Annotated in this window: 51 protein-coding genes and 3 tRNA genes (1 of these 54 running past the window's edge); 24 read left to right on the top strand and 30 right to left on the bottom strand. The window is 26.6% G+C overall.

The features are described from left to right. Positions 1-390 precede the first annotated feature (390 nt). The 11 genes from BHAMNSH16_RS14115 to BHAMNSH16_RS14705 all read left to right on the top strand — a co-directional run bounded on the left by BHAMNSH16_RS14115 (position 391) and on the right by BHAMNSH16_RS14705 (position 11,969). The gene (locus BHAMNSH16_RS14115; protein ID WP_069731400.1) at positions 391-864 is read left to right on the top strand and encodes a hypothetical protein; all 474 of its coding nucleotides are present in this window, start codon (positions 391-393) and stop codon (positions 862-864) included. Between the two features lie 17 nt (positions 865-881). Beyond that, entirely contained in the window at positions 882-1,424 is a 543-nt protein-coding gene (locus BHAMNSH16_RS14110; protein ID WP_008731350.1) for a hypothetical protein, read from the top strand. A 414-nt stretch (positions 1,425-1,838) separates the two neighbouring features. Beyond that, on the top strand, positions 1,839-2,390 hold the full coding sequence (locus BHAMNSH16_RS14105; RefSeq protein WP_069731401.1) for a hypothetical protein: 552 nt from the start codon (positions 1,839-1,841) through the stop codon (positions 2,388-2,390). 117 nt (positions 2,391-2,507) lie between these two features. Further along, on the top strand, positions 2,508-3,017 hold the full coding sequence (locus tag BHAMNSH16_RS14100) for a hypothetical protein (RefSeq protein ID WP_008731364.1): 510 nt from the start codon (positions 2,508-2,510) through the stop codon (positions 3,015-3,017). 142 nt (positions 3,018-3,159) lie between these two features. Continuing rightward, positions 3,160-3,729, top strand: a complete 570-nt coding sequence (locus BHAMNSH16_RS14095) for a hypothetical protein (protein WP_008731366.1) — start codon at positions 3,160-3,162, stop codon at positions 3,727-3,729. A 74-nt stretch (positions 3,730-3,803) separates the two neighbouring features. Then, the gene (locus BHAMNSH16_RS14090) at positions 3,804-4,391 is read left to right on the top strand and encodes a hypothetical protein (protein ID WP_008731369.1); all 588 of its coding nucleotides are present in this window, start codon (positions 3,804-3,806) and stop codon (positions 4,389-4,391) included. Between the two features lie 37 nt (positions 4,392-4,428). Beyond that, on the top strand, positions 4,429-6,375 hold the full coding sequence (locus tag BHAMNSH16_RS14085; protein ID WP_069731402.1) for a TonB-dependent receptor plug domain-containing protein: 1,947 nt from the start codon (positions 4,429-4,431) through the stop codon (positions 6,373-6,375). A 208-nt stretch (positions 6,376-6,583) separates the two neighbouring features. Next, positions 6,584-8,353: a CASTOR/POLLUX-related putative ion channel gene (locus BHAMNSH16_RS14080; RefSeq protein WP_069731403.1), complete on the top strand. Its 1,770-nt coding sequence runs from the start codon at positions 6,584-6,586 to the stop codon at positions 8,351-8,353. A 72-nt stretch (positions 8,354-8,425) separates the two neighbouring features. Further along, positions 8,426-10,162: a CASTOR/POLLUX-related putative ion channel gene (locus tag BHAMNSH16_RS14075; RefSeq protein WP_069731404.1), complete on the top strand. Its 1,737-nt coding sequence runs from the start codon at positions 8,426-8,428 to the stop codon at positions 10,160-10,162. A 14-nt stretch (positions 10,163-10,176) separates the two neighbouring features. Continuing rightward, complete coding sequence (locus tag BHAMNSH16_RS14070; protein WP_241033626.1) at positions 10,177-11,613, top strand: potassium channel family protein; 1,437 nt, start codon at positions 10,177-10,179, stop codon at positions 11,611-11,613. Further along, entirely contained in the window at positions 11,607-11,969 is a 363-nt protein-coding gene (locus BHAMNSH16_RS14705; protein WP_241033625.1) for a CASTOR/POLLUX-related putative ion channel, read from the top strand. The genes BHAMNSH16_RS14070 and BHAMNSH16_RS14705 overlap by 7 nt, the downstream gene beginning before the upstream one ends. Positions 11,970-11,971: 2 nt before the next feature. Here the strand turns inward: BHAMNSH16_RS14705 and BHAMNSH16_RS14065 are convergent, their stop codons facing one another. The 3 genes from BHAMNSH16_RS14065 to BHAMNSH16_RS14055 form a co-directional block, all read right to left on the bottom strand. Beyond that, positions 11,972-12,316, bottom strand: a complete 345-nt coding sequence (locus tag BHAMNSH16_RS14065) for an ankyrin repeat domain-containing protein (protein ID WP_008731850.1) — start codon at positions 12,314-12,316, stop codon at positions 11,972-11,974. A 98-nt stretch (positions 12,317-12,414) separates the two neighbouring features. Then, positions 12,415-12,488: transfer RNA gene (locus BHAMNSH16_RS14060), tRNA-Ala, on the bottom strand. 25 nt (positions 12,489-12,513) lie between these two features. Then, positions 12,514-12,587 (bottom strand) — tRNA-Ile (locus BHAMNSH16_RS14055). A gap of 133 nt (positions 12,588-12,720) precedes the next feature. On the opposite strand from BHAMNSH16_RS14055, the gene BHAMNSH16_RS14050 reads away from it, so the two are divergent. Continuing rightward, positions 12,721-14,028, top strand: a complete 1,308-nt coding sequence (locus BHAMNSH16_RS14050; RefSeq protein WP_069731405.1) for an AI-2E family transporter — start codon at positions 12,721-12,723, stop codon at positions 14,026-14,028. Then, on the top strand, positions 14,029-14,565 hold the full coding sequence (locus BHAMNSH16_RS14045; protein ID WP_069731406.1) for an SRPBCC family protein: 537 nt from the start codon (positions 14,029-14,031) through the stop codon (positions 14,563-14,565). Here BHAMNSH16_RS14045 and BHAMNSH16_RS14040 read toward each other — a convergent pair whose 3' ends face one another. Beyond that, complete coding sequence (locus tag BHAMNSH16_RS14040; RefSeq protein ID WP_008729046.1) at positions 14,566-14,898, bottom strand: winged helix-turn-helix transcriptional regulator; 333 nt, start codon at positions 14,896-14,898, stop codon at positions 14,566-14,568. Positions 14,899-15,143: 245 nt separating this feature from the next. On the opposite strand from BHAMNSH16_RS14040, the gene BHAMNSH16_RS14035 reads away from it, so the two are divergent. Continuing rightward, the gene (locus BHAMNSH16_RS14035; RefSeq protein WP_069731407.1) at positions 15,144-16,100 is read left to right on the top strand and encodes a DUF2156 domain-containing protein; all 957 of its coding nucleotides are present in this window, start codon (positions 15,144-15,146) and stop codon (positions 16,098-16,100) included. Between the two features lie 60 nt (positions 16,101-16,160). Here BHAMNSH16_RS14035 and BHAMNSH16_RS14030 read toward each other — a convergent pair whose 3' ends face one another. The 6 genes from BHAMNSH16_RS14030 to BHAMNSH16_RS14005 all read right to left on the bottom strand — a co-directional run bounded on the left by BHAMNSH16_RS14030 (position 16,161) and on the right by BHAMNSH16_RS14005 (position 22,578). Next, positions 16,161-17,690, bottom strand: a complete 1,530-nt coding sequence (locus tag BHAMNSH16_RS14030; protein ID WP_241033624.1) for an ArnT family glycosyltransferase — start codon at positions 17,688-17,690, stop codon at positions 16,161-16,163. After that, complete coding sequence (locus BHAMNSH16_RS14025) at positions 17,680-18,618, bottom strand: glycosyltransferase family 2 protein (protein ID WP_008729789.1); 939 nt, start codon at positions 18,616-18,618, stop codon at positions 17,680-17,682. The genes BHAMNSH16_RS14030 and BHAMNSH16_RS14025 overlap by 11 nt, the downstream gene beginning before the upstream one ends. A 102-nt stretch (positions 18,619-18,720) precedes the next feature. Continuing rightward, positions 18,721-18,948, bottom strand: coding sequence for a hypothetical protein (locus tag BHAMNSH16_RS14020; RefSeq protein WP_164071393.1), 228 nt, complete (start codon positions 18,946-18,948; stop codon positions 18,721-18,723). 130 nt (positions 18,949-19,078) lie between these two features. Continuing rightward, positions 19,079-20,455: a sodium ion-translocating decarboxylase subunit beta gene (locus BHAMNSH16_RS14015; protein WP_008729784.1), complete on the bottom strand. Its 1,377-nt coding sequence runs from the start codon at positions 20,453-20,455 to the stop codon at positions 19,079-19,081. 31 nt (positions 20,456-20,486) lie between these two features. Next, on the bottom strand, positions 20,487-22,295 hold the full coding sequence (locus BHAMNSH16_RS14010; protein WP_008729781.1) for a biotin/lipoyl-containing protein: 1,809 nt from the start codon (positions 22,293-22,295) through the stop codon (positions 20,487-20,489). 37 nt (positions 22,296-22,332) lie between these two features. Continuing rightward, on the bottom strand, positions 22,333-22,578 hold the full coding sequence (locus tag BHAMNSH16_RS14005; protein ID WP_008729779.1) for an OadG family protein: 246 nt from the start codon (positions 22,576-22,578) through the stop codon (positions 22,333-22,335). A 176-nt stretch (positions 22,579-22,754) separates the two neighbouring features. On the opposite strand from BHAMNSH16_RS14005, the gene murI reads away from it, so the two are divergent. Continuing rightward, positions 22,755-23,612 (top strand): glutamate racemase, encoded by an 858-nt coding sequence (gene murI / locus BHAMNSH16_RS14000; protein WP_069732200.1) that lies wholly within the window; start codon positions 22,755-22,757, stop codon positions 23,610-23,612. 76 nt (positions 23,613-23,688) lie between these two features. Then, positions 23,689-26,463, top strand: a complete 2,775-nt coding sequence (locus BHAMNSH16_RS13995; protein WP_069732199.1) for a YidC/Oxa1 family membrane protein insertase — start codon at positions 23,689-23,691, stop codon at positions 26,461-26,463. Between the two features lie 22 nt (positions 26,464-26,485). Here BHAMNSH16_RS13995 and BHAMNSH16_RS13990 read toward each other — a convergent pair whose 3' ends face one another. Both BHAMNSH16_RS13990 and BHAMNSH16_RS13985 read right to left on the bottom strand, forming a co-directional pair. Continuing rightward, positions 26,486-27,883 (bottom strand): VWA domain-containing protein, encoded by a 1,398-nt coding sequence (locus BHAMNSH16_RS13990; protein ID WP_069732198.1) that lies wholly within the window; start codon positions 27,881-27,883, stop codon positions 26,486-26,488. Next, a complete protein-coding gene (locus BHAMNSH16_RS13985; RefSeq protein ID WP_008732497.1) occupies positions 27,870-29,456 on the bottom strand; it encodes an AAA family ATPase in 1,587 nt (528 codons plus the stop codon). The genes BHAMNSH16_RS13990 and BHAMNSH16_RS13985 overlap by 14 nt, the downstream gene beginning before the upstream one ends. 142 nt (positions 29,457-29,598) lie before the next feature. Between BHAMNSH16_RS13985 and BHAMNSH16_RS13980 the strand changes: the two genes are divergently transcribed. After that, a complete protein-coding gene (locus BHAMNSH16_RS13980; protein WP_008732502.1) occupies positions 29,599-30,219 on the top strand; it encodes an HAD family hydrolase in 621 nt (206 codons plus the stop codon). Positions 30,220-30,223: 4 nt separating this feature from the next. On the opposite strand, the gene BHAMNSH16_RS13975 is transcribed toward BHAMNSH16_RS13980, so the two are convergent. Next, positions 30,224-31,150, bottom strand: a complete 927-nt coding sequence (locus tag BHAMNSH16_RS13975; protein ID WP_013112599.1) for a hypothetical protein — start codon at positions 31,148-31,150, stop codon at positions 30,224-30,226. Positions 31,151-31,801: 651 nt separating this feature from the next. On the opposite strand from BHAMNSH16_RS13975, the gene BHAMNSH16_RS13970 reads away from it, so the two are divergent. The 3 genes from BHAMNSH16_RS13970 to BHAMNSH16_RS13960 all read left to right on the top strand — a co-directional run bounded on the left by BHAMNSH16_RS13970 (position 31,802) and on the right by BHAMNSH16_RS13960 (position 35,750). Further along, positions 31,802-33,181: a hypothetical protein gene (locus BHAMNSH16_RS13970; RefSeq protein ID WP_241033623.1), complete on the top strand. Its 1,380-nt coding sequence runs from the start codon at positions 31,802-31,804 to the stop codon at positions 33,179-33,181. Between the two features lie 133 nt (positions 33,182-33,314). Beyond that, a complete protein-coding gene (locus BHAMNSH16_RS13965) occupies positions 33,315-34,211 on the top strand; it encodes a patatin-like phospholipase family protein (RefSeq protein ID WP_069732126.1) in 897 nt (298 codons plus the stop codon). 285 nt (positions 34,212-34,496) lie between these two features. Next, entirely contained in the window at positions 34,497-35,750 is a 1,254-nt protein-coding gene (locus tag BHAMNSH16_RS13960) for a homoserine dehydrogenase (protein ID WP_069732125.1), read from the top strand. Positions 35,751-36,129: 379 nt separating this feature from the next. Here BHAMNSH16_RS13960 and selB read toward each other — a convergent pair whose 3' ends face one another. From selB to BHAMNSH16_RS14365, 3 genes are all read right to left on the bottom strand, one after another. Continuing rightward, positions 36,130-37,938 (bottom strand): selenocysteine-specific translation elongation factor, encoded by a 1,809-nt coding sequence (selB, locus tag BHAMNSH16_RS13955; RefSeq protein WP_069732124.1) that lies wholly within the window; start codon positions 37,936-37,938, stop codon positions 36,130-36,132. Positions 37,939-38,018: 80 nt separating this feature from the next. Beyond that, on the bottom strand, positions 38,019-39,365 hold the full coding sequence (gene selA, locus BHAMNSH16_RS13950; protein WP_008729230.1) for an L-seryl-tRNA(Sec) selenium transferase: 1,347 nt from the start codon (positions 39,363-39,365) through the stop codon (positions 38,019-38,021). Positions 39,366-39,410: 45 nt separating this feature from the next. Continuing rightward, positions 39,411-39,500: transfer RNA gene (locus BHAMNSH16_RS14365), tRNA-Sec, on the bottom strand. A gap of 169 nt (positions 39,501-39,669) precedes the next feature. Between BHAMNSH16_RS14365 and BHAMNSH16_RS13945 the strand changes: the two genes are divergently transcribed. Both BHAMNSH16_RS13945 and BHAMNSH16_RS13940 read left to right on the top strand, forming a co-directional pair. After that, complete coding sequence (locus BHAMNSH16_RS13945; RefSeq protein WP_008729229.1) at positions 39,670-40,026, top strand: tRNA-binding protein; 357 nt, start codon at positions 39,670-39,672, stop codon at positions 40,024-40,026. A 41-nt stretch (positions 40,027-40,067) separates the two neighbouring features. Next, positions 40,068-41,672 (top strand): tetratricopeptide repeat protein, encoded by a 1,605-nt coding sequence (locus BHAMNSH16_RS13940; protein ID WP_008729228.1) that lies wholly within the window; start codon positions 40,068-40,070, stop codon positions 41,670-41,672. Positions 41,673-41,800: 128 nt separating this feature from the next. On the opposite strand, the gene uvrB is transcribed toward BHAMNSH16_RS13940, so the two are convergent. The 5 genes from uvrB to BHAMNSH16_RS13915 are packed head-to-tail and all read right to left on the bottom strand — an operon-like array spanning position 41,801 to position 47,840. Then, on the bottom strand, positions 41,801-43,852 hold the full coding sequence (gene uvrB / locus BHAMNSH16_RS13935) for an excinuclease ABC subunit UvrB (RefSeq protein WP_008729227.1): 2,052 nt from the start codon (positions 43,850-43,852) through the stop codon (positions 41,801-41,803). An 11-nt stretch (positions 43,853-43,863) separates the two neighbouring features. Beyond that, a complete protein-coding gene (locus BHAMNSH16_RS13930) occupies positions 43,864-44,718 on the bottom strand; it encodes a M23 family metallopeptidase (RefSeq protein ID WP_008729226.1) in 855 nt (284 codons plus the stop codon). Further along, on the bottom strand, positions 44,715-45,890 hold the full coding sequence (locus BHAMNSH16_RS13925; protein ID WP_069732123.1) for a hypothetical protein: 1,176 nt from the start codon (positions 45,888-45,890) through the stop codon (positions 44,715-44,717). The genes BHAMNSH16_RS13930 and BHAMNSH16_RS13925 overlap by 4 nt, the downstream gene beginning before the upstream one ends. Positions 45,891-45,927: 37 nt before the next feature. Beyond that, on the bottom strand, positions 45,928-47,109 hold the full coding sequence (locus tag BHAMNSH16_RS13920; protein WP_008729225.1) for a M23 family metallopeptidase: 1,182 nt from the start codon (positions 47,107-47,109) through the stop codon (positions 45,928-45,930). A 41-nt stretch (positions 47,110-47,150) separates the two neighbouring features. Beyond that, complete coding sequence (locus tag BHAMNSH16_RS13915) at positions 47,151-47,840, bottom strand: tetratricopeptide repeat protein (RefSeq protein WP_008729224.1); 690 nt, start codon at positions 47,838-47,840, stop codon at positions 47,151-47,153. Between the two features lie 258 nt (positions 47,841-48,098). Here BHAMNSH16_RS13915 and BHAMNSH16_RS13910 point away from each other — a divergent pair, with 258 nt between their 5' ends. Both BHAMNSH16_RS13910 and recO read left to right on the top strand, forming a co-directional pair. Then, positions 48,099-48,266 (top strand): DUF362 domain-containing protein, encoded by a 168-nt coding sequence (locus BHAMNSH16_RS13910; protein ID WP_008729223.1) that lies wholly within the window; start codon positions 48,099-48,101, stop codon positions 48,264-48,266. Between the two features lie 77 nt (positions 48,267-48,343). Further along, on the top strand, positions 48,344-49,129 hold the full coding sequence (gene recO / locus BHAMNSH16_RS13905; protein ID WP_069732122.1) for a DNA repair protein RecO: 786 nt from the start codon (positions 48,344-48,346) through the stop codon (positions 49,127-49,129). Here the strand turns inward: recO and BHAMNSH16_RS13900 are convergent. From BHAMNSH16_RS13900 to BHAMNSH16_RS13860, 9 genes are all read right to left on the bottom strand, one after another. Further along, entirely contained in the window at positions 49,122-49,790 is a 669-nt protein-coding gene (locus BHAMNSH16_RS13900) for an HAD-IA family hydrolase (RefSeq protein ID WP_069732121.1), read from the bottom strand. The two genes, recO and BHAMNSH16_RS13900, sit on opposite strands and share 8 nt — an antisense overlap. A 27-nt stretch (positions 49,791-49,817) precedes the next feature. Continuing rightward, positions 49,818-50,783: a hypothetical protein gene (locus BHAMNSH16_RS13895; RefSeq protein ID WP_069732120.1), complete on the bottom strand. Its 966-nt coding sequence runs from the start codon at positions 50,781-50,783 to the stop codon at positions 49,818-49,820. A 15-nt stretch (positions 50,784-50,798) separates the two neighbouring features. Continuing rightward, positions 50,799-52,775: a FapA family protein gene (locus tag BHAMNSH16_RS13890; RefSeq protein ID WP_008729249.1), complete on the bottom strand. Its 1,977-nt coding sequence runs from the start codon at positions 52,773-52,775 to the stop codon at positions 50,799-50,801. A gap of 15 nt (positions 52,776-52,790) precedes the next feature. After that, positions 52,791-53,603 carry an RNA polymerase sigma factor WhiG gene (gene whiG / locus BHAMNSH16_RS13885; protein ID WP_008729248.1) on the bottom strand — a complete coding sequence of 271 codons (813 nt, stop codon included), beginning with the start codon at positions 53,601-53,603 and terminating at the stop codon, positions 52,791-52,793. Between the two features lie 72 nt (positions 53,604-53,675). After that, positions 53,676-53,849: a hypothetical protein gene (locus tag BHAMNSH16_RS13880; RefSeq protein ID WP_008729247.1), complete on the bottom strand. Its 174-nt coding sequence runs from the start codon at positions 53,847-53,849 to the stop codon at positions 53,676-53,678. Between the two features lie 36 nt (positions 53,850-53,885). Further along, a complete protein-coding gene (locus tag BHAMNSH16_RS13875; RefSeq protein WP_008729245.1) occupies positions 53,886-54,494 on the bottom strand; it encodes a hypothetical protein in 609 nt (202 codons plus the stop codon). A 22-nt stretch (positions 54,495-54,516) separates the two neighbouring features. Then, a complete protein-coding gene (locus BHAMNSH16_RS13870) occupies positions 54,517-55,380 on the bottom strand; it encodes a MinD/ParA family protein (RefSeq protein ID WP_008729244.1) in 864 nt (287 codons plus the stop codon). Between the two features lie 50 nt (positions 55,381-55,430). Continuing rightward, entirely contained in the window at positions 55,431-57,401 is a 1,971-nt protein-coding gene (locus BHAMNSH16_RS13865; protein WP_008729243.1) for a flagellar biosynthesis protein FlhF, read from the bottom strand. A gap of 27 nt (positions 57,402-57,428) precedes the next feature. After that, positions 57,429-57,671, bottom strand: the 3' portion of a protein-coding gene (locus tag BHAMNSH16_RS13860; RefSeq protein ID WP_008729242.1) for a hypothetical protein. Its footprint extends 12 nt past the window's final position; the window shows 243 of its 255 coding nt (coding positions 13-255); its start codon lies off the right edge, out of view — the gene reads right to left on this strand; the stop codon is at positions 57,429-57,431.

Below are 57,671 nucleotides of genomic sequence, written 5' to 3'. Positions count from 1 at the left end.
ATAATAATGTCAATTAATAATTACTTTCAAACAAAAATTATAATATCATAATCTCAGCAAAAAATATACTTGTTTCATAAAATTATTTTTTTATAATTAAAAAATAATTTTACAAAAAAATATAATATTTTGATAAAAAATAAGATTATAGCTTGATAGAATAAAAAAAGCATATATAATATATTTTATTTTATGGGAATGAGGGTGAGAATCCTTCGCTGGCACGCAACCGTAAAGTTTAATTTTTTATTAATTTTATTTAAAACTATAAAAGATTAACGAAGTCGGATTTACCATTAAAACAGGCGAGTGCACTGAAAAAAATTATTATTTTATGCACTCCTTTATTGAAAAGTTTTTAAATTTAATAAAAATAAAGGAGCATTACTTATGCAAAAACAAATCAAAATTTTATTAACACTTCTAATTGCTTTATTCTTATCAGTATCATGTTCTAAAGATAATGTAACAAATCCAATAAAAACTAAAGAACAGATGCTTCAGCAAAAATGGCAGGACAATGACACAACTTACGGAACTTCTCAATATGTTATTACTACTAGCAAATTTGATAGTTTATACAATAATTCAACAAGTTATTCTTTTGATATAAAACATATTAAGTGGACTAGCGATACTGCTGGTATAATATACGGACAATATACAGCTAATACATATTCACCAGAAGTAGTAGGAAAATGGTACGCTGTTTCATTTAAAGATTTAACAGAGACAACTATAAAAATTTGCGGTGCTTCTAAAGGTTCTGACTTTTCTGCTGAAAATTTTATAGAGGCTATTTCAAAATTTACTGAAGCCAATGGTTATTTTGGCACTTTTTCAGATTGTACTGCTGTTAGATAATAATTTAGAGGTCTACAATGAAAATTAAAAAATCATATTTATTAATTATAATATTTGCAGTAATTATATCTTGTTCTAATCCTCCTACAAATCCTAATAACAATACATACTCGATTAAAGCTATAACTTCAGGAATACATACTATACAATACGGCAGTAAAACTTCTGAAATTGATGTAACTGACGAAGCTCAATTAAAAAATTTATGGTTTAATTTAGTAGGCGGGCAAACTGTTTATGAAGCAAATGATTATGCTGATGCAATCGGAAACTTTGACAATAATGCCAATTATTATGATAATACGGATAAAGTAAATATCAGAACAAAATTTGTAGAATGCGGAGTTTATGAATATAATAACAAAAAATATCTTGCCGCTGTATATTGGGATAATAAAACAGGAACAGGAATGACAGTCCGTTACAGACTTATAATAATAGATGAAAATGGTGCTGAACAGGCTTGGTATGGCGGAGGAAATGATGAAAGTATTATTCCAGATGAAAATACTTTGTGGACTAAATATGATTTTACTTTTGGATATTTAAAAACTTATTGATTAATAAATGAAAAATAATAAAATGTACAGTTATAAAACTATTTCTTTTATATTATTTACATTTCTGCTTATATTTTTTACATAAATAAAAATAATATGAATATTTGTATAAAAATATATTTATTGCAAGTAATATCATTTTTAAGTTTATACATAAAATTGCTTGATATAAAAAATATTCTTGTATATAATCAATGCAAATTATAAATTAATATTATGGGAATGAGGGTGAGAATCCTTCGCTGGCATGCAACCGTAAAGTTTAATTTTTTATTAATTTTATTTAAAACTATAAAAAATTAACGAAGTCGGATTTACCATTAAAACAGGCGAGTGCACTGAAAAAAATTATTATTTTATGCACTCCTTTATTGAAAAGCTATTAAATTAATAAGAAATAAAGGAGCATTACTTATGCAAAAACAAATCAAAGTTTTATTAACAGTTATAATTGCTTTATTCTTGGCAGTATCATGTGCTAAGAACAACCCAAACAATCCAAATAATCAAGAAATATCTATAGCTGCTGGTTCTGGAAATCGTAATTATAGGTTCTTAGCAGATGAAACTATATTATATTTAGATTGGACAGACCCAAGAAAAATAGATTATTTTACAACTAATTGGATGAACACTTTCACAGACCAAACAATATATAGCACATATGCACCTACAATAATTATGGGATATACTGATGATAAAGCTAACTACTATGCAGCTAATTATCCAAATACAGTTAGAGATAGATTTAAATTCGCTACAAATGTTACAGATAATGGAAAAGAATATATAGGCGGTGTTTATTATGATGAAGCTTCTAAATATGGAAATTTATGGCGTTTAATTTATATAACAGAAAATGGAGAAGAACAAGCATTCTATGGAAGTGGTGCCAATGATCCAAATACTATACCTGAATCTTGGGTTAAATATAGCTATTTCTTTGGGTATATTAAAATAAATTAATTAAAAATAGTAAAAATAGCGGTTTTATACAAAGCCGTTCTTTATATTATGAAATCATAAGAAATTCAGTGAAAGTTACATAGTAAAACTTTCATAATAAATTGAAGGAATTTTATTATGAAAAAACAAATTAAAATTTTATCAATATTAGCAATTATTATACTATCATCTGTTTCATGTTCAAATCCAAACAATCCTAATACCAATAATGAAGATACTACAAAATGGAAGGATAAATCCAATTACAGTCTATTACAACAGATATGGGCTGGAAGTGCATCAGTATTTAAATATATAAATAATGAACAAGCTTATACAGCTGCATTAAATTCATATATTGAATATCCAAAGACTATGAAATATACGCTGACTATAGAATCAATAACTTGGATATCTGAAACTGAAGGCATTATGTACGGTAAATGCAATTACGCTCTAGATTCAACTCTAACAAAAAAATATATGGCAATAGCTTTTAGAAATTTAACTGCAGGCAGTGTAGAACTTTCTGAAGATTCATTAAACAATAAAAAATATGCTGAAACTTTAGAAGAAGCCAAAACTGTTTTCACATCATCAAGCGGAGCATTTAATGCTTACGATACTTATACAGCATATAAACAATAATATTATAAAGTTTAGTTTTTATAAAATTATTAAAAAGTTTAAAAGCATTTAAATAATTTAGAGTAATAAACATTATGCTCATTAATTAAATTAATATTAATTTTTTATTTTTTATTTTTTATTTTTATCAAAGGATCATTTTATGCAAAAACAAATCAAAGTTTTATTAACACTATTAATCGCATTATTTTTATCAATATCATGTGCTAAAAATAACCCAAACAATCCAAGCAATATAAATGATTTTTCATCACAAAATGGTAATGAAACAACAACAGGAAAACCTTCTTGGAAACAAAATGCAAATTATACAATTCTAATCAAAGATTGGTATAATGAAAAACAGCCGCAATATAATGAAGTATATCAAATAAGAGAAAATGTAAATAATAAAATAGACTTTATTGTACCTGATCCGGCAGGAGATGTTAGCTACTCTATTTCTATAGTGGAAATTATTTGGAATAGTGATAATACATCAGGAATTATGTATGGTACATATACTATGGCACCATCTTGGAGTCCTGATTACTTAAATAAATGGTATGCTATATCATTTAAAAGTTTATCTGCAAATACTTTATCTATTTCGCAAGCTATGCTTTCAGATGGAAGTGCCTCTGCAGAAACTTTTGAAGAAGCAAAATCCATATTTACTGAAGAAAATAATGCTTTTTCTTATTATTCAGATTTAGTACCGCAGACAAAATAAAATTATAAAAATAAGTGTATTGCATATTGTATATTAAATATGAAATACATCATAAAATATTAAAAGGAATCATTATGAAAAATAGAATAAAAGTCATATTACTAATATTTATAATATTAGCAATATCTATTTCATGCAGTCAGAAATCAGCAACAGATCCTAGACAGGAAGCAGCTGAAGAAATTTCTGATAAAGAAAGTGTATCAGGTGTTGAAATTGCAAATGGATTTAATGGAACTGTTTATTATGGCAATCAGTCTTTTACAGGAGAAATAACTCAGGCTAAAATTGAAGAACTATGGAAAAACATGGTTAAAAATAAAACTATATATGCTACATCTGCCTATACTACAATAACAGGCGAGTTTAAAGAAGATGCTAACTATTACGAAGAAAAATGGGAAAACGGAACAAGTGCAAGAACTGTTTTTAAAAGATGTATGGTATGCAAATACAATGGCAAAAATTATATAGCCGGAGTATATTGGGATAATAAAACAGGTGTTGGAATGTTAATACGATACAGACTCATCATAGTAGATGAAGAAGGTATTGAACAGGCTTGGTATGGCGGAGGATCTGATGAAAATGTTATACCTAATGAAAACACTAGCGATTGGGTTAAATATTGGTGGCCTTTTGGTTATTTAAAACTTCAATAAAACAAAAAATATATTTTAATATTAAAAACTTTTAATTATGAAAAAGTATATCATAACATTATTTATATTTACAAATTTATTGTATTCTCAAACTTATCTTATAAGAGAACTTAAAGGAGGTATTTGGATTACTTCTCAAGCGGAAATAACAAATACCTCTCAAACTAATCAGACAAATCAGCCTTCAGCTCCTAAAGTTCCAATCAAAGCGAATAATCGTATAATAACTTCTGAAGAAATAGACAGAATGGGTTATAAAAATGCACAGGAAGTTTTAGCTAATCAGCCGGGATTTGTAAATAAAGGTACATATATGGGCAATGAAGTTATTGATCCGGCAGGGGCCAACGGAGACAATATAAAAATATATGTTAATGGCGTACTTATGAATACTGCTAAAGGAAATGCTGATGCCGGTGTTGATTTAAGAAGAATACCTTCAAATTTGATAGAATCTATTGAAATAATAGGAAACTCAATATACATAACAACTAAAAGTCCTGTTCAAGATATACTTTTAATATCATTAGGTTATGGTGCTTATAATACTGTAAGACCTTCAATACTGTTTTCAAGAAATATTGATGAACATCAGGTATTTACTTTTACAGCAGATTCATACTACAGCGACGGTAATTATTATTATGATTTTATTAACTCTTCAGGAAACATAGTACAAGGAAATTTCAAAGATAATAGGCAGTTTATAGTAAACTCATCAGCCAACTATAAATATACATTCGATAATAAAGATTATATAAATGTATTTGCTAATATATCATATTCTAGTTCTGCCGCACAATATGAAATACCGCCTGTAAATAAAACAGATTCTTGGTTTACATTTACTACTCTTACATCTTCAGTATCATATAATGGATTTTCTGATATTTTGGATTACACTGTTGCTTTATCATATTTATTTGATTCATTTGTAGACAGACCTTATTATCAAAATGGCAAATTTATATCAGATTATAAATCGCATGCTATAGCTTTAAATGCTTCTTTATCAAGAATGGATGAATTTATACCAAATACTATCACAATGTATAATAAATTTACTCCTGAATATAGATATGATATTTTAACAGAAGATACAAATTCTATAGAAACTAATTTTTATTATTATCCTCAAAGACATTCCCTTTCATTAAAATATGAAATGCAGCTGTCTTTCGGATATTGGGATAATGCTTCACCAATATTTACATTACTTCCAAGCATAAAATATGAATATCAAAATGAAGTATTCACAAATCAGGAAAATAAAAATTATTTAGCATACAATGTAGGATTCAATTTAAATTTTTATAAAGGCTGCGGATTATATTTTGGTTATATGAGTGATTATACCGCACCTACCTTTAATGATTTGTATTACGGCACTTTTAGTAATCCTAAACTGCTACCTGAAAGCTATAATCAATTACTTACTAAATTAACATTAGAAGCAGTTACCAATTTAAAAATAGAAGCATCTTATGCCTATACAACATATACAAATAAAATAATTTGGTATGGTAATACACCTATAAATGTTGATACAGCAGCTTCTCATATAGTTACGCCAAGTATAAGTTATGATATACCATTTGCGAAGTATCATAAAATAAAAACAAAAATAGGTTATTCTTATCAGCTTGCCTATATGGGTAAAGATGAAATGCCTAAAATAGGTTTGCCTGAACATGTTATAAGTGCACTATTAGGTTATGACTTTATACCAAGAAATAAAGTATTAAGTTCATTATCATTGAATATTTACTACACCTACTCTGTTCCAAGACCTTTAACAGATTACAGACCAATACGATATTCTGAAGTATTTCATGATTTTAATATATCATTCTATTCTATATGGTTTGAACACTTAATATTTTCTATGCATTTTAAAAATATTTTTAATAAAACACCTATACTTTCTACATATTCCGTTGCTAAGCCTTTTACTTGGGAATTTGAAATTGGATACAATTTTTAATCATTTATCACTTTTTAAAATATTTTAAAAAATATTAGATATATTCAAATAGCATTAAATATGTATATATTAACTAATACTTCTAACACTAGTATGAAAAATATTAAAAATCTATATAGAAATATTATTTATTTTAGTAAAAAATATTTTGCAATTTTAATTTACTTTAGTATAATCTTTTATATATAAAAAATATAATGAGTTTTTTATGATAAAAGATATATCTAATTATATAAAATATAGAATTGACAGAATGCTTAATAAAGGGCTTTTCTATCAATTGATGCTTTTAGTATTCGCTATAATAATTCTTCTTTTAATAGTATCTATATTTATAATAGTATTTTTTCATTATCCGCCTAAAGATGCTTTTTGGGATAGTTTGATGCAGTTTATAGATACAGGAAACATATCATCGGTAGAAGGCAATACAGGCATTGTAATAACTTTTTTAATGGTAACTTTTGTAGGTGTATGCGGCTGGGGTTCGCTTATCGCTATGATTAATAAAGCTTTACAGGATAGAATAAATAATCTTAGTAAAGGTAATGCCTTCATAATGGAAAAAAATCATGCTATTATTTTAGGATACGGAGAAGAAGCTCTCACTATAGTAGAAGAATTTATTAAAGCTAAAGTAAAAACTATTGTAATACTATCTGAACATAATGTTGATATTATAAGAAAAAGAGTTTCATTTATAAAAGGATATAAAAAAACAAATATCATAATAAGAGAAGGAAATACAAGCAGAATAGAAAATATAAAGCTATTGAATATATCAAAATCATCAAGCATATCAATAATCAATAATGATGATACAGAATCTCTCAATATACTATTGGCTTTAAAAAAAATTATAGAAGAAATAGAAGAAAATAAAATTGATAATAAAATTAATATATGCGTATTGGTTCATGAAGAAGATACTATTGAAATAATAAAATCAATAGAAAATAAAAGCTTTGTTATTCATGTAATTTATAAATACGAAATTCTTTATAAACTCATAGCACAAAGCATAATTTATACAGGACTTAGCAATGTTTATGAAGATTTATTTTCCAATGACGGAAATGTATTTTATATAGAATATGATCATGATTTTGATAATTGTAAATTTGAAGATGCCGCTTTAAAATATTTTGATAATGGAATGATATTGCTTGGAATTACAAAAGAAGACAGAAGTCAGCTTTTAATACCAAGTTATGATTATATAATAAAAAAAGAAAATAGATTAGTAATACTATCAAAAAATAATTATGATGCTCCTATAAAAGAATATCCTGATATAAAACCGAATATTATTAAATATAAAAATAATATTCTGTTAATATGTGAAGAAAAAAGATATACAGAAATAATAAAAGAAATTTCAGAGTATATAGAAAATAACAATATAGTTATGTTAAGTTATGATTTGATAAAATCTCAAAAAAATAAATATAAATTCATGCTTGAAAAATTAAAAAAAGAAAACACAACAAAAATAGTATTAATATCAGAGGATAATATCACAGATGTAAAAAGCATTAATATACTTTTGATTATAAGAGAAATAATAAAAAAAGAAAAATTAAATATAGCAATATTATCATTATTAAACTCTATACAAAAAAGAAATTTAATATATTCAGATGATGTAAGAGACTTTATAGTAAGCGGTAAACTTATAGGTATGCTTATGGCTCAGGCTTCTATAAGCTCAAACATATTATATGTTTTCTATGGGCTTTTAAGCAGAAATGGAAAAGATATTATAATATCTCCATATTCTGATTATTTTAATGAATCAAAAAGCTTCAAAGATATTTATTTTACCTTATTAAAGAAAAAAATAATTATAATCGGTATAAAAAGATACAATGATATTATTTTAAACCCTAATTCTGAATGCCTTCTTGATAATAAAGATGAGATTGTAATTATAACAAATTATATATTAGAAGAAGAAAATGAAGAATTAATTTTTTAATATATTTTGTTTACAATTATTTACATAAAATATATACTTTATGTAAATCTTATTTTATAAGAGGTAGTAATAATGTTTAATGAAATGCATAAGTATATAAAATATAGAGTAGATAGACTATTTAATAAAGGTATAATATACCAGCTTATTATATTGATTATAGGCATTATATCTATGCTTTTAATAACTTCTGTATTTATGCGTTTTTTATTTAACTATCCATTAGAAAAAGCTTTTTGGGAAGGTCTTACGCAATTTGTAGCTACAGGCAACATATCAGCAGTTGACGGACATATTGGTGTTGTAATAATATTTTTGATTATTAATTTTGTGGGTGTATGTGTTTGGGGGCTTTTGATTGCTATGATTAATAATTCTTTACAAATTAGAATATATAATTTAAGTAAAGGAAACGCTTTTATAATGGAGCATAATCATTCTATTATCCTTGGATATGGAGAAGAAGCTCTGACAATTATTGAAGAGTTTATTATAGGAAGAGCCAAAAAAATAGTTTTACTTTCAGAACATAATGCTGACAGCATCAAAAAAAGAATTGCCTTCATGAACAAACATGGAAAAGCTGATATTATAATAAGAGAAGGCAATCCTAATATAATGGAAAACCTTAAACTTTTGAATGTAGAAAAATCTCATAGCATATCAATAATAAATGATGATGATACAGATTCATTAAAAATATTATTATCTCTAAAAAAAATCTCTGATGAATCCAATAGCAAAAATAAGAGCATGAATATTTGTGTTCTTCTAAATAATATGGAAAGTATAGAAATTATAAAATCAATAGAAGATGCATCATTTAAAATACATGCCGTGTACAAATATGAAATTCTATATAAACTCATAGCACAAAGTATAGTGTATACAGGATTAAGCAGTGTTTATGAGGAGCTTTTCTCCTATGATGGAAACGACATAAAAATAGAAAAAGATCATAATTTAAATAACATGAAATTTATAGATGCAAGCAGAAAAGTATTAAATAAAAATGAAATATTATTGGGGTTTATTAATAATCAAGATAAAACATTATTCAGTCCGGGATGTAATAGCATAGTTAAAGAAAAAGATGATTTAATCATATTATTTAAAAATAAAGTAAAATCAAGTATTAATATTAGTTCTCATGTCGGAGTAGAGCCTAAGTATAAGCATAAAGTATTATTAATATGTAATGATATAATAAGCTCAGAAATTATGGAAATAATATCTATATATAATAATGACAGCGAAATTATACAGATAGATTATAACAAAATAAAAGATGAAAAAATAAAATATCAATATTTATTAGATATAATAAATAGTAAAAATATAACTAAGATAATAATCATATCCGAAAATATAGAAACAGATGTAAAAGCAATTAATATACTCCTCATTATAAGACAAATAATCAGAAAAAATGACTACCATATACCAATATTATCTTTAATAAATTCAATAGAAAACAGAGATTTAATATATTCAGAAGATGTAAGAGATTTTATAGTAAGCGGCAAACTAATAGGAATGCTTATGGCACATGCTTCTCTCAATCCGGATATACTATCAGTATTTAATGGTCTATTAAGTAAAAATGGTAAAGATATTATTATGCAGAAATATTCAGATTATTTTAATGAACCTAAAGAGTTTATAGATGTGCATATAGAACTTTTACAGAAAGACGTTATATTAATAGGTATAAAAAGTGTATCAAAAATTATATTGAATCCAATGCCTAATACAATAATTAATATACTAGATGAAATAGTTGTAATAACTAATTATGAAACTATATAAAATAGAGGTGCATTATGTTTTTTAATAAGCTATTAAAATATATCAAATATAAGATAGATAGAGTATTCAATAAAGGTCTATTATATCAATTAATGATATTAGTAATAATAATAGTTTCAATATTATTAGTTGTTTCATTATTTATGAAAATAGTATTTAACTACCCTATTTCAGAGGCATTTTGGGATAGTTTAATGCAGTTTATAGATACAGGAAACATATCTGCTGCTGAGGCTGACAGAGGATTTAACGGCATTGTTATAACATTTTTAGCTGTAACTTTCTTTGGGGTATGCGGCTGGGGTCTTTTGATAGCTATGATTAATAATTCATTACAGGAAAGAATACAAAATCTTAGCAATGGAAATGCTTTTATAATGGAAAGAAATCATTCTATTATACTTGGATATGGAGAAGAAGTTTTAACTATTATAAATGAATTTATGTCTGGTAGGGCTAAAAATATAGTTCTATTGTCTGAAGAAAATTCGTATGCAATAAAAAAACGAATTTCTTTTTTCAAAAATTACAAAAAAACAAATATAGTTATAAGACAGGGAGATCCTAGCATATTTGAAAACTTACAGCTTCTGAATATAGAAAAAGCTAGTAATATTTCTATTGTTAATGATGATGATGTAAAATCGCTTAAAATATTGTTATCATTAAAAAAGATACTAAAAGGAAATCCTAATACTAAAAAAATTGATATATGTATATTAGTAAATAAAAAAGAAAGCATAGAAATAATAGAATCTATAAATGACAGCGATTTATTTCATATACATATAATTTATAAATCTGAAATTCTTTACAAATTAATAGGGCAAAGTATAACATATACAGGATTAAGCAGCATTTATCAAGAACTATTTGATATAAGCGGCATAGATATAAAGATAGAAATAAATAATCATAAAAATAAAACATTCAAAAATTTATCCTTAATTTATTTAAAAAGAAAAGAAATACTGATGGGAATAGTGAAAGAAGAAATTATTAAAGATGATGAAATTGTAAAAATAAATAAAACTTTATTAGTACCTGATTATGATGAAGAAATAAAAGAAAATAATAAATTAGTAATTCTATATAAAAAAGATGATAATTTTAAAAATATAGATACCTCCATTCATATGTCAGATAAAATGATTTATGATCATCAAGTGCTTCTTATATTGGATAAAGGAAAAGAAAATGAAATCATAAGAGAAATATCTGAATATACTAGAAAAGAAAAGATAGTAAAACTATATTATGAAGATATAGAAAATGCAGAAGTAAAAAAAGATTTTATAGCTTCAAAAATAGATGAGAATAATATTACAAAAATAGTATTAATATCAGAAAATTTAGAAACAGATATTAAAGCCATAAATATACTTTTAATAGTAAGGAAGATAGTTAAATTGACAAAGAAAATCATGACATACCTATTCTCTCTTTGCTAAGTTCTATAGAAAATAGGAATTTAATAGATTCAAATGATATAAAAGATTTCATAGTAAGCGGAAGATTAATAGGAATGCTTATGGCGACATCTTCTACTAATGCAGATTTACTTTATGTATTTAATGATCTATTAACAAAAAACGGTAATGATATTATTATGATTCCTTATGAAAAATATTTTTCAGATATTGAAAGTATATTTTTCTATAAACTATATTTGGAATTGCTTAAAAGAAATATAGTTACTATAGGAATAAAACATAGATCAAAAATAATATTAAATCCTGATTATGACTATCAGGTTGATAGAGAACATGAATTAGTTATTATAATAGATAGTAATATAAAAGAATAAAACTATTCAAGCATTTTTATTATATCATTATAATTGTTTCTTTTAGCATAAAATAAAGCATCATTTCCATGTTTATTGACTATTGACTTGTCGGCATTTGCTTTAATTAATAACTCTACAACTTTAACATGCCCTTCCATGCATGCTAATATAAGAGCAGTATTTCCTACATCATCTTGTATATTAACATTAATATTTTTAGCAATAATTTTTTCTATGACATCTTCATCTCCAAATATAGCAGCATCTAAAAAAGTTTCTTCATCTTGACTAAGAGGATAGAGATTATTAAATGGTATAAAAGCTAAAAATATAATTATTGATAATATAAGTATAGGGTTTTTCATAAAAAATATCCTTTCATTTTATTATCGGAGAAAAATTATTTATAGTTAAAAAAACAAAAACTATTCCTAAATAATTTAAGAATAGTTTTATAAAGATGTGGAGGTTATGGGGATCGAACCCACGACCTACTGCGTGCAAGGCAGTCGCTCTCCCAAACTGAGCTAAACCCCCGTTATATGAAAGGAACCTGAGCGTGTGGGCCTGGGAGGAATTGAACCACCGACCTTTCGATTATCAGTCGAACGCTCTAGCCATCTGAGCTACAGGCCCTTAAAATTATTCATCAATGATATGTTCTAGATTATAGCATATTAAAAAAAAATAGCAAGTATTTTTTTTATATTTTTATAAAACTTTATAAAATATGTTGTAAAAAAAGCTATTTATATTATAATATAAAGATATGATTAGTAAAAATAATTTTTTTTCTAAAGACAATAATTCTTTAATACATAATAAAATTTTCATTATTGGCGGAGAAATACTATTAGTCGCTATAGTATTTATGGCATTTTTTTATTTTTGTTATTTAATTAAAGAAATAATCAATCCTATTATACTATTTCTTATACTTATAGCAGCTTTAATACCATTTTGGAAATATATATGGGCAAAAACTTCAATAGTATTAATATTAGCACTATTCACTTTATGGGTAATTAAAGAAGCCGGATATTTAGTAGCCCCGTTCATTTGGGGTATATTCATTGCATATATGTTTGACCCATTAATAACCAAAATGCAGAAAAAAATTCCTAGAATAGCAGCCGTACTATTAATATATATACCATTACTGATATTGGCTATAATATTCTTTATATTCATACTTCCTAGAACTATAGAACAGATTGAAGTAATATTTAAAACATTGCCGCAGTATGTAGATAAAATATACAGCTCTATATCAGGCATGCTTATAACATTATCTGAAAAATTAAATAGAACTATAGGAAAAAGTTTTGATGTAAATTTAGAAATAGATTCGCAAGCTATAAATGACTTTTTATTTGGAAATAGCGGCGTAATAACTTTAATGTATAAAAAAATTATAGATTTTAGATTCCAGAATATAAACAGCATAACAAAAATATTCAGCATAATATTTTCATATTTTGTAATACTTCCATTTGTAACTTTTTATCTGATGCTTGATTTTCAAAATATCAAGGAAAGAATTATAAAATTAGTTCCTATGAGATGGCAAAATTCTGTAAGTAATATAATAAAAAATTCAAATTATATAATAAACGGCTATGTAGTTGGAATGACTATATTAGCTATATCATTTTTTATAATAACTTATATATTTCTCTCTGTAACAAATACTAAATATGCATTTATATTAGCTTTACTTAGAGGAATTTTAAATTATATACCATTTATAGGTCCATTTGCAGCATTTATCTCAGCATTATTTATAGGAATCATTACAGAACAAATATGGTGGTACGGAGCTTTAAAAATGTGTATAATATACGGAATCATACAAGTAATAGATTCAGGAATAATGGCTCCTAAAATATTAGGTAAATCAGTAAAGATACACCCTATAGCTGTAATGTTCAGTACTATTATAGGCGGAGTTCTTTTCGGTTTTCTGGGAGTGTTATTTGCCGTTCCATTCTGTGGAATTATACTTATAATAATAAAAAACTTTTTTAATAAATATTATCATTCAAAATTTTATACTTTAAATAAAAGAGGCGAATAAATGTTAGTTTACTTAGTACCAATATTTATAATACTTCCATTACTACTAATGGCTATAATGATATTTCTTCCAACATTGATAGGAAAGAATATCCCGCCTGCTTTCTCAAAAGAAAAAACTCAAGTATTTAATATTAAAAGAGATGAACTATATAATTTGCTTATAGATTATGAAAACTACCCTGCTTGGTTAAAATATATATCAATAGTTCGCGTAGAAAAACTAGATAATGATAAATTAAAAATAATGCAGACATATTCAAATAGAAGAACATATCAGGAATTAATAGAAGTAAGAAGAATAGAAAACAGCGAAATATCAATAGTAAAAATGGAAAATGAATTTACAGCCTTATGGACATATATATTAGAAGATACTGAAAATGGCAGAACAAGACTAACAATAAAAGAAACAATGTATGTATATCATCCATATTTAAGATTTATGCTGAAATATGTACTTATAGATGAAAATGGTAAAAATGACTTCTTTAGAAGGGTAAGAAGTTTTATTAATAAAAAAAATAAAAATAATTAATTATTTTCTGTTTTTCTCTCCCCATACACATATAGCATCTAGTATAGGTATTAAAGATTTTCCTCTTTTTGATAAACTATACTCTACTTTAGGAGGTATTTGAGGATATTCCTTTCTAATTACTAGATCGTCTTTTTCTAATTCTTTTAAAGTCAGGCTTAATGTTTTATGAGATATTGCTGATATTATTCTTTTTAATTCATTATATCTTACAACTTTTAATTCTGACAATATATATAATATTATCATTTTATATTTACCAGATATCAATGACATAGTATATGCAAAACCTGTATCTTCCATATATTTTTCTTTCAAGCTATCTTTTTTCATAAAACTATCCTTATACTTTACTTATAGTTAGTATATAACATATTTGTTAGTACTTGATTATAATAATATATAATACTATAATAATAATATCAATAATAATTTATAGTAATAGGAGTAAAAAACAAAAAAATAATAGAAGTACAAATGGCAGTACATGTTTGAAATTGCTAAATTGACAACATTTACATTAATTAATTTTAATATATAATATGTAGTCAATAAAATTAAAAAAAGGATAAAAATATATGCTTAATTTTGAGCCTATTAGTTTAGATAAACAGGAACTATATCATAAATATTTTTCTATAACACCAGAACAGTCAGCAGATTATACATTTATGAATCTTCTAGGACTTAAAGATATATACATGCTTGAGTGGGCATTCACAGAAAAATTAGTTTGGATAAGACAGAAATCACCATATATTACTTATTGGGCACCTGTAGGAGATTGGTTTAATACTAATTTCTGCAATGATATGGGACCTTGTGAAATATCAGGAGAGGCTATTATAAGAATACCTAAAGAACTCGCTTTATTTTGGGAGAAAACTACTAAAATAAAAATAAGAGAAAGCAGAGATGAATGGGAATATCTATATGATTTTAATGAACTTGTTACACTACCCGGAAAAAAATTCCATAATAAAAAGAATCTTTATAATCAATTTATAAAAAATGATTTTGAGTACAAGCCTATAGATAAAACTATTGTAAAAGATATACTTGATTTTGAAGCCAAATGGGAAGAAGAAGAAAAGAAGAATAATGATGCATCTCAAAATAATGCCGAAGAATGTGAAGCTTTCGACAGTAATAAATTATTATCACATGAAGTAAGAGCAGAAGCTGATACAATAATGATAAGAACTTTACTTGATAATTGGGATATTATAAGCAATATAGCAGGCGGTGCAATATATATTGATAAAAAAGTAGTAGCATATACAATAGCTGATTTGAGTATGAGAGATACAATAGTAGTTCATTCTGAAAGAGGGGATAGAAATTATAAAGGTACTTATCAGGCTATAAACAGGATGTTCTTAGAAAATTTAAAAAATTATGTAATCGATTATGAAAGATTTAAATTTGTTAATAGAGAGCAGGACGTAGGAGATTTGGGACTTAGAAAAGCAAAATTATCATACAATCCAGTAGGTTATGTGGAGAAATATAAGGGATTTTGTGCAGAGTTTTAATAAAAAATTAAATAATTATATGCTCATTTTATTAATGAGCATATATCGATATTTAAAACTTTATTTTTTCACTTTTATAAATATAGTCTGTTTTTTACCATTATAATTTCTGCATAAATATATATAATAATTATCTAAATACCTTTTATCTCCATTAATTTGTTTTCTATATGATTGAAAGTTTGTTATATATTCAATACTATCAAAATACTTAGAAGCTAAATTTGTATCAGGAGAAGTAGTTATATAATATAAATCATCTCCTATAAAGTTATTATCATCATACCAAAAATCAAATACTGTAGGGTGATATGTATTCCAATTTAAACATACTGCTTCATTTTCCGGATTTATATAAAAATTAATCATTGAAGGAATTTGATAATTTAATGCAAACATTCTAATATTCTTATCCATATTTAAATTATAATATTCTTTTAAATCATACCTTATAGCATTATATTTATAATATCTATCAGTAGGGTCTCCTTTTATTGGTATAATAGGCACAAAATATTGAAGTATTATTATAAAAATAGCTATATTGCAAAGTAAAATGTTGGAAAGAAAAAGATTTCTTATATATTTTTTATTCCAGTTTTTAGATATATAATACGATACTAAAAATAAACCTCCAGCATACATAAATAAAGCCCAATTAGCTTCCAATTTATTTTTGAAAGATTTTTGAACTATATAAATAAAAGGTATTAAAGATATAAAAGCAAAATAAAAATTATTTTCTGTTTCTTTTTTATTAAAAAATTGCAAAGTTGTTTTTATAATCAAATAACAAAATAATATAAAAAATAAAGGACTGTATAAACCTATTTGTGCCCCCCAAAAGTCCAAAGTTCTATTAATACTTCCCGGCTTTTGCAGCTGTCTGTCTAATGCATATTTTATGAATGTGAAATCCGTTTGAAAATTATATATTATAAAAGGCAAATAAACTAAAGCGGCAGCTATAAATGATAAATAAAACTCTTTGTATAAAAAAATCTCTTTTCTTCTATTTGAAATTAATATAAAAAAACATATTGAAGAACCTACAAAAATAGCACCCTCTTTAGAAAGCAAACTAAATCCAAATAAAAATCCGGCCAAATAAAAATAATTTTTATTTGAATATATAGCCTTATAATATGCCATTATAGAAAAAAGTAAAAAATAAAACATAGGTGTATCTATTGTTACAATAAGCGAAAGACCGGCAAAAAAAGGTATTGTATTAAAGAGTATAACAGATATTACAGCAGCGTTTTCATCTTTTTCTTTACTTACAAATATATAAATAAAAACAGATACTAATATACTAAATAAAATACTTCCAAACCTAACACCAAATCCAGTATTTCCAAATATGATCATGCTTAGTTTCATAAAAAATGCTATACCACCGCCATGGTCAAAAAATCCGAACGGTAAATGCTTTGTCCATAATGCATAATGAGCTTCATCATCTATTAAAGTTGTAAATGTTAATAGTATTGTTCTTAATATATAAGACAATATGATGAATATAAATGAAATGAGAAAAACTTTATTTTTTATTATTATATTTATAAATCTTTTAATACTATTTTTCATAATTTTCATCCTCACTATTTTTTATAATAAACTCAGGTCTGTTTTTTATTTGTTCATATATTTTTGCTAAATATTCAGAAATTACAGATAAACTTAAAAGCTGAACACCTCCCATAAAAATAACAGTTATCATTATAGAAGACCAGCCTTTTATAATATCAGAATTAAAAAAGAAATATTTTATAAATACATATAAAGACAATATAAGAGCCAAAACCATAGATAAAATACCTAAAATTAAAGATATTCTTAAAGGCTTTGTAGAAAATGATATTACAGCAGTTAAAGCAAGATTAAACATTTTTTTGTATGTATACTTAGTTTTACCAGCTTCTCTAGGTTTTCTATTATATAAAAATGGTTTTTGTTTGAATCCCATCCAGCTAATTAATCCGCGTATATATTTGGGCTTTTCTTTAAATTGTTTATATGCATTAATTACATTTCTATCTATTAATCTAAAATCTCCTGTATCAAGAGGAAATTTCACATCCGATAATAAATTAACTAATCTATAAAATAAATTAGCAGTAATTTTTTTAATAAAACTCTCCCCTTCTCTTGAAGTTCTGCATGCATATATAACATTAGCTTTTGAATTAATATGCTCTTCTATCATAGAAGGTATAAGCTCTGGAGGATCTTGTAAATCAGCATCTATTATTATAGCTATATCACCTGAAGAATTAAGAATACCGCAGCTTACGGCAGCCTGATGACCGAAGTTTCTTGAAAAAGAAAAAAGCTTTATATTATTATTTTCTTTTCTGTATTTATTGATTATATATTCTGTATTATCATAACTTCCATCATTTATAAAAATTATTTCATAATCATTATAATTAGAAAGTACATTAATCAATCTATTATACAATATTTCTATAACAAGCTCTTCATTATAACAAGGTACTATTACACTTATTTTCATAATGAAGCACCTATAAAACAAATATTATATAAAAAAATTTGCAATGAAGAGATAAAATTACTTTTGATTAAAATAAAAAAGAAAAAGTTTTGACTGATTAATTTAGAATTTTGCTGTTTGCTGTTTGCTGTTTGCTGTTTGCTGTTTGCTGTTTGCTGTTTGCTGTTTGCTGTTTGCTGTTTGCTGTTTGCTGTTTGCTGTTTGCTGTTTGCTGTTTGCTGTTTGCTGTTTGCTGTTTGCTGTTTGCTGTTTGCTGTTTGCTGTTTGCTGTTTGCTGTTTGCTGTTTGCTGTTTGCTGTTTGCTGTTTGCTGTTTGCTGTTTGCTGACATCAAATCATTCCTTGAATAGTATATCTATAGTATAATATATATCAAAAAAAAATCAATATAGAATAAATAAAAAAGGTGCAAATCATTTTGAAGATTCACACCTTTTAATTTTTTATAAATAATTTAATCATTAACCAAGTATAGCCAAAAGCACTCCAGCAGCAACTGCAGAACCAATTACACCAGAAACGTTTGGTCCCATAGCATGCATAAGTAAGAAGTTATGAGGGTTAGCCTCTTGTCCTACTTTGTTAGCAACTCTTGCAGCCATAGGAACAGCAGATACTCCGGCAGCACCAATAAGCGGATTGATTTTATCTTTGCTGAATAAATTCATTAATTTAGCAAGAAGAACACCGCCTGCAGTACCCATAGAGAATGCTACTAAACCTAATACCAATATACCAAGTGTCTCAAAACGTAAGAACTTATCAGCAGCTAATTTACTTCCAACTGATAAACCTAACATAATTGTAACAATGTTTATTAATTCATTCTGAGCAGTTTTTGAAAGTCTGTCAGTAACACCAGATTCTTTAAGCAAATTACCAAACATAACAGCACCAATAAGAGGAGCAGCATCAGGTAAAAGTAAAGCTACAAGTATTATAACGCTAAGAGGGAAAATAATTTTTTCTCTTTTGCTTACAGGACGTAACTGTTTCATTTCAATTTTTCTTTCTTTTTCAGTAGTAAGCCATTTCATAATAGGAGGCTGAATAATAGGAACCAAAGCCATATATGAATAAGCAGCAACAGCAATAGCACCCAATAAAGAAGGTGAAAGTCTTGAAGCTGTAAATATAGCAGTAGGACCGTCAGCACCGCCTATAATACCTATAGAAGCAGCATCTTTCAAAGTGAAAGAAATTACAGGAACATAAGTTGATAATATCATAGCACCAAGCAAAGTTCCGAATATACCTATCTGAGCAGCAGCACCTAATAATGCAGTTTTAGGGTTAGCAATAAGAGGTCCGAAATCTGTCATAGCACCAACACCTATAAATATGAATAATGGGAACAATCCAGATTCAATACCAAAAGTGTATATCTGACCCAAAAAACCTCCGCTACTTAAAGTTACTGGTATACCGTTCATAACTTCAACTACAGGAAGTGCTGCAATATTAGCAATAGGAATATTAGCCAAAATACCACCCATACCTATAGGAATAAGAAGTAATGGTTCAAATCCTTTAGCTATAGCAAGATAAACTAAAACTAGTCCTACACAAATCATTATAAGATTCTGCCATAGTGGTACAGATTTTACTTTAATATCATTTAATTTAGTTTGATATTTTTCCTGCTTACTATTTTCAGCTTTAGCCTGAGCTTCTGCTATTTCCTGTTCGCTTCTAGGAAAAAGTCCTCCAAAAGCTGTATTTCTAGCCAAAGAAATAAGCGAATCTTTTATATTAAGAGGTTTCTGAGTACTTTCCTGAGCAAGTACCATTGATGCAGTCATAAAGACAAGTGCAAATACTAAAAATATTTTTCTCATTATTTTTATCTCCTTACAACAAGCATCATCATTAGCCTACAATAGCCAATTCCTGACCAGCAACTACAGCGTCTCCTGGTTTAACTTTAACTTCTTTAACAACACCATTAGCAGAAGATTTTATTTCTACTTCCATTTTCATAGCTTCTACGATCAATACTGTAGAACCGTCCTGAACTTGTGTTCCTACTGGAGCTACTATTTTTACAACTGTACCAGGTAAACCAGCTGTAACTGGAGTAGCAGAACCTGAAGAAGCAGGAGCAGCAGACTGAGAAGCACCAGCAACTATACCATCTTTGATAGTATAGTCATAGCTTACTCCGTCAACTATAGCTTTTCCATTTTCTATTTTTATTCCATAGCTTGAACCGCCTACAGTAACTGTAACTTCATTGCTTGTAGATTGAGAAGCACCAGAAGAAGCAGTATTAGGAGCATTTTTTCTAATACCAAGTTTAGCTTCGCCTTTAAGGAACTGTATACCTTTTTCTTTACAAGCAGCAGCTATAAATACATTTTCATCTGAAAGATCTGTGATACCAGCATCTTTTAAAGCCTGTTCAGCAGCTTTTCTTCCTTTTTTAGGGTTTTTATCATCTATATCCATAGCAAGTTCAGTTGTAGGCTGTAAACCTAATTGCTCGCTTGCTATTTTTACTATTTCTGGGTCTGGAGTAGAAGGAGTTTTTCCAAAATATCCTAATACCATTTTACCGTAACCGTCAGCTATTTTTTTCCAATTACCTTGCATTACATTATTAAATGCCTGTTGGAAATAGAATTGAGATACAGGAGTTACAGAAGTACCGAAACCGCCTTTTTTTACAACTTCAGTCATAGCTTTTATAACTTCAGGGAATCTATTCATTACATTAATATCTCTCATCATTTGAGTATTAGCTGTTAAAGCACCTCCCGGCATTGGAGCAAATGGAATCATAGGTTCCACTGTTCTGCTTTCAGGTGGTAAGAAGTAATCTTTCATACAATCTTTAAATACTTCTTCAGCTTCTCTGATTTTATCTATATCAATTTTTAATTCATATTCAGTTCCTCTTAAAGCATGCCACATAACTATAACATCTGTTTGACAAGTACCGCCAGACACAGGAGCAGCTGAAAGGTCTATACAATCAGCACCTGCTTCCAAAGCAGCTCTGTACTGAACCGCACCTATACCTGCAGTTTCATGACTATGAACTTGTATATGCATATCAGAACCCAAAAGTTTTCTAGCCTCTTTAACTGTATCATAAACAACCTGAGGAGTTGAAGTACCTGAAGCATCTTTGAAACATACAGAATCAAAATCTACATTATCTTTAATTTGTTTTAATACTTTTGCATAAAAAGCTGCATCATGGGCACCTTCGCATCCAGGAGGCAAAGCCATCATACTAACACATACCTGATGTTTAAGTCCTGCTTCTTTAATACATTTACCGCTGAATATAAGGTTATTTACATCATTTAAAGCATCAAAGTTTCTAATTGTTGTAATACCATGTTTTTTGAATAATTGGGCATGTAATTTAATCATTTCTCTAGGCTGAGATTCCAAACCTACAACATTGACACCTCTTGCTAATGTTTGTAAATTAACGTCAGGACCTACTGTTTTTCTGAAAGTATCCATTACATCAAAAGCATTTTCTTGGTTATAAAAAAATGCACTTTGGAAAGTTGCACCGCCGCCTGATTCAAAATATGTAACTCCTGCCTTAACAAATGCTTCTACAGCAGGCATAAAATCTTTAGATAATACTCTAGCACCATAAACAGATTGAAATCCGTCTCTGAATGCTGTTAGCATAAATTTTACTTCTTTTTTAGCCATTATCATTTCTCCTTAAATCTTAATAAACTATATAATCTTATTTTTTATTACTATGAACATGTGCTAAAGCTATTGCTATAGCTACCATCTTATCATTATTAGTTGTTTGCACCGGTGCCGGAGAAGACGAAATTGCTTCCTGAGGAGGAGGCATTAATTTGTCTACTTGAGCTACAACAGCACTGACAATCTTCATAACGAAAACTAATATAATTAAAAACAATACAACAACGCCCATACCAATGATCATTATTTGCAATGCTTCCATGATACTACTATTCATCAAAATACTCCTATTCTCTAATTTTTTTAATACTGCATTATACTATATTTTTTACTTATATACAAGTAATTTTATTACAAAATATAACTTTTATTTCACAATATCATTGACTTTATAGAAATACTACATATAATAACTAGAAATGATTTTAATTATATTATATAGGGTGAAATTATATGAATATGAATTCGTTTATGCCAATAGCAGTTTTTGATTCCGGTGTAGGAGGCTTAACTGTTCTTAAAAAAATGTTAGAAATATTACCTAATGAAAATTATATATATATAGGGGATAATGCTAATATACCGTATGGGGATAAATCTCAAGAAGAAATTGTAAGGCTAACATTAAAAATGACTGATTTTTTGATAGCAAAAAAATGTAAAATGATTATTATTGCATGTAATACTATAACAGCTTGTGCTTTTGATATTCTAAAACAAAAATATGATGTACCTGTAATAGAAGTTATATCAAATGCTGTAGCAGATGCTTTAAATAAAACAAAAAATAATAATATATCTATAATGGCAACAGAATTCACAGTTAAGTCTAATATTTATAAAAATAAAATTATTGAATGCAATAAAGAAGCAAGTGTTACTCAAATAGCTTGTAAAGAATTATGTCCTATGATTGAAAATGATTGGTATAGTTATGAAAACAGATTAGATGTATTAAAAGGTTATTTAAAAAATATAGATAAAAATTCTGATACTTTAATATTAGGATGCACTCATTATCCTCATATCATTAATGACATAGAAATATTATTAAAAAATGACATTGAAAATTCTATAAAAAATATAGTTGATCCTTCATATTATACAGTGGTTTCAGCTAAAAAATATTTGGAAGAAAATAATTTGCTTAATAATAATAATAATAATAATAATAATAATAATAATAATAATAATAAAGATAGATATACAAAAATATACACAACTGAAACTAATATAGAAAAAACAAATAAACTAATAGATATTTTTATGCCTAAAAATGAAAAATATGAATTAGAACAAATAACATTATAAAATATAACATATATAATTTGAAAAAATTATGTAATTATAATATAATATCCTAATATTTTTTAGGATAATTCTTTTTATGAATATAATATATAATTTAACTATATACCCTATAGAATTTATTTTAGAAATAATATTCTACTATCTTAAAGTATCAACTCAGAGCAGCTATACAGTAAGTGTCATTTTAGTAAGTTTGATTATAAATATATTATCGCTCCCTTTATACAATATAGCCGAAAAATGGCAGCAGAAAGAAAGAGATATACAGAACAAAATGAAGCCTATGATAGATAATATAAAAGCAGTATATAAAGGAGATCAGGCTTATTTATTAATAAGAACATGTCAAAGAATCAACAAATATAAAACCATTTATGCTTTTAGAGGAGTATTAGGATTATTAATACAAATACCTTTCTTTTTAGCCGGATATAATTTTTTTACTAGTTTAACAGGTACAAATACAGAAAGTTTTTGGCTTATAAAAAGTTTAGGAGAACCAGATAAAATAATTCATATAGGAAATTATTATATAAATTTACTGCCGTTTGTAATGACATCTTTTTCTCTTGCATCAACATTTGTATATTCTAAAAAATTAACATTTAAAGAATCAATACCTATATTTTTAATGAGTTTATTCTTCTTAGTATTCTTATATAATTCTCCTTCTATACTTTTACTATATTGGACTATTAACTGTGCATTTTCATTTTTTAAAAATATAGTTCTAATCAATATTGATAAAATAAAAAATATAATAAATAACATATCAAATAATAAAATATTCATATTAGCTGCTAAAATAATATATTCTTTATATACTATTTTTATATTCATAATGACTATTTTATATTTTTTAAGAAATACATTAATAAATAAATCGGCTGTAGAATATCCATTTTTAAAAATATTTATCATACATGTAAAAACTTATAGAGATTTGTTATTAATTTGGTTTATTATTTCAATTTTTATTTTAATAATATTCATAGCTAAAAATAAAATATCAGATTTGATAAAAATAGAAAGTAAATTAAGATTAAAAATATTTATATCATCATCTATAATTATAACAGTACTATCCGGTTTATTCATTTTAACTTCATTGATAGCATCTTCAGGACAGGAATTTCAAGATCCATTTAATATAATATTCAGTGTATTTTTTAAATATATTGGTATATTTTTTGTCTATCCAATATTTTTATATTTTCTATTTTCAGAAAAATTTAAAAATAATATAACTTTTCTATTTATATTCATAGCAATAACATCATTAATTAATACTTTTATAATGGTAATGGATTACGGATATATATCTAGTAATTTTAAATTTGAATTAGAGTATTTACTAATACCCAATTTAAAACAAATAATAATAAATAGCATTTTAATATTATTAGCTTTATTCTTAACATTTTTGGTAATAAGAAAGAAATTAATAAATTTGATATTCAATATATTTATAATTATAATAATAAGTTTATCTGCTGTATCAATATTCAATTTTACAAAAATTAGCAGTGAGCAGAAAAAATTATTAGAAATATCTTCCATTAATAAAAATATTAATAACAAATACGATATATTTAATTTTTCTAAAACAGGAACAAACATATTTATTATAATATTAGACAGAGGAAATCCCGAATTTGGTAATTTAGTATTTGACAGATTTGAAGATATAAAAAAGGAATTTGAGGGCTTTGTATGGTATCCAAATACTGCTGCTTTTGGAGCTGCTACTTTTGGAAGCATACAAGCATTATATGGAGGATATGAATATGCTCCATTTGAAATAGATGGAAAATACAATTTAAAAGATAAGCATAATGAATCACTCATTATGATGCCTCAATTATTTTATAAGGCAGGATATGATTCTGTAACATTTGATCCTTCTTTTGCTAATCTTTCTTGGACTCCTGATTTAACTATATTTAAAAATTATACAAATATAAAAGCATATAATCAAAACAACAGTATGATGGAAAAAGAATTGAACAATCTGCTTGATAACAATGCAGATAATAATATTTATACAAATGACATAGTTAAAAATAATAAAAACAGAGCTGTAAGATTCTCATTATTCAGAATGCTTCCTGTTTTTTTAAGGAACAAATTATATGCAAAAAATGATTGGTTCATACCTAACTCCGGAAGAAATTTAGCTATAGTTGGTAATAGCATACAAGAATATACTCTATTACAAGCATTAACTAATCTAACTGTAATAAATGAAAAAGGTAATTATTTTAATATTATGCATAGCGACAGTACTCATGAACCATTTAATTATAATACTAATTTTATCCCATCATTAAATATAGAAACTCTTCCGGAAGAAGAAGTAAAATATTTTGGAAGTGAATTTTCGGCAAGAAGCTACTACGCCACAGTTGCTTCTTTTAGAGAACTTGCAAACTTTTTTAAATACTTAAAACAAAATAAAGTTTATGATAATACAAAAATAATAATAGTTTCAGATCATTCAGGATATTTCTCGCCGTCTATATTTGATGAAAATGATATGGAAGGATTCAAAGTATTTAATTCTATGCTTTATTTTAAAGATTTTGACTCAAGAGGTGATATAGTATCTAACAACACATTTATGACTATAGCAGATGTTCCATATTTAGCTGTTAAGCATCTAAATAACCCTACAAATCCGTTTACTGGGAAAATTATAACTAATGATTACAAAAATATTAATGGTATTGATGTTATTATAACAGCAAATGCAGATCCTAATGCTAATCTTGAGAAAAATTTTAATTATATAGGTCGTTATAACATAAAAAATAATATTTTTATTAAAACTAACTGGACACAAAAAAAATAATTATAAACATAATATATAATAATTAATAAATTTCTTTTAAACCATTATCTATATCAAATATCCAATGTTTGTTAAATACTTTCCTGTATGAATAGCCGAATGGAAATTTTCCTATAGATACAGCAAAATATTTATTCCCATTATTTTTTTGTCTGCTGCACATAGTTACCAAATTATTAGGCATATCCTCCATTATAAAATCGGATAAAACTAAAACATCGGCATTTTTAAAGCTAGATGTATTCATCATTCTATTTGCCTCATAAAGTGCTTTATATATATCCGAACCGCCATGATAACTTAACTTCAAAAACTTTATTAAATCTTCAATTCCATTTTCTTTAGTGAATTTGCATGTATATATCTCAGTGCTGAAATTGATAAGATAGGCATTTCTATTTTCGGATAAAGCCTGCATAACCATTTTAAACATAACAGCTTTTGCAATATATTCATTAATACCTTTCATAGAACCGCTTGTATCTATACATATAATCATATCGCCTTTTCCTTCCCTATATCCTGCCCTTACTATATAATCCATATCATCATTAAATACATAAGCACTCTTATCAAAGCACATAAGCCTATTTTCTATATATTTTAGTTTAAATAATTTTTCACTTTCTTTGCTGCATAATAAAGAAAGCTCCTCTGGTATAACATTTTCTATATCTTTGGCAAAGTATATTCCAACTATCTCTTCTTTAGAACTTATTTTTTTATTTGTATTACTGTAGGTATTTTTAAACTCAACATTTCTCAATGATTTTTCTATATCAATTCTTCTTCCTATACTGTCGCAAATTATTTCTATATCTTTATATTTATTAATAAAATCAACCCATCTCTTTAATAAAGATATATCTTCTTCCTCCAACTCCCCTACTCTAAAATCCCATAATACTCCCGTTTTTATTCTGAGTATATTTGACATATATTTTAATTTTTTAAGCAAATTAATCCAAGATTCTATATCAGAAATAAATTTATCCCTTCTCTCTTTTACAGTAGAAACAAGCCAATCATTATTTTTTTTATTATAAGTTTTTTCCCATACTGAAATTACATTTTTTTTTAATATATTTAAATCATCTGAATTTGATAATCTATATCTCCAAAACTTTGTATCAATAGATAAAGCATCTAAGCTATTTAAATCATTAAATATATCTTCTCTGCTTGTATTTTTCAATTTTTTTAATGCTATATCTAATTCTGTTTTATTGTCCTGATACGGATTATTATCATTTATAAATACATTTAAATCTTTTTTCCATTTAGTAATTTTTATTTCTAATTCTTCACTCAATCTTTCATCGCTGCTGAGATTATTAAAAGCACTATTAAATACTCCCTTAGCCATTATCTCTGTTTTTTTTATTTCATCTTTGTAAGAATCATTATCAAATTGTTTCATGCTGCTCTATTTCACTTTTAAGTCTTTGTGCATCCAATTTCTCACTCTCAAGATTTTCTATATAAGAATTAAACATTTCTGTGAAAAAATTGAAATTATCATCTGAGATGAATACACTTTTATTTGAATATTTATCCTTATTAAAGTCATTTTTAAAATTCACTATAATATTCTCAATGCTTGATATTAAAGAATTGATTAATTTTAAATAGGAATCTTTTTTTTCTTTTTCAAGTTTTTTAGGACTAACCTTTTTCATATAAAAATCAGGTTCAGCTTCGGTAAGAAACTCATAATTTTTAGAAAGCATCCCCGATACAAAACCATTTGCCGCAGTGGCAGAATTTATTTCAATAGTACATTTATCTGTACCGTTAAAATTGCATCTGAATTTTCTTGTCTGATTCCTTCCTATATCTAAAGGATAAAAATAACCTTTTTTACCTAATTGTTTTATTGGTATATATATTATAGTTTCACCCTTATTTCCGTATTCATCAATATTAATGAATAAAGTTTTTGCCATATGAGGCTTATCATCTATATTTTCCGTATTATAAGTCTTTTCTAAATTATAAAACTCATCATCTATATTTTTCTGAACACTCTTAAAACTTTCTCTCCATTCATTAATATTCTGATTATTCAAATCATAGCATAAACTTATAGCATTCTCTACTATTTTCTTTACTGATTCAATATGCTCTTCCAAACTCCATAAGCAATTATAAATTAAAATGCTTTCATAAATATCAACTTCATTTCTCCCATTTAAATACGCGGCAGTTTTAAGCAAATATGAAATATGCTGCCATCTTCTGTCGGAAACATATATTGCTATATCTCTATTATCCTCATTAAATTTTTCTATAGAAAGTTTTATATTATGAATTATATCAATAACTGATTTTGAGAGTTTTATATTATTTACTTCTTTTCTTATATTAACCCATTCATCATTTGATATTTTCAATTCATCATCTATATTTATATAAGAATCTAATTGAGTATTTTCAAGTATCTTCTCAAAATTATCTCTGCTTTTTATATTATTAACCATTAAACGAATAATAAACCTGTCATATAAAGCCTCAAGCCCCTGACCTTCAGGCGGAGTTTCATTGCTTGCTGAAATTAAAGCCTTTAATGGTACTTTTATTTCTTCATTTCCATTTTTAAAAACTCTTTCATTTATTATAGTCAAAAGTGTATTAAGTATAGCAGGCGTACTTTTCCATATTTCATCTAAAAATGCAAAATCTGCATCCGGTAAATATCCCTCAGTTTTTCTTATATATTTATCATTTTTTAATTCTTCCAAGCTAATAGGACCGAATATATCTTCCGGCGTAGAAAATCTCTGCATCAAATATCCGAAATATTTTGAATCTTTAAATGCTGATGACACTCTTTTAGCTATAAAACTTTTAGCAGTTCCCGGAGGACCGTATAGAAATATCGGCTTTCCTGCTATGGCACTAAGCAGAGTTAAAGACACTATTTCTTCCCTTTCATAAAGCCCCTCTGAAAGAAGTTTAATAATTTTTTCTATTCTATGTTTCATATTTTTCATAAATATATATTTCTCTTAAATATTACCTTATCTTTACTTTAAGCAGTAAATTTGTAAAAATATTATATCATTTTTAATATAAATTGGAATTACTTATTTTATATGTTATAATAAAAAATATTTATGAAAAAAGGTTTCAGAAATGTTAAACAATAATAATATAAAATTACTCATATTCGATATGGACGGCACTCTTATAGATAGTGCATACTTAAATTATTACTCTTATTACAATGCATTCAAAGAATTTAATATAGAATTAGATAAAGATTACTATTATAACAAATGCTTCGGACTTCATTATAAGATATTTACAGAAAATATTTTAGAATTAAATAATAAAATTACGAAAGATGAAAATAAAAATAATGAATTAATAGAATCCATTCATAATTTAAAAGAAAAAATATATTTAGCAAATCTTAATCTCATACAAATTCACCCTTTTATATTATATACTTTAATTGATAACTATAATAAAAAAGATAATAAAAAACATACAGCATTAGCAACAACCTCATCTCCAAAAGGAGTTTATGCTATATTAAAAGAATTCAATCTTGAAAAATTATTTGATTTAGTATTAACAGGAAATGATATACAAAATAAGAAGCCTCACCCAGAAATATTTTTTAAATGTATAAATCATTTCAATGTAAAAGAAGAAGAAAGCATTATATTTGAAGACAGCGAAGTAGGACTTGAAGCTGCTAATCAAACTAATGCTTGGGTTATAAAAGTAGAAAAGTGGGCAAAGATTTAATTTTTTATCTTTTAAGAAATTTACTAAAAAACATACTTATAAATCCATTAGCCCAACTGAATATACCAATCTTTATTGATATAATTAGATACTCAAAGAAATTCATTTTTTTATCAGATGAAAACTCTATATTCATATTATCATCATCTAAATTTTTTTCAAAGTAGCCATGATGAAAATCGAATTTATGATAGCCTGTACCATCAAAACCAAAATTATTTGTAAAAGATTTTTTTGAAGGCCAAACACATAATTTTTTATTTTTATACATTGTAAATGAATAATAAATATCCCATAAATTATTTTGAACATAAAGATTATCCTTAACAGACTTTTTTATAGCAAGTAAATGAAACCAAGAAAAAACACCTCCTAATATTTTATGCTTAATACTTTTATTATACCAAGAAGTATCGCAAGTATCCCAATTTATATTATTCCATTTACTCTTCCAAGTACCCCAACCCCAACTATGAAAAGCGTATGTAAATATAACATCATGTTTATGATTTTTAGTAGCATGTTTATGAGAAAATGCTGTTATAGCAATTACATCTTCATCATCTTTATAATAATTCAAAGCATTATTCATAAACTCAAGAAAATGTTTATTTGTCTCAATATCATCTTCCAAACCTATAAAATATTCATGATGCTCAAATATTGTGTTTACTGCATTAACAGTGGAATATTTTATACCTAAATTTTTTTGAGCTTCATATATATAAACATTTTTAAAACCATCTTTTATAGTTTTTAAATATTCTCTAAGCTCATAAACAGCTTCTTCATCTTCTTTTTTACTAGGTGCATCTGAAAATATATATAAATCAGTATCTGAAGCCAAAGTGTTTTTCTTTAAAGCTTCAATAACTCTTTTTGTATGTTCAATTCTATTATAAACTACTAAACCTACAGGTGCTAAGTACATAAAAACTCCTTTAATTTTATAATTATGAAAAATATTTAAATATATTTGTATTAAAGGAATATTCATCAAATTATATATTTGCTTAAAAGAGTTATTATTTTTTTATTTTTAAAGTAAACTAAAAAAAATATTAATTTATTTTTTATAATCAAATAATTAATTGAAAGCAGAAATTGATTGTCTAATAAAATCTTTATTAAAACTAAATCTTGCAATGACAATAGAGGTTTTGTACTATAAAAAATAGAATATATTTTATAGTATATTAATGAGAGTTCTGAGTTCTGAGTTCTGAGTTCTGAGTTCTGAGTTCTGAGTTCTGAGTTCTGAGTTCTGAGTTCTGAGTTCTGAGTTCTGAGTTCTGAGTTTTCATATTTAAACTATTATATATTATATATATTTTTTGTCAAGAATATATAAATGAATTTATTTTATTGCATAAAAAACATATAAGATAATAACCCAATTATATTTTTCATTCCAATGCTTGATTTGATAGTAAAAATTATATATAAAAATCAAATTAAAGGCATAAAACTAATAACAAGATATTATATTACTAATAAATATTAAAGTTAATAATTTTTAATAATTGTACTAAAACAAAATAAATTGTATAATATATAATGATATTATATAGTTGGAGATATCATGGATTTTACTATACCCTATGAAAATGAAATTGATGAAAAAGATAAAACTATAATACAAGAATATATACTTAACAATATAAAGGATTATGAAAATAATTCAACTAAATTAACAGAACTTATTATAGAAGCTGTATCATCTTTAAGTGCAGGAAAATCCAGAACTGAGTATCTAGCCAAGCAAGGTTTTTTACAGAATATAATTAACTCTATGACAGGACAAAACAGAAAAATAAGAGGAGAAATAGATTATAATTATGCTATAGTGAAAAATGCCTCATTAAAAATGATAGAATATTTAGCTAATCAAAATAAAATTACTTATGAAGGGCTTATATATTTAAATAATAAATTAAACAATATAGAAAAAAATATTGAAGAAGAATTAATCGCAATATGCAATAATGTTAGAGAATCATTCAATGTAATACTTAATAAAATTAATAAAGAATCAAATAGAATAGATTCATTAGAAAAAAAAGTTCAATTACTAGAGTTTAAAGCAGCATCCAATATTCTTGAATTTGATAATATAAAATATATTGATATGGATAATATAGAAAAGATTATATGTTTAAGCAATGATCTATTTACAAAAATATCAAATGTAAATAATGCAGACAATAATATACCAAAAGAAAATATTTACATGATAAAATCTATATTATTTGATTTTAATATTGATATGAATCAAAAAATAAAAGTAAATGATATATACTATAAATTAATAGAAAAACCTAATTTTATAAACAAACTTTTTTTAAATACACATAGCAATATCAATACTTATGAATATATTACACCTATATTAAGCGGAATAAAAAAGATAGAAAAATTGGATAAAGAAGAAAATTATATAATAAACACTATGATAAAAATTAATCCTACTATAAATATAAAAGATATAAAAATTGACTTAATAAATGAATACGGAATAAACATATCTAATTTTGATTATAATTCTGAAATTACAAATTATGATATCATTGTGCTTATTATAAATGAGCTTAAAATGATATACAAAAATTTTAATACCCCAATAAAATATTCAGATGAAAAAAAATCTATGGAATCAGCCAATAAATATTTTGAACAAAAAAAATATAAAAAGGCAATGATGGAATGCGATTTAATATTATCAAAAAATAAAAATAATAAAGAAGCACATCATATAAAAATAGAAAGTTTATACCAGCTTCTAATTAAAGAGGTAAAAAATTTTGAATCGCCTTTATGCTATAAAGAAATAGCTAAAATATATTTAATTAAAAGAGATTATGAAAACACATTAAAATATTTAAATAAATATTTTGATTCATACTCATCGAATAAAGAAATATTTAAATACAAAGAGAAGCTTCAATTCCAATACAAAAAATAATGGAATATGAAGAGAAAACTAATAAGAAGCTTGAAAAAATTACAGATAAGAATAAGAGAGATTATTTAGAGTTTATAAATGATTTTTGGGGAGTGTATTTAAATAAAATTTAATTTTCATATTTGGAGATTTTATGAAAAAATTAGGTTTAGTTTTAGGCGGCGGCGGCGGACTTGGAAGCTATCAAATAGGAGTATGGAAAGCTTTAAGAGAATATGAAGTCGATAAAATGATAAAAGCGATATCCGGTACTTCTGTAGGAGTTCTTAATGCATGTTTAATAGCACAAAATAATTATGATATAGCAGAATATATTTGGACTAATGAGATAGAAGATAAAATACTTTCAAAAAAGAAAATGGATACAGACAATAATTATATATCTTCAAATGGTATATTCAGCAGAAAAGGCTTAATAGAGATAATAGAAAAATATTTAAATATTGATATCATCATCAATTATGAATATCCAATATATGCTACAGCGGTAAATTTAAAAAATATTGATGCTGAATATTTCAAATTAAATCATAAATCAGCAAAAGAAATAAAAGAAATAATGATGGCCACAAGTGCAATACCTGTTATATTCGGAAGGCAGACAATAGAAGGAGTTGATTATATAGACGGCGGAGTTGAGATATTAAAAGGAAATAATCTTCCATTAAAACCGCTATATGAAGAAAAATGCGATGAAATAATAGCTATTAATTTGTACAAAGAAAGCACCAGAGAAAAATTCAATGACTGCAAAGTTTATGAAATAGTACCAAGTCATGATATAGGAAACTTCTTTAACGGAGCTATGGATTTCTCGCTGGAAGGAGCTAAAATTCGTATTGAAGAAGGTTATAATGATGCCAAAAATATGCTCAAAGAAATATTTAAAATGGGAAAAATACAATTAGACAATTTGCAAAATAATAATATGCTTTATATGTATGAAAATGAAAATAAAGCAGAAAGAAAAAAAATTAGAAATAGATTAAACAAAGCAATAGATAGTTTGAAATTAAATGATGACGATTAATAATTATTTTTTATTACAAACTCAATTAAAAAATAATATATTAATTCATCATAATACATTTTTATTTATAAAATTTAATAAAATAGATATTATATTAAACAATTAAATTTTATTATATCTATTGTAAATTTCTGAATAAATGTTATAATATAATTTAATACAGTAATATCGTATTTAGAAATTCATTTAAAATAAAACTACAATATTACTAGCTTTTGTAATTGTTTTTTAGGTTAATTTTATTAAAACAAATTTATATTTAATTAAATTTTAAGGAGAAAAGTTATGGTTAAGAAAAAAGAATTTAAAGTTGCTGTTGCAGGATATGGACATGTCGGAAAAGACACAGTAAAAACTATTATAGAAAATAATTCTATAATGGAAAAAAGAACCGGAATAAAATTAACCATTAAAACCATTTTTAGCAGAAATATTGATAAAGTAAAAGATGACAAATTTTTAGACAAAATAGAAATAAAAACTAAAGATTTAAATGATATTTTAAATGATAATGATATTGATATAGTTATAGAAGTACTTGGCGGAATGGATACAGCAAAAGAGCTTCTTATGAAGACAAATAAACCTGTAGTTACAGCTAATAAAGCATTGCTTGCTAATTGTTTTGGAGAACTTATAAAAAATAGAAAGACAGATATAGCTTTTGAGGCTTCTGTGGCAGGTGCTATACCTATAATAAAAGCTATGAAAGAGAGTTTAGTTTCAGATAGAATGCAAAATGTTTATGGAATATTAAATGGAACTTGTAATTATATTTTAACTAATATGACTAAGAATAATTTAGATTTTAAGGATGTTCTAAAAGATGCTCAGGATAAAGGATATGCTGAAGCTGATCCAACATTTGATATTGACGGAATAGATACCGCTCATAAATTATGCATACTTTCATCTATAGCTTTCTGCAACATTATAAGTTTTGACAAAATATTTATAAAAGGTATAAGAAATATTATATTAGATGATATTGTTTTTGCTTCCGAGCTTGGACTTACTATTAAATTAATAGCAGAAGCTGCATTAGATAATAATGATAATGCTTATATATATGTTATACCTACATTACTTAATGATAAGAATATGCTTTCTAAAGTTGATTATGCATTTAATGCCATAACTGTAGTTGGGGATCGTTCCGGAGATACTGTATTCTATGGTTCAGGTGCTGGAGGAAGACCTACAAGCAGTGCTATAGTTTCTGATGCTGTTACTTTGGCTAGAAATAGTTTAATTACTGATGAGCTTAGAATACCGATACTTGGTTTTGTAGAAGAAAATAAAGAGCTTAAAGTAAAAGATTTTAAAGAAAAAAATGAAACTTTTTATGTAAGATTTAAATCAGATAATAATAATCTGCTTGTATTCAATGAGGCTTTTTATGATATTAATATTGAAAAAAGCGTAGAAAGAAATGGAAATTTCATGTTTGTTCTTAAAGATGTTAATATTAATTCTATAATTAAAGCAATAGAAAGTGTTGAAAAAATAGAGGATATATTTATAGCGAAAATAAAATAAGTTAAAATATATAAAAACAAATAATGTTATATAAAGATAATTATATATACATTATTTGTTTTTTATTTTAAATAACAACTTTATAATTTTAATAAAAAATTTTTAATATTTTGTGATTTATTCACAAACAAATTTTTATTATATATTTTGATCTCTTTAACGCACGTTAAATAAAATCTTAGTTTATAATTTAAATTGCAATTATTGATTAAGCTACATTCATAATTTCATTTACCGTGCGGAAATGTATGTTATAAATTTAAAACAAATTGGGCGGGCAGCTAAAATATGAGTTTATAATTTAAAAGAAAAATAATATTATAATTCTATAAATAGTAGAAAGCCTATAGGGTGGGATTATAAAATAAGTCAATAAATATTAAAGCACTATTCTTTCACTTCCTTCTCTTCTTACTAATTTCTCTCTTTCTAATGCATTTAATATAGGAAGCACATATTTTCTTGAAAGTCCTGTCTTATCTCGTACAGATGCTATAGTTATTATATCATTAGTTTTTGTATTTTGCATAATAAGTTTTTTTATTCTATTATAAACATCTATATGATAATATATACCCTCATCAAGATACACAGCTTTTTTTGATAAGGATAATACTTTTATATCTTTCATTCCATTAGTAAATGTTTTTATAATTTTTTCATCCAATCCGTTTAAATCTTCTTTTTTTAATTTTTCTAATAATAATTTCTGAGAATTATTTAAATCAATGTTTTCACTATATTTTTTATATATGTTATTAAAAGGCATTATTATTTTATTTTCAACTAAATAAGCTATAAATACTTTTGTAAATGAATTATTAATATTTAAATAATTTCTTATATCTTCAAAACTTATACCCTCTTTTTTGTTTTCTATTAGATTTTTTAATTTTTCTAATGAACTATTTAAATAATCCTTTTTAACAAAAAAATTTGAAACTTTAATAGAATAATCAGGAATCTCTCCCTTAGCTTCACAATAACCATTAACTGACATAAATAAATCATTATATTTTTCTCTTTTTACTTCTCCTAAAATACTGCCGGCATTATCAATAATTCTTTTTCTAATAAAAGGAGTAGTTTTTTCTCCCCAAAATACATTCCCAGAAGCTATTATTTTACTTCCGCCTTGGCTTATTAATATTCCTCTTTCTTTCCAAAATGCTGATATAGGCTCATTAAATTTTAATCTTATAAATCTGCTGTCTATTTCTTTATTATTTTTATTATATTTGTCAGTATTATCATTTGAATATGTTTTATAAATAGGTATTATTTGTGCAATTAAGCATTCAGTTCCTACTGCAAATTCAGCATTCTTTATTTTTTTTAAATATTGAATATCATCTTTATTAATAAGCTCCAATATTATTTCATCTGTTGAAAATATTTTTTCTTCCTTACAGGATAATAAATGCCCTCTTCTTATTTCTTCTTTTTTAATATTTTTGATATTGATAGCTATTCTTGAAGCTGGGTAAACAATTTCTTTGTCTTCATGATACGACTGAATATTTCTTATTAAAATTTCTTTTCCGCTTGGATAATGTATCAAAGTATCATCTCTTTTTATATTACCGCCTCTAATACTTCCTGTAACAGTAAGTCCTGCTCCCTTTATAGAAAATACTCTGTCCACATAAATATAAGTTGTTATATCATCTTCATATTTTTCATTTGATAATATATCAGTTATTCTATCTTTTAAAAAGTCTATATTAGTACCATTTAAAGCCGACACTTTTACTATTTCCATATCTTTATTGAATATTCTATACAGATTTTTTTTAATATCTTCTTCGCTTTCTTTTAATTTATCATCATCAACCAAATCTATTTTATTAATTACGCATATTATATTTCTTATACCAAGAGATAAAGCTACTTTAGCATGCTCTTCAGTCATATTCATCCAACCTTCATTGGCACAAACCACAAGCATAACTAAATCCAAACTCCACATTCCAGCAACCATATTTCTTATAAACCTTTCATGTCCGGGTACATCTATTACTCCTATTGTAATATCATCATTAGGCTTGAAAAAACCAAAACCTAAATCAATAGTCATCCCTCTTTGTTTTTCTTCAGGAAGCCTCATCATAGAAATTCCTGTTAATGCTTTTATTAATTGAGATTTACCATGGTCAACATGCCCAGCAGTTCCTATTATTTTATTCATAATTAAATCCTATTATTGCTAGTGATGAATTTGCTTGTAACTTTATTATTAAATCTATATATTTCAAATATATTTAAATATTAAAAACTAGTATCTTTTATCTTTTTTAAAACTTCTTTTATATAATTTATATCTTCATCATTTATAGTTATTACATATATAAGTACTGAATCTTTCTTTACTTTTGGTATAATAGGCACATCTAAATTATGCATAAACTTAATTACGACTTTTATATCCTTAGGTTTAAAACTTATTGCATAAGAAGGATAAAAAGTATCAGGCATAGCACCTCCTCCTGTTTCTATATCTTCCTCAACAACTTCAAAACCTTCAATATTTTCTATGATTTTTAAAGCCTTTTGTTTTATCATTTCCTTGTCTATACTCAATAAAGTTTCACAGTATCCTTTGAAATTGCCTTCAGTATTCAATCTTTTTATGATACTTTTTTCTAATATTGACAGTACTGTTTTTCCGCATCTGAAAGCTCTCATTAAAGGATGTTTGTATATTTTTTCTATATATTTTTTCTTTCCTACTATGATTCCAGCCTGCACACTTGAAAACATTTTATCGCCTGAAAAGCATACTAAATCGGCGCCGCTTTTTAATGCAGATTTTATATGTTCTTCTTCGCTAATACTTTCATCAAATATTCCAGCACCCTCATCATAAACTAATGGTATATTATCAGGTATAGTTTCTCTCAACTTTTTTAATGAAGGAAATTTTACAAAGCCTCTTATTTTAAAATTTGAAGTATGTACTTTTAATATCATAGCAGTATTTTCTGTTATAGCTTCTTTATAATCTTTTATATCTACTATATTTGTAGTGCCGATTTCTACAAGTTTGGCAGATGCTTCTTTTAATATATCAGGTATTCTAAATCCTCCTCCAATTTGTACCTGCTCTCCTCTCGCAACTATGACTTCTTTATCAGATGCCAAAGCTGTTAATATTAGAAATACTGCTGCAGCATTATTATTAACCACTAAAGCATCTTCTGCACCTGTTATTTTTCTTAAAAGTGAATATATGAACTCTCCTCTCATTCCTCTTGATTCATTATTAATATTATATTCAAGATTATTGCTGTTTATATTCAATTCTCTTACACTATCCCAAATTTCTGCGTCTATTGGAGATCTTCCTAAATTAGTATGCATTATAGTTCCTGTAGCATTTATGACTTTTTTTATTGTGAGGTTTGCTTTCTTTTTTATTTCAACTTCGCATAATTTAATTATATCTTTTTTATCATATTTTAATTCAGAATTATTTTTTAATTGAGTTCTTAATCTTTCTAAAGTTTCTCTTATAATATCTGCCGCAATCGGACGAGAAATAATTTTATGATATGGTTTTATGGATTCATCTTCTAATACCGCATTAGTTTGTATTAGATTAAATTTATTATTCATAATTAATGTCCGTAAAAAATGAAATGATATTTTATAAAAATTTTATCGGAAGAGGCAGGAGTTGAACCTGCCGATGCTGCTATAGCATCCAACGCTTTTGAAGAGCGCGGAGCCCACCGGGACTCATCAGCCTCCATATATTTTAGTATGATATATTAATTTTTACTTTATGTCAATTTTTTAGCATACATGGTATTGGTATATTATAATAAAAACATTATAATATTATATGTATATATAAAAAATGCACTTTAAAATTTTTATTAATATCATAAAATATATAAAAATGTTTTGGAGATTAAAAATGGATATTAAAGATGAAGTTAAGCCGGAATCGAATTTTGATAATTTTTTGGCATTGGATATCAGAACAGGTACTATAATAGAAGCAGAAGATTTTCCAAAAGCTAAAAGACCTGCTTATAAATTAAAAATTGATTTTGGCAAATTGGGTATAAAAGCATCATCAGCACAAATAACAAAATTATATAAAAAAGAAGATTTGATAGGAAGACGAATAATTGCTGTAGTTAATTTTCCTAAAAAACAGATAGCTAATTTTTTCTCAGAATGCTTGGTTTTAGGTGCTGTCAAAGATAATGGTGAAGTTGTATTATTAACTACAAAAGAGGAATGTGAAAACGGTACAGTTATAGGATAATATTTGTTAATATAAATCATAATATAGAAATGGAGAACAATATGGGATTACTTAATAATGAAGATATAAAAACATTGGAATCATTTAATACAGATGGCGGCGGATATTTTTATAAAATGCTCAATTATTTGCAAGAGTTTATTGAAAATGGTGTAAAAGAAAATAAGTTTACATTAGAAGAGGCTAAAGAGGATTTAGATATAGCATTATGGTATTCTTATGCCTGCAATAATATAGGCGATTATGAACATTATTATATGTCTAAAGAGTTCATGAAATACTCTGAGAAAAATGCCAAAGGATGCGGAACTTGGTACTATAGATATACTGTTGCTCTTATATATTGCGGTAAATTAGATGAGGCTTTAAAATATGCTGAACATGGTGTTATTGAAGAGCCTGATTATCCTTGGGGCTGGCTTGAACTTGCTAAATTAAGACTTCATTTCGGAAATAAAGAAGGTGCTGTGGAAGCTAATAATAAGGGATTGGAACTTGTACCGGGTGATTATGAGTTTTTAAGACAGGCTGAGGAGATAGAAAATTATTATTCTATAGAAGCATTAGAATATCATTATATCAATGAAGAAAGCGATAAAAATTTACTTAAAGGTCTCGATTACGGAGAGGAGAAATTAAATGCTATAGCTTATATATTATGCGATAGAGAAAAATTGCAGGCTATTAAAGATATTATTAATCCTATAGATTGGGAAGCTGATAATCCTTATTGTACTTTTAAATTTTATTTTGATGATGATTTGATAGACGGTATATTTTTAATGAATGAAGCTGCTATATCAAAATTAGATAAAGAATTAATAAAGCAATCTTTAGAAGAATTAAAAGATGTAAAAGAGAAATTAAAATATGAAGAAAAATCAAAATTAACATCTGTAAGATTCAGTATTGATTATACTATTGAAGCCGAATTTAAAAATGAAGAGACCGATAAAACTTTTTCAATTAGAAAAATGTTTAATAAAGATTCTGAATATAAAAAAGTTGCAGATGAAATTTTTGATTCTTACGGAATGCCTTTAAGTCCATATTTAGAGGAGCTGCCTAATATTGTTACTTTGTATAAAGAAGAATACGGATTTATGTATTATGCTGAATGCTGGATAGATGAAGGAACTATAGTAAAGCATACCGGAATAGTTGGAAGCAGCGGAGAGGTTAAAGAATATGAATGCGGTAATCCAAGAGAATATAAAATTTTTTTAGATGATTTTTATAAAGAGTATAATGATTATAAAAAAATTGATAATGATGATTGCTATTATTTGATTTTGCAATTTGAAACAGAACCTTTTGAAAATGAACTGCCTGAAAAATATTCTGATGCTTTAAATAAAATAGTAAATATTTTAAATTCAGTTTTGAGTTGGAATGGAGTTGGTTATTTAAATTCTTGGAATGCTGGTGAAACTGAAAACATAAAAGGAAAATATGTTATTAATTTCTTTTCTGTGGTTGTAGATATTGATATTGCTTTTAGGCTTATATTAAATGAAGTTATAGGAGATATTAAAGATGATATAAATTGCGAGCATATAAAGATAGCTTATGTTCCATATATAGATAATGGAGAAAATTTTACTTTAATATATTCATCAGATGAAAGCTCAGATTTTTATATTTGATTTTTATATAAAAATACTATAGTGTAAAATTTATAATTGTTTTTATAAAGTAAATGCATTATAAATTTATAAAAAATATAAATATAAAATTAGTATAAATATATTTTTAAGTATTGAGTTTACTTATATTAATTATTTTTTCTTTTTCCATTCGGATTTTTAGAAGTTATATTTTTATGTACATTTTTCTTTTGAGGCTTTAATTGTTTTAATTGATTAATTTTTTCTCTTATCTCAATAGCTTTTTCAAATTCTAAGCTGTCTGATGCTTTTTTCATCTCTTTTTCAAGCTCTTTTATATAATCATCACTTTTCTGTTGAGGGTCAATTTTTACTCTTTCATTAAATCGTCTGAAATCGAAATGAAGCTCATAAGATGTTTCAACTTTCTCTTCTCTTTCTATTATATCCTGTATTTTTTTGATGATTGTTTTAGGAGTAATATTATGCTCTTTGTTGTACTCCATCTGTATTTTTCTTCTTCTCTCTGTTTCATCTATTGCAACTTTCATAGCATCGCTTATAGTATCAGCGAACATTATAACTCTGCCATTTGCATTTCTTGCGGCGCGTCCTATAGTCTGTATTAAGGTAGTTGTATTTCTTAAAAAACCTGTCTTGTCAGCATCAAGTATTAATATTAAAGAAACTTCTGGTACATCAAGCCCCTCTCTCAAAAGGTTAATGCCTACAAGTACATCAAATGCCCCAAGCCTCAAATCCCTTATAATTTCAACGCGTTCAACTGTCTGAATATCAGAATGAAGATAACGAGTTCTTACTCCGTTTTCATTTAAATATTTTGTAAGGTCTTCAGCCATTTTTTTTGTGAGTGTTGTTATAAATATTCTCTCATTGTTTGATACAGTCTTTTTTATCTCTTCTAGTATTCTGTCTATCTGTCCGTCAATAGGATATACTTCTATTATAGGATCAAGCAATCCTGTAGGACGAATTATCTGCTCTACAACCTGACTGCTTTTCTTTAATTCATATTCTGCCGGAGTGGCACTAATATATATTGTATCATTAGTAAGTTTTTCAAACTCTTCAAAAAATAAAGGTCTGTTATCAAGAGCTGAAGGAAGTCTGAAACCATACTTTACTAAAGTCTCTTTTCTGCTTCTGTCTCCGAAAAACATTCCTCTAATCTGAGGAACACTTACATGCGACTCATCTATAATAGTTAAAAAGTCTTCAGGAAAATAGTCTATTAAACAAGCAGGTCTGTCTCCTTCTTTTCTTCCGGATAAAGGACGGGAATAATTTTCTATTCCTGCACAGTATCCGACCTCTCTAAGCATTTCCAAATCATATTTTGTTCTTCCGTATATTCTTTCTGCCTCTACCAATTTTCCTTCGGATTTAAATTTATTATACTGCTCTTCAAGTTCTTCTTCTATTAATTTTATACCTGCAGCCAACTTGTCTCCTCCTGTAACAAAGTGCTTTGCAGGATATATTACAACTCTGTCTTGTTCTGCTAATTTTTGTCTTGTTATAGGATTAATTTTTATTATACGCTCAACAGTATCACCGAAAAACTCTACTCTGATAACCTCATCAGAATAAGCACTCATTATTTCTATAGTATCGCCTATAACCTTAAATCTTGCTCTCTCAAGCACATCTTTAACTCTTTCATATTGAATAGATACTAATTTTTCTATTATCTCATCTCTGTCATATTCTCCGTCTTTTTCTATTGCTATATAAAGTTTTCTATAATCTTCAGGAGAACCCAATCCGTATATACATGAAACAGAAGCAACAATTATAACATCTCTCCTTTCAAGAAGCGATGTAGTTGCTTTAAGTCTTAATCTGTCAATTTCATCATTAACAGATGCATCTTTATCAATATACAAATCTTTAGCCGGTACATAAGCTTCAGGCTGATAATAATCATAGTATGAAACAAAATACTCAACAGCATTATTAGGAAAAAAATCTTTAAGCTCCCTATAAAGCTGAGCTGCCAAAGTTTTATTATGCGACATTACTAATGTCGGTCTATTAGCTTTTTCTATTACATTTGCTATTGTAAAAGTTTTTCCACTAGCTGTAACTCCAAGCAGAGTTTGATATTTATTTTTATTTTCAAGTCCTTTAACTAGTGAGTCTATTGCTGTTATTTGATCTCCTGAAGGCTTGAAATTTGATTCTAATTTAAAATTCATATTTAATAATATTAATAAAAATTAACAGTTCTAGTCAATACTACAGTTTTATTATCAAAGTCGGTAACCTCAGCCTTAAATATATATTTTCCTCTTTTAGGAACAAAAACGCCGCCCCTATAAAAATGCGAATCTACTCCGTACACTTCTTCAAAAGTATAATTCGGAGATATATAATATACATTGTCTCTTTTTATGAAATATGTAAAATCATAATCTCTTACTAAATCATCATTCATAAATATTTTTACTCTTTTAAGTCCCATAGGTATTCCGCCCAATAAGTCATAAGCTTTAACAAATAATTTTATTTCTCCATTATAACTCATAGGCATTTTATCTTTTATCTGTATAAGTCTGTTTTCAGTTCTTAAATATATACCATGAATTAGAGGTGCTTGAGTTGATCCTTTATCTATACTTAAATATTCTAATGGATCTACTACTAATCCCTCTTTCATGTTTTCTATAGTTAAATGCAAATGTGCTCCTCCGGATCTTCCGCTGTTGCCTGTGAGAGCTACAACATCTTTTTCTGTTACTTTGGCATAGGATTTTTCTATACTACCCGGCTCTATATGATAATAATAACTTCTTAAATTATCAGGGTGTTCTATCATAAGTACATTTCCAACACCGTAAAGCGGTCTTGTAGGATCTTCATCTTCATCAATATAATAAACTATTTCTCCGTCTTTTACAGGATATATTTCCATTTTATGTCCGCCGAAATCAACTCCGTTATGGAAATGATCCGTTCTGAACTCTCCGAATGTACTTGTTACTCTTATTCTATTAGGATCTATAGGCACTCTTGCAAATAAAAATGAAGATATTATAAATAATAATAATATATATTTTTTCATAGCTTAACCCTCTTGTATGTATAAATCATTCTGTCTGTTACAATCATATATTCATTTTCTAAATTTGATATATCAAGATTGTATACCCAACCGTCTAAATATTTTTCAAATACAATCTCTTTAGTATGATTATCGTATATTAAAACTACACTTTTTGCATCTTTAGATATACTCATAATAGTAGAATTAGTTTCAGAATTTAATTTCATATTGATTGCATTCTGCATATTATATTTTTCTAAATTAATTCTTTTTATTTCATTACCTTTATTTAAAGAATACAATATAATATCCCTGTCAGCAAGCATAAAAGCTGTCATTGATTTTTCGCTTATATAACTAGATACATGCCTTCTCCTATTAAGTCCTGTGTCTGAATACCATATAGTATTACCGGAAGCATCATAAAGAGTTATGTATTCAGGTCTTATTCCGCTTACAGCTAAAGCAAAACTTCCGTATTCGCTTATTGCCACAGACTTTACTATATTTATTTCACTAAGAATACTAGATATTGCAAAAGATAACTCTCCGTTTCTATTTATATATGCTATATCTCCACTTGAAAAACCTGCTATATAATCGCCTGTATACAAAGCAAAAGCTCCGTCAGTTATTATCTCTCCATATTGTATATGTCTGCTAAGCGGATTATTATTAAAATCAAACATTTGTATCTTTGAATTGTCGCTTGAATGGTATATTATCCTTTCAGCATAAGGAGCTATTTCAGGATAAATTGAAGTATTAGTACGCCATATAATTCCGCCCATATTATTATATGCATCTATATAATTTCCGTACCTTTTATATATGATAAAATTCTGATTATTTAAAGTTGCCAATTCGCCTCTTGATAAATTAGTACTGTATATAGTGTCTCCATTAAAATCAAAATAATGAATTATACCTTCAGGCTTTGTAAAAAAGTTATGTTTGAATATTCCGTCTATATAAAAATTTTCATCATGAGATGGAGAATCTAATGAATCACTTTTTTTACTCCAAACATTTACCGTACTATATTCATCATTAAGTCTATGAGTACCAAAGAAAAATACAAATAGAAATATAAAAGCCAAAGCACTTATTATAGTTAAATACCTAATGAATAAGGGTTCTATTTTATGTATATTTTCTGATTCTATTATTGATTTCTCTTTTACTTTCATCTATCACCGCAGCTGTATAAATTATAACTTAATATTTTTATTTTATTTGAGTAAGAGTTTTAGTATTAAATGAAACAGGCTTTTCTAAAATGCTTAAAGGATCAAATGTCATATTTCCTGCCCTCATTTCCCAATGACAATGAGGACCTGTAGACATTCCTGTAGAACCAATCAATCCTATTACTTCGCCTTTTTTAACATACTGTCCTTCTTTTGCTATTAATTTTGACATGTGAAAATATGAGCTGTATACTCCTTCTCCATGATCTATAACTACGCAGTTGCCTCTAACAAATAATTCTCTTGATACTCTTACAACTCCATTATTTGCAGCTATTATAGGGGTTCCGTTTGTATTTGCTATATCAAATCCCTGATGATATCTTGCATAGTCTTTAGTGTATCCTCTGAAAGCACCGAAACCTGATGAATATCTGCCTTGAGAAGGCATTATATATACTTTATCTGCATAATTAGTAGGTGTATAACTTATATAAATATTTCCATTTAATAATTCTCTTTCTTCTCTAGATTTCTGAGGATTGCTTATAATATTCTTCATAGTAGAAGTTACTCCCGGTATTTGCTTTGGTTTTGGAGGCGGAGGAGTAAAATCTAATTGTATATCTATTGCCACATTCAATAATGTTTTATCTTTTAATGTTATGTCAGATAGAAACTGATATTTTTTATCCTGAGCACCTACATATATACCGAATATACTTTTATAAACTTTCATGTTCCTGTCAGCATCTTTTACTTCAAAAAACTTCACTATAGGTCTTGCACTTCCCATAAGTTTTGAATTTTCTATTTTTATTTCATCTTTGGAAGCTATAAATATAGTAGATACTTTACCTGCATAGAATGGAAAAGGATCTGCATATATTTTTATATCATTATCATATTTTTTGAAATCTTCTAAAGAATTAAAAGCATTATTTCTAGTATACATAGCTCCGTTTATTAGAACAGCATTATTATTGCTTACTTTAATTTTTGTATTTGGGGCAAGATAATAATATTTATTTCCTATTTTGATTTCAGCAAAAGCATTTTTTTCAGTTTCTATAATATCATTTACTAATATTTCATTAGAAGTTTTTATATCAATATTTTTTCCTCCTCTGCTTAGAGAAGTATTTCCCAAATATTGAATAGTATTTTGAGAATATAAAGTTAATGAAATTAAAAATACGATGCTGATAATATATTTCATAAAACCTCCGAAATTATTATTCTATTATTTATTTTATATAATTATTTTTTATATGAAGACTTATCTAATTTTAATAAATGTTCTTTTATATCTCTATTTGTAGGAGCAAGCTCAAAAGCCTTTGTTAAAAATTCTTTAGCTCTTTCAAAATCATTTTTTTTGAGGAAAGCCCAGCCTAATGAATCCAAATAAGCCGGATTATTCGGATCTATTGCTAATGCCCTTCTAATTTCTTCTATTCCTTCTTCTATATTTGTTTCAGTATCTGCCAAAATAAAACCCAAAGAGTTTCTTGCATTTGCACTGTTAGGATCAAGATTTACAGCTTTTTTCAAATGCTCTATGGCTTTTCTTATATTTCCTTTTTTATAATAAACATACCCTAAAGCAGCATGTATCTGAGTATTTTCAACACCGGAAGATAATGCATCTATAAGTTCAAATTCGGCTAAATCATACATCTCTTTAACGGCATATATATATCCTACGATTATATGGGCCTGCATAAGTCTTAAAGGATTATCAAGTCTTCTCATAATTTTATCAAATACCTGCAGAGTATTATCATAATCCTGAATTTGTGCATAGGCTAATGCTAAGTGGTATCCGGATTCAACATCATTTTTTTCTGAAAATATTTTTTCTAAAGAGTCTATTGCCTCTTTATAATTTTCATTTCTAAAAAACTTTATTCCGTCTTCTAATTTACTTCTGCTAGAGCCTATACTCATATATACTCCCTAATATATATTTGATTGTTTATATATTGTATATTTATAATGTAAAAATCTCAATATATTTTAACTAAAACTTTAATAAAAAAATTATGTAAAGTATTATATTAAAAATATATTATTTGTAAAGTTTAAAATAATCATAGCATAGAAATTGCATAAAAATTGCATAAAAATTGCATAGAAATAGATATTGATTTCATTATTAAGATATGTTATAATTACCAAACAGTTTAATTTTTATGGAGGTCAATTATGCCACGTATTATAAATAATGATTGTGTAGCTTGCGGATCATGCATTCCTGAATGCGCATTCGATGCTATTAGTGAAGGAAATATCTATGTGATAGATCCTAACAAATGCACTGATTGTGCTGCTTGTGAAGCTGTTTGTCCAAGCAATGCTATACATCCAGCTTAATTGCTGCTGACGGCATATTTGGGGCGGGTTTTTAATAATATTAAAACCTGCCCTATTTTATATTTTAAGGAATAATATTGATAAAAAATAAAGAAGCATTTATACTGTCATATAACATATATAAAACTTCATCTATAATAGCATCTTTTCTCACAGATAATTCAATAATGCAGGCAATATGCCATAAAGCAAAAAATAACTCGAAAGCATTCGGATCAGATTTGGAAAGCATATCAAAATTAAATATAAACATATACGAAAAAAAAGACAATCAGCTGTCTATATTAAAAGAATCTTCTATTGTAAAAAATTATAAATTATTAGAAAAATCTATATATTCATCTTTAGCCGTATTCTATATCAGAGAAGTGCTGCTATACTGTGCTAAAGACTTTGATAATAGATATTTCATTTTAATGGAAAAAACATTAAATGCTTTGGAAAGTTTGGAAGAAAATTACAGCAATAATGATAAAATAAAAAAAATGTATATCGATATTTTAATGCGGGCATTTGAAATGAAAACTTTGCATATAGCGGGAATATCTCCTCATTTGGATAAATGTACAATATGCGAAAACAATAATGATTTATTATATTATTCTATATTGGAAGGCGGATTAATATGCAGAAAATGCCGAAATCTAATTAAAGATTATATAAATATAACAGAACATGATATAGTCTTTATGAAAATAATAAAGCATACACCTCTCATAGAAATAATATACAATGAAGATTTAAAAAACATATATAATAATTCTATAGATAATGTAAAAGACATAATGAATAAATCAATATTTAATCATATAAACAGAATAATAAAAAGCAGGAAAGTATTAGAAGAAATTTTACTTACTTAATACTTAATATATCAAATATTTCTTTTGTATTATTTACTATATATGAAGCATTTTTAAACTCTTCATCATTTCCAAAACCATATTTAACAGCAATAGAATCAATACCTACATTCTTGGCAGCATCTATATCATCTATCCTATCGCCTATCATTATAGTTTTGTCTTTTTCAAAATTTTCTTTTTTCAACGCTTCTTTCAATACATCTAATTTAGTTTTAATTTTTCCTCCTAGTATAGGAGCATAAAAATTAGTAAAAAAATTTGTCATAGAAAAATGTTCAATTATTCTCAAAGCTGATTCTTTGGGTTTAGCAGTAGCCAAAAATACTCTATAATTATTTTCATACAAAGTTTTAATCAGATCATATATACCATCATAAAGTTTGCAGTTAAATAAACCATCATTACCATTGTAATCTTCTCTGTAAAACTTTATAAAATCAAAAGATAATTTTTCATCATCTAAACAATATTTTTTAAAACTAGCATCAAGAGGAGGACCAATAAATTTTCTTAAAGTATCATTATCAGGAATATTTATATTTAAATTATATACCTCATTTATTTTTTTTATTCCATATAAAACACCATTTATTATGCCCGGTGCTGAATCAGTAATCGTTCCGTCAAGATCAAATAATACATTAATATATTTCGGCATAAATAAGTCTCTCTTTTTATATTAACTTTATTTCTCTGCAAAAATATATCCTGAAGCAGGTATAACTTCAAAATCTTCTTTAGTTTTATCTTTTATAGCTTTAAATAATAAATTTATTCCCAAACTATCGCTTGATATATGACCGGCACATACAATATTAATATAATATTTTCTGCACTCATCTAAAAGTCTGTCTGATATATTCATCATAACAATAGTACTTACTCCAGCCTTTGATAAAGCATCAATCATTCCTACATCAAAAGAAGCCCCTCCTGTCATATCCACTATAAATTTTCCTACTTTAGATTTATCAGAACCATTAAATATTTTAGGAGGATTAAATCTTTTAGCAGATATTTTATATTCGTCTATAGTATATAAAATATCAATAATATCTGATAATGTATATGGATTTTCTTTTTTAATCTTTTCAGTTAAAAAAGATTCTACAAAATTATCAGCAACGGTATGCATACACATATAATTTAATTTAAGAAGTATTGCACAATCAACATCTCTATAATGATTGGAAGGAAAAACAGAACGGCTTACTTCATTAAGTCTTTTACTAGTTAAACTTTCAGAAACATTTATAGCAACATCATGCAAAGCATTTTTTTCAGCCTGCATAGATATAACATCATAAAAATTAACAAATCCATATCCGTTTGGATGATGTGTTATAACTAAATCTATATTATAATTTTTTTCATTTAATCTGTCAGCCAAAAGCAATTCAGATGTCTGCATATCTATACCGCAGATAATCTTTTTTATATCTCTATCCTCAGCAATATTCAAAATTCTAGTATCTGAATAAGGATTAAAAAGAGTATCTTTATCAAAATATTCTCTATTTTTATCATCTAATTTATCATAATACTTTTTTATATTGTTAAGCTCTTTTTCTACAGTTTCCCTTCCTCTAGGATCAGCATCAATTGCACAATCTATAGCAGCTCTGTAAAAATCATTTATTTTTAAAGACATATTATCTCCCAATCACTACTCTTCATCATCTTGCTTTCTTTCATTTTTAGGTTCGCCTCTATATTTTTCAGTTTGAATCATACCGTCCTGCTCAAAGAATGTAATAGCTTTATAACTTTGTCTTATAGAAAACTCAGCATTTCCTATAAGCAGTTCTACACCTGGAAGCATTTCTTTACCGGCACTTACTGTAGATTCAACTTTTTCTATTTCCATTTCCTGAATTAAGGCTTCTCTATTTAATACTATTTCTTCTCTTCTAGTGTTGGCCTGTTCTAACTGTTCTTTATAACTTTGAAGCTGCTCTTTTTTTTCATCATCAAGTTTTTTAAGTTTTCCTGCCTGCTCAAGAGATTTTATATTTCTTTCGGTTTCTTCTATAGAAATATCTAATTCTGCTTTTTCATTATCTAAATCATCTACTGCCCGTCTTTTGGCTGGGCTTATTCCTGTTTCTATATATGTTTTAGCACCTACTTGAGAACCTAATACTTTACCATTAACCTCTCTTAAAGCTCTTAATCTTCCTCCGCTTGCTGATGCTCTCTTACCTATAAGTATTATTCTATTATCAGCATCAATATTAGAATTAAGTATCGCCTCAGTAACTACAACATTATTTCCTGCTTGAATATTAGAAAACTGTATAAACTTAGCAATAACATCTCCTCCGGCTTTTACATGACTATTTTCATTTCCTTGAATACCAAGTTTAACCATAATGTCTCCCTTAGCTTCAAGCTCACATTTGCCGACTGTTCCATGCACATCAATATTACCTTCTGCCTTAATAGAATAATTATCGTTTACACTTCCTTTAACAACAACGCTTCCTATAAAATTAATATTTCCTGTTTCAGGACCTACATCTCCTGATACTTCAAATATCGGTTCTACACTTAAAAGTTTTCCTTTAAGCACAACCTGTCCGCTTATAGAAGCTATTACATATTCGCCGTCTTCTGAAAGCTCAACATTATCACCAATTATCTCTTTGATTTCAATATCTTTTCCGCTTTTTGTTTCTATTTTTACACCTAATACAGTTCTTCCGGCTTCTCCGTCTGTAGCAGGAGTTTTTCTAGCTAATTTCTGACCTTGCTCTACATTCTCAACTATAGTTAAATCTTTATAATCTATACTCTGATCTTCACCTATAAATTTAGGTATAACTTTTTTATTTACATTTACCAAATATTCTATTTTTGCATTCTGTCCATTCACAGGCGGACGGCCCTCTGCAGCAAGTATAGGTACATTAAAAGAGCCTTCTTCTAAACATTTTTCTACATTTTCTTCCTGAAAACCAAAAGTTACACCGCTGTTTTCAAGAAGTTCTTTAACATCCTGTAAATCCATTTCTCTTCCGCCCTTATTAGGCTTAGTAACTGTAACATAAGCACGCATTTTATCTTCTGTTACTGTATAGCTAATTTTGGCATTATTAACAGATTTAGATATATCCCATTCAGCTATTTTTTCATATTCTCCTGTTTGTTCATGAAGCATTTTTTTAGCTAGATGAGAATCATATTCTTTTATGCCGGCATCTATTAACTTTTCTTCCAATACTGTAATATCTTCTATTTTTTTACCCTCTGCTACAGGAGGATTAACTTTTAAAAATACTCCGTCTCTCTTAACTCTTACAATTATTTCTGTATCTTTATTTAATACTACTTCTTTCTGTGAATTTCCTTCATATATTTCTTCATAACCATTAGGATTACTGATTCCCATATCAGATTTATCATAAGTAATATGAGTATATCTTACCAAAAAAGGCTTAGCTCCTATATTGAAAAAACCCTTGCTGCCGTCTTCAAGAACTTTGTAGCTTAATTCGTAAATAGGACATTGAAATATAGCAGCCGCTTCCTGCATACCTCTTTCTAAAGAAGCAACCGATAATTCTACTGAACGGGTATTTTTATTATTATAAATATCTTTATAAAAATCACTTTGCAATATTTTTCTTTTTAATTCATTCATAAAAAATCACCTATTTTATAATAATTGTTTTTTTATCTCAGAAAGACTATATTTTAACTGCTGTATAGCTTTTGTATGAATCTGCGATATTCTGCTTTCTGAAACATCTAGTACTTTGCCTATCTCTTTTAAAGTAAGATCATCATAATAATATAGTATTAGAACTTGCTGTTCTTTTTCCGGAAGTTTTTTTAATGCTGCTATTATTTTATTTTTAACATCTTCTCTTTCTGCTAAATATTCCGGATTAGTTTTATCATTAGATTTCAATGTATCTATTACTGATATTTCATTGGAATCATCACCAACATACCAAACATCGCTTAAAGAAGTAGGAGAAGCCTCTATATACCTTTTCATAGTTTCATTATATTTGCTTATTGGTATTCCAAGCATATCTGCTATTTCCTGAGGCTTAATATTTCGGCTTAATCTAGCTTCTAATATTTCCCTTGCTTTTTCTATTTCTTTAACATCTTTACGAATAGATCTAGGTAGATAATCTAATTTTCTAAGCTCATCATATATTGCCCCTCTGATTCTAGTAACTGCATAAGTTTTGAACTTAATATCTCTGTTTGGATTATACTTATCAATAGCATCCATAAGCCCGAAAGATCCGAATCCTACTAAATCCTGAAATTCAATATGCTTATGAGACCCCATATTAAAAGAGATCTTGTTTGCAACATATTTTACTAAAGGAGAATATTTAATAATTAGAGCCTCTCTTATATGAGGCGAAAGAGTCTTTTTGAACTCCAACCAATATTCCTGCTCATTCTCATTAGTAATATTTGGTACTTTATCTTTTTTATTCATCTTCATAATATTCACTCTAGTTATTAATTTTTTACTATATAATTTTTCTAAATAATTTCTTATTTAGATTTATCTATTTTATCCTTGAAACCCCATATTAACAGATATTTTGTCTGCAGTATACCTTACCAATGGAGAATATTTAAGAATGAAAACTTCTCTTATATAAGGCGACTGAATATTTTCAAACTCCTGCCAATATTCATGTTTATTATCATTAGTAATATTTGGTATTTTATATTTGTCGCTCATAATATTTACCCTAACTACTTTTTATTTTAATATATTTTACTTATCATCTTTTTCATCTTTAGCCATCATAGTTCTAACAGCTTTAGCCACTTTTTCAGGATCCTCCTGAACTTCTTTTCTCATTTCATTATCAGAAACTTTTTTGTCAGCAAACATACTGCTTGTACTGCTGCTATAATTTGTACTGCTGCTAAAAGAAGGTTTGCCTGATATTATATCTCCTATATCACCTCCGGAACTATGATAATCCGTTTTAGGCTTTTTATCAACATTTATTGAATCTGGAGATATACTAATATTGTCAGGATTAAAATCACCGCTGCCATTATCCGCATTAGGAACAGCATTAGTATTTGTTATAGAATTATCATCTATTGGATTGTAATCTATATCCATATTTGTACTGCTATTACTGCTTTCTATAACATCTCCTAAATATCTTTTTAATAACATTCCTATTAAAAACAATATTCCTAAAGTTATGATACCTGAGAGCAGTCCCTTAAGTAAAGATATATCTATTCTATTCTTATAGAGGACAGATAGTATAAATGTTACAATAAATGATAAAATAGATATTATGCCGTCTAATTTTCCAAAATTAGATGAAAAATACTGTTTTACTCTTTCTGCTATATTATTCATAAATTCCCTCTGCAAACATTTATCATTTTTTACTTACAAAAGATAATAAAGATTCCATAAACCCTCCGAATCCTTTTACTTCTCTATTTTCATCGTATTCCATATCAATTATTCTTTTTGCTATATTATATATTGACATAGAAGCCTGACATTTATTATCATACTTATAGAATGGAAGCTGCTGAGAAACTGCATAAGGAATTGTTTTATCTTCCATAACATGCCCTAAATACTTCACATCCATATCTAAATATTTTTTGCTTGTAATAATAATTTTGTCGCTTACTTCTTTACCTTCTGAAGCCTTAGTAACTCTATTAACTAATATTTTTATATCAGCATTTGCATTTTCAGGTGCCATAGATTTTATTACGCCATACGCATCTAATATAGCTGTAAGTTCAGGAGTTGTAACTACTATACTTTCATCCGAAGACAGCAAAAAATACAAAACATTATCAGAAATTCCAGCACCCGTATCAACTATTATTATGTCAGCATCATTTAAAGAATCCATACTATTAACTAATTTAGTCAAAGCCCTTCCTGAAAGATTAGCCAAAGAGGAAAATCCAGAAGCTCCTGCTATATATCTTATGCCATAATCTGTTTCAAGTATAACCTCATGTATTTTTTTCACACCCTTAATAACATGATACAAATTATATTCAGGCATATTTCCAAGTATAACATTAACATTACCCAATCCAAGATCTGCATCAATTAAAAGCACATTCTGCCCAAGCTGCTGCAATGCTATGGATAAATTAATTGCTATATTAGTTTTACCTACGCCGCCCTTACCGCTAGCTATACTTATTATACGCTGAGGACGTTTATCTTTTACACTCATCATTTTTCTTAATTCATCAGCTTGATCTTTCATAATATAATATAAATTTCCTAATTATTTTTTCTTTTTTATAAAATCTTATTTTAATGTCCGAATAAACCTTCTATTATTTTATAACCATATTTTTTAGCCGTAGATATGTCCTTAGGAACACCTTGCCCATGAGTTATATAAGTAATAGGTAATTTCTTTTTTGTAATAGCACAAATTGAAGAAGCTAAATAATCTGTTTCATCAACTTTTGTAAGTATTACACCTTTATAATTTGTAGGTTTAAATCCGTTTAAAATTTTTAAAGCATCTTTATATTTAGCTGTTGCACTCATAACAAGCTGAATATCCATATCAAATCTTCCAACCGTAGTGAAATATTTTGACATAGCAACTATATCTTCAGCCCCTTTAGGAGATCTTCCCATAGTGTCTATAAATAACAATGAAGAATTATCCATCTTTCTAATCTCTGCTCTTAAAGCTTCAGGAGTACTTGCACTTGTAAATGGTACTTTCATTATGCTTGCATATCTTTGAAGCTGATCCACTGCTGCTATTCTATAATTGTCTATAGTTACAAAAGAAACTTTCTTACCGGATTTCATATACTGTGCTGCTATTTTAGGTATTGTAGTAGTTTTTCCTACACCTGTAGGTCCTACAAATACTATGATTTTTTTCTTTGCTCCAACTTCTATACCATTAGCAAGTATTAATCTCTCAGCAAAATATTTTTCTACCTCTTCTCTGATAACATCTTTAGATTGAAAAAATCTTGCATTACTTGATGTAAGTAAATATTCTCTCAATTCTAGTAATACTTCTTCCGGAAACTCTCTGTCTCTTAAATAATTAAAACTTTCTTCCATTCCGTCAGCAATACTTGTATCAGAGCTGCTTTCAATATCATTTTCTTCATCATTATAATTTGTATCTTTTATATCATCATTAAAATAATCTCTGACAGTATTTTTATTTTCTTTTAAATTATTTTCTTCAATATTGAGTTCTCTATGCTCTCTCATTCCCCTTAGTTCTCTTCTATTTTCTTTTATTTCTTCTATTGCATTTTTAATTTCATCTTCCTCAGAAGAAATAGAATAAGAAGTTTTATTTTGATGTTTTGAATCCTCATAAATATTAGAATTATTGGAGTTATTTTTATTTAAATTTATATTAGGGATATTAGTTTCTAAATATTCTTTTATAATATCTCTTATCTGTTCCTGAACTAATTTTTTTACATTATCATCTACAGAGTTATTAATATTATTCTGACTATTATTAATATTGTTATTAGATGTATTATTATGATTATACATAGCATTATTATTAAAGTTATTCATAAAGCTATTATCATTATTAGTAAAATTGCTGTAATTATTAATAGGAGAAAAACTATTATTATTGGAATAATCTGAAAGCATCGGATTTCTCATATTAGCAAATGTAGAACCTTGAAAACTAGAATACTGATTATTACTAAAATTAGGCAATGGGATAAAATTATCAGCACTTTTTTCTCTGATATTATTATCTTCTATTTTTTCTTCAATAACATTAACATTTGAACTATTATTACTGCCATTATCATTTAACAATTCTTCAGGAATATTTTCATTTTCTATACCATAAGAATTTTCCTGAACGGCAGAACGAGATGAATTATTATTAGAAGAATTATTATTTCTATTTGCACTCTTTTCTTTTAAGGCTTTAGTTATAGAAACTATTCTGTCTGCCATTTCACTAGCATCTATAGTCTCAGATGAATGTTTTTTCATCTCTATCCTATCACTTAAAAGTTTGCCTCTATGCATATCATCTTCATCTTCTGAATAAGAATCTTTGTCCTCATTCATAGGATTATTTTTTCTATCATAAATAGAATTATTAAGCATTATTCTAAGCTCATGCTCAGTCTTCATTCCAAGACCTAAAAAGCCGCCAACTTTTACATCTTTACTAGTTAAAATAACAAAGTTACCGCCATATTCTACTCTCGCTTTGGCAAAGGCATCAGTTTTATCCTTTCCTCTAATAGTTCGTATGTCTACCATTTTATATCTCCTATAATCATCATTCTATCAATTAGATTTTTTTATGCATTTAACGATATTATTTATTAGAGTATACTTTTTATTTTCATCACATAGTACTTCTTTCATAACATTAACATTGCTAAGCATTATTCCAAGTTTATGCTCTGTTTGCATTCCAAATCCTAAAAAAGCATCTGCTTTTACATCTTTATTTGATAACATAAAGAAATTTCTGACATATTCAGCATCAATAATAGCATCAGTTTTATTCTTACCTTTTATACTATA

The sequence above is a fragment of the Brachyspira hampsonii genome, from assembly GCF_002214805.1.
GTDB classification, from domain to species: Bacteria; Spirochaetota; Brachyspiria; order Brachyspirales; family Brachyspiraceae; genus Brachyspira; species Brachyspira hampsonii.
The sequence above is the reverse complement of the archived record's forward strand: the minus strand, read 5'-3'. Positions and strand labels throughout refer to the sequence as shown.

Coding starts and splice junctions, on each gene's coding strand:
- BHAMNSH16_RS13870 (WP_008729244.1), bottom strand. CDS start 55,380: ATGAAAGATCAAGCTGATGAATTAAGAAAAATGATGAGTGTAAAAGAT.
- uvrB (WP_008729227.1), bottom strand. CDS start 43,852: ATGAATTTTAAATTAGAATCAAATTTCAAGCCTTCAGGAGATCAAATA.
- BHAMNSH16_RS14100 (WP_008731364.1), top strand. CDS start 2,508: ATGAAAAAACAAATTAAAATTTTATCAATATTAGCAATTATTATACTA.
- BHAMNSH16_RS13930 (WP_008729226.1), bottom strand. CDS start 44,718: ATGAAAAAATATATATTATTATTATTTATAATATCTTCATTTTTATTT.
- BHAMNSH16_RS14110 (WP_008731350.1), top strand. CDS start 882: ATGAAAATTAAAAAATCATATTTATTAATTATAATATTTGCAGTAATT.
- BHAMNSH16_RS14070 (WP_241033626.1), top strand. CDS start 10,177: ATGTTTTTTAATAAGCTATTAAAATATATCAAATATAAGATAGATAGA.
- BHAMNSH16_RS13900 (WP_069732121.1), bottom strand. CDS start 49,790: ATGCCGAAATATATTAATGTATTATTTGATCTTGACGGAACGATTACT.
- BHAMNSH16_RS13985 (WP_008732497.1), bottom strand. CDS start 29,456: ATGAAAAATATGAAACATAGAATAGAAAAAATTATTAAACTTCTTTCA.
- BHAMNSH16_RS13880 (WP_008729247.1), bottom strand. CDS start 53,849: ATGAGCGACAAATATAAAATACCAAATATTACTAATGATAATAAACAT.
- BHAMNSH16_RS14065 (WP_008731850.1), bottom strand. CDS start 12,316: ATGAAAAACCCTATACTTATATTATCAATAATTATATTTTTAGCTTTT.
- BHAMNSH16_RS14015 (WP_008729784.1), bottom strand. CDS start 20,455: ATGAGAAAAATATTTTTAGTATTTGCACTTGTCTTTATGACTGCATCA.
- BHAMNSH16_RS13975 (WP_013112599.1), bottom strand. CDS start 31,150: ATGTACTTAGCACCTGTAGGTTTAGTAGTTTATAATAGAATTGAACAT.
- BHAMNSH16_RS13990 (WP_069732198.1), bottom strand. CDS start 27,883: ATGAAACAATTTGATAATGATTCTTACAAAGATGAAATAAAAAAAACA.
- BHAMNSH16_RS14020 (WP_164071393.1), bottom strand. CDS start 18,948: ATGTCAGCAAACAGCAAACAGCAAACAGCAAACAGCAAACAGCAAACA.
- BHAMNSH16_RS14040 (WP_008729046.1), bottom strand. CDS start 14,898: ATGAAAAAAGATAGCTTGAAAGAAAAATATATGGAAGATACAGGTTTT.
- BHAMNSH16_RS14035 (WP_069731407.1), top strand. CDS start 15,144: ATGCTTAATTTTGAGCCTATTAGTTTAGATAAACAGGAACTATATCAT.
- BHAMNSH16_RS13920 (WP_008729225.1), bottom strand. CDS start 47,109: ATGAAATATATTATCAGCATCGTATTTTTAATTTCATTAACTTTATAT.
- BHAMNSH16_RS13865 (WP_008729243.1), bottom strand. CDS start 57,401: ATGGTAGACATACGAACTATTAGAGGAAAGGATAAAACTGATGCCTTT.
- selA (WP_008729230.1), bottom strand. CDS start 39,365: ATGAATAATAAATTTAATCTAATACAAACTAATGCGGTATTAGAAGAT.
- BHAMNSH16_RS13945 (WP_008729229.1), top strand. CDS start 39,670: ATGGATATTAAAGATGAAGTTAAGCCGGAATCGAATTTTGATAATTTT.
- BHAMNSH16_RS14005 (WP_008729779.1), bottom strand. CDS start 22,578: ATGAATAGTAGTATCATGGAAGCATTGCAAATAATGATCATTGGTATG.
- BHAMNSH16_RS13980 (WP_008732502.1), top strand. CDS start 29,599: ATGTTAAACAATAATAATATAAAATTACTCATATTCGATATGGACGGC.
- BHAMNSH16_RS14105 (WP_069731401.1), top strand. CDS start 1,839: ATGCAAAAACAAATCAAAGTTTTATTAACAGTTATAATTGCTTTATTC.
- murI (WP_069732200.1), top strand. CDS start 22,755: ATGAATATGAATTCGTTTATGCCAATAGCAGTTTTTGATTCCGGTGTA.
- BHAMNSH16_RS13895 (WP_069732120.1), bottom strand. CDS start 50,783: ATGTCTTTAAAAATAAATGATTTTTACAGAGCTGCTATAGATTGTGCA.
- BHAMNSH16_RS14095 (WP_008731366.1), top strand. CDS start 3,160: ATGCAAAAACAAATCAAAGTTTTATTAACACTATTAATCGCATTATTT.
- BHAMNSH16_RS13940 (WP_008729228.1), top strand. CDS start 40,068: ATGGGATTACTTAATAATGAAGATATAAAAACATTGGAATCATTTAAT.
- BHAMNSH16_RS13910 (WP_008729223.1), top strand. CDS start 48,099: ATGCCACGTATTATAAATAATGATTGTGTAGCTTGCGGATCATGCATT.
- BHAMNSH16_RS13875 (WP_008729245.1), bottom strand. CDS start 54,494: ATGAATAATATAGCAGAAAGAGTAAAACAGTATTTTTCATCTAATTTT.
- whiG (WP_008729248.1), bottom strand. CDS start 53,603: ATGAAGATGAATAAAAAAGATAAAGTACCAAATATTACTAATGAGAAT.
- BHAMNSH16_RS14045 (WP_069731406.1), top strand. CDS start 14,029: ATGTTAGTTTACTTAGTACCAATATTTATAATACTTCCATTACTACTA.
- BHAMNSH16_RS13995 (WP_069732199.1), top strand. CDS start 23,689: ATGAATATAATATATAATTTAACTATATACCCTATAGAATTTATTTTA.
- BHAMNSH16_RS14090 (WP_008731369.1), top strand. CDS start 3,804: ATGAAAAATAGAATAAAAGTCATATTACTAATATTTATAATATTAGCA.
- BHAMNSH16_RS14025 (WP_008729789.1), bottom strand. CDS start 18,618: ATGAAAATAAGTGTAATAGTACCTTGTTATAATGAAGAGCTTGTTATA.
- BHAMNSH16_RS13915 (WP_008729224.1), bottom strand. CDS start 47,840: ATGAGTATAGGCTCTAGCAGAAGTAAATTAGAAGACGGAATAAAGTTT.
- BHAMNSH16_RS13970 (WP_241033623.1), top strand. CDS start 31,802: ATGGATTTTACTATACCCTATGAAAATGAAATTGATGAAAAAGATAAA.
- BHAMNSH16_RS14075 (WP_069731404.1), top strand. CDS start 8,426: ATGTTTAATGAAATGCATAAGTATATAAAATATAGAGTAGATAGACTA.
- BHAMNSH16_RS14115 (WP_069731400.1), top strand. CDS start 391: ATGCAAAAACAAATCAAAATTTTATTAACACTTCTAATTGCTTTATTC.
- selB (WP_069732124.1), bottom strand. CDS start 37,938: ATGAATAAAATAATAGGAACTGCTGGGCATGTTGACCATGGTAAATCT.
- BHAMNSH16_RS13890 (WP_008729249.1), bottom strand. CDS start 52,775: ATGAATGAATTAAAAAGAAAAATATTGCAAAGTGATTTTTATAAAGAT.
- BHAMNSH16_RS13925 (WP_069732123.1), bottom strand. CDS start 45,890: ATGAAAGTAAAAGAGAAATCAATAATAGAATCAGAAAATATACATAAA.
- BHAMNSH16_RS14085 (WP_069731402.1), top strand. CDS start 4,429: ATGAAAAAGTATATCATAACATTATTTATATTTACAAATTTATTGTAT.
- BHAMNSH16_RS14010 (WP_008729781.1), bottom strand. CDS start 22,295: ATGGCTAAAAAAGAAGTAAAATTTATGCTAACAGCATTCAGAGACGGA.
- BHAMNSH16_RS14030 (WP_241033624.1), bottom strand. CDS start 17,690: ATGAAAAATAGTATTAAAAGATTTATAAATATAATAATAAAAAATAAA.
- BHAMNSH16_RS14050 (WP_069731405.1), top strand. CDS start 12,721: ATGATTAGTAAAAATAATTTTTTTTCTAAAGACAATAATTCTTTAATA.
- BHAMNSH16_RS13960 (WP_069732125.1), top strand. CDS start 34,497: ATGGTTAAGAAAAAAGAATTTAAAGTTGCTGTTGCAGGATATGGACAT.
- BHAMNSH16_RS14080 (WP_069731403.1), top strand. CDS start 6,584: ATGATAAAAGATATATCTAATTATATAAAATATAGAATTGACAGAATG.
- BHAMNSH16_RS13965 (WP_069732126.1), top strand. CDS start 33,315: ATGAAAAAATTAGGTTTAGTTTTAGGCGGCGGCGGCGGACTTGGAAGC.